Origin of the sequence: Paraburkholderia kirstenboschensis (genome assembly GCF_032806925.1) — a bacterium.
Classification (GTDB): Bacteria; Pseudomonadota; Gammaproteobacteria; order Burkholderiales; family Burkholderiaceae; genus Paraburkholderia; species Paraburkholderia kirstenboschensis.
In genome coordinates this window covers 2,998,086-3,052,929 of record NZ_CP136512.1, presented here as the reverse complement: position 1 = coordinate 3,052,929, position 54,844 = coordinate 2,998,086, and the positions used below count along the sequence as shown (strand labels likewise).

Annotated in this window: 39 protein-coding genes (1 of these 39 running past the window's edge); 24 read left to right on the top strand and 15 right to left on the bottom strand. The window is 62.8% G+C overall.

Annotated elements, in window-relative coordinates; translation table 11 throughout:
* Window positions 1-80: 80 nt before the first annotated feature.
* The 3 genes from RW095_RS22595 to RW095_RS22585 are packed head-to-tail and all read right to left on the bottom strand — an operon-like array spanning window position 81 to window position 4,589.
* Window positions 81-1,280: a lipocalin-like domain-containing protein gene (locus RW095_RS22595; RefSeq protein WP_394365114.1), complete on the bottom strand. Its 1,200-nt coding sequence runs from the start codon at window positions 1,278-1,280 to the stop codon at window positions 81-83.
* Window positions 1,280-3,853 (bottom strand): FtsX-like permease family protein, encoded by a 2,574-nt coding sequence (locus RW095_RS22590; RefSeq protein WP_317018487.1) that lies wholly within the window; start codon window positions 3,851-3,853, stop codon window positions 1,280-1,282. The genes RW095_RS22595 and RW095_RS22590 overlap by 1 nt, the downstream gene beginning before the upstream one ends.
* Window positions 3,840-4,589: an ABC transporter ATP-binding protein gene (locus tag RW095_RS22585; protein WP_128596753.1), complete on the bottom strand. Its 750-nt coding sequence runs from the start codon at window positions 4,587-4,589 to the stop codon at window positions 3,840-3,842. Before RW095_RS22585 ends, RW095_RS22590 begins: the two co-directional genes overlap by 14 nt.
* Before the next feature lie 645 nt (window positions 4,590-5,234).
* Between RW095_RS22585 and RW095_RS22580 the strand changes: the two genes are divergently transcribed.
* A complete protein-coding gene (locus RW095_RS22580) occupies window positions 5,235-6,788 on the top strand; it encodes a complex I subunit 4 family protein (protein WP_317018486.1) in 1,554 nt (517 codons plus the stop codon).
* A gap of 147 nt (window positions 6,789-6,935) precedes the next feature.
* A complete protein-coding gene (locus tag RW095_RS22575) occupies window positions 6,936-7,328 on the top strand; it encodes a carboxymuconolactone decarboxylase family protein (protein ID WP_317018485.1) in 393 nt (130 codons plus the stop codon).
* 6 nt (window positions 7,329-7,334) lie between these two features.
* On the opposite strand, the gene RW095_RS22570 is transcribed toward RW095_RS22575, so the two are convergent.
* The 3 genes from RW095_RS22570 to RW095_RS22560 form a co-directional block, all read right to left on the bottom strand.
* Window positions 7,335-8,024 carry an HAD family hydrolase gene (locus RW095_RS22570; RefSeq protein ID WP_317019931.1) on the bottom strand — a complete coding sequence of 230 codons (690 nt, stop codon included), beginning with the start codon at window positions 8,022-8,024 and terminating at the stop codon, window positions 7,335-7,337.
* Window positions 8,025-8,119: 95 nt separating this feature from the next.
* Entirely contained in the window at window positions 8,120-9,571 is a 1,452-nt protein-coding gene (locus RW095_RS22565; RefSeq protein ID WP_317018483.1) for a cytochrome-c peroxidase, read from the bottom strand.
* A gap of 211 nt (window positions 9,572-9,782) precedes the next feature.
* Window positions 9,783-11,558, bottom strand: coding sequence for a phospholipase C (locus tag RW095_RS22560; RefSeq protein WP_317018482.1), 1,776 nt, complete (start codon window positions 11,556-11,558; stop codon window positions 9,783-9,785).
* Between the two features lie 378 nt (window positions 11,559-11,936).
* Between RW095_RS22560 and RW095_RS22555 the strand changes: the two genes are divergently transcribed.
* Window positions 11,937-12,953, top strand: coding sequence for an SDR family oxidoreductase (locus tag RW095_RS22555; RefSeq protein WP_317018480.1), 1,017 nt, complete (start codon window positions 11,937-11,939; stop codon window positions 12,951-12,953).
* 139 nt (window positions 12,954-13,092) lie between these two features.
* On the opposite strand, the gene RW095_RS22550 is transcribed toward RW095_RS22555, so the two are convergent.
* Window positions 13,093-13,461 carry a BON domain-containing protein gene (locus RW095_RS22550; RefSeq protein ID WP_317018479.1) on the bottom strand — a complete coding sequence of 123 codons (369 nt, stop codon included), beginning with the start codon at window positions 13,459-13,461 and terminating at the stop codon, window positions 13,093-13,095.
* A 430-nt stretch (window positions 13,462-13,891) separates the two neighbouring features.
* Between RW095_RS22550 and RW095_RS22545 the strand changes: the two genes are divergently transcribed.
* The 5 genes from RW095_RS22545 to RW095_RS22525 all read left to right on the top strand — a co-directional run bounded on the left by RW095_RS22545 (window position 13,892) and on the right by RW095_RS22525 (window position 18,910).
* Complete coding sequence (locus tag RW095_RS22545) at window positions 13,892-14,209, top strand: hypothetical protein (RefSeq protein ID WP_317018477.1); 318 nt, start codon at window positions 13,892-13,894, stop codon at window positions 14,207-14,209.
* A gap of 554 nt (window positions 14,210-14,763) precedes the next feature.
* The gene (locus RW095_RS22540) at window positions 14,764-15,945 is read left to right on the top strand and encodes a quaternary amine ABC transporter ATP-binding protein (RefSeq protein WP_317018476.1); all 1,182 of its coding nucleotides are present in this window, start codon (window positions 14,764-14,766) and stop codon (window positions 15,943-15,945) included.
* Window positions 15,938-16,840: a choline ABC transporter permease subunit gene (gene choW, locus RW095_RS22535; RefSeq protein ID WP_128596760.1), complete on the top strand. Its 903-nt coding sequence runs from the start codon at window positions 15,938-15,940 to the stop codon at window positions 16,838-16,840. The genes RW095_RS22540 and choW overlap by 8 nt, the downstream gene beginning before the upstream one ends.
* Window positions 16,841-16,847: 7 nt before the next feature.
* Window positions 16,848-17,846 (top strand): GlxA family transcriptional regulator, encoded by a 999-nt coding sequence (locus RW095_RS22530; protein WP_317018474.1) that lies wholly within the window; start codon window positions 16,848-16,850, stop codon window positions 17,844-17,846.
* Between the two features lie 119 nt (window positions 17,847-17,965).
* Complete coding sequence (locus tag RW095_RS22525; RefSeq protein WP_317018473.1) at window positions 17,966-18,910, top strand: choline ABC transporter substrate-binding protein; 945 nt, start codon at window positions 17,966-17,968, stop codon at window positions 18,908-18,910.
* Between the two features lie 113 nt (window positions 18,911-19,023).
* On the opposite strand, the gene RW095_RS22520 is transcribed toward RW095_RS22525, so the two are convergent.
* Window positions 19,024-20,106 carry a GlxA family transcriptional regulator gene (locus RW095_RS22520; RefSeq protein ID WP_317018471.1) on the bottom strand — a complete coding sequence of 361 codons (1,083 nt, stop codon included), beginning with the start codon at window positions 20,104-20,106 and terminating at the stop codon, window positions 19,024-19,026.
* A 286-nt stretch (window positions 20,107-20,392) separates the two neighbouring features.
* On the opposite strand from RW095_RS22520, the gene RW095_RS22515 reads away from it, so the two are divergent.
* The 6 genes from RW095_RS22515 (at window position 20,393) to RW095_RS22490 (ending at window position 27,445) form a co-directional block, all read left to right on the top strand.
* Window positions 20,393-21,787: an L-serine ammonia-lyase gene (locus tag RW095_RS22515; protein WP_317018470.1), complete on the top strand. Its 1,395-nt coding sequence runs from the start codon at window positions 20,393-20,395 to the stop codon at window positions 21,785-21,787.
* A 97-nt stretch (window positions 21,788-21,884) separates the two neighbouring features.
* Window positions 21,885-23,129 (top strand): sarcosine oxidase subunit beta family protein, encoded by a 1,245-nt coding sequence (locus RW095_RS22510; RefSeq protein ID WP_020067487.1) that lies wholly within the window; start codon window positions 21,885-21,887, stop codon window positions 23,127-23,129.
* Window positions 23,130-23,157: 28 nt separating this feature from the next.
* Window positions 23,158-23,472, top strand: a complete 315-nt coding sequence (locus tag RW095_RS22505) for a sarcosine oxidase subunit delta (protein ID WP_128583947.1) — start codon at window positions 23,158-23,160, stop codon at window positions 23,470-23,472.
* A complete protein-coding gene (locus RW095_RS22500) occupies window positions 23,469-26,471 on the top strand; it encodes a sarcosine oxidase subunit alpha family protein (protein WP_317018467.1) in 3,003 nt (1,000 codons plus the stop codon). The genes RW095_RS22505 and RW095_RS22500 overlap by 4 nt, the downstream gene beginning before the upstream one ends.
* On the top strand, window positions 26,461-27,117 hold the full coding sequence (locus RW095_RS22495; RefSeq protein WP_317018465.1) for a sarcosine oxidase subunit gamma: 657 nt from the start codon (window positions 26,461-26,463) through the stop codon (window positions 27,115-27,117). Before RW095_RS22500 ends, RW095_RS22495 begins: the two co-directional genes overlap by 11 nt.
* 64 nt (window positions 27,118-27,181) lie before the next feature.
* Window positions 27,182-27,445, top strand: a complete 264-nt coding sequence (locus tag RW095_RS22490) for a hypothetical protein (RefSeq protein ID WP_128583945.1) — start codon at window positions 27,182-27,184, stop codon at window positions 27,443-27,445.
* Window positions 27,446-27,604: 159 nt separating this feature from the next.
* On the opposite strand, the gene RW095_RS22485 is transcribed toward RW095_RS22490, so the two are convergent.
* Window positions 27,605-28,498: a LysR family transcriptional regulator gene (locus tag RW095_RS22485; RefSeq protein WP_317018463.1), complete on the bottom strand. Its 894-nt coding sequence runs from the start codon at window positions 28,496-28,498 to the stop codon at window positions 27,605-27,607.
* A gap of 202 nt (window positions 28,499-28,700) precedes the next feature.
* On the opposite strand from RW095_RS22485, the gene RW095_RS22480 reads away from it, so the two are divergent.
* Window positions 28,701-30,635, top strand: a complete 1,935-nt coding sequence (locus tag RW095_RS22480) for an alkyl/aryl-sulfatase (protein WP_317018461.1) — start codon at window positions 28,701-28,703, stop codon at window positions 30,633-30,635.
* A gap of 109 nt (window positions 30,636-30,744) precedes the next feature.
* Window positions 30,745-32,046 (top strand): MFS transporter, encoded by a 1,302-nt coding sequence (locus RW095_RS22475; protein WP_317018460.1) that lies wholly within the window; start codon window positions 30,745-30,747, stop codon window positions 32,044-32,046.
* A gap of 86 nt (window positions 32,047-32,132) precedes the next feature.
* Here the strand turns inward: RW095_RS22475 and RW095_RS22470 are convergent, their stop codons facing one another.
* The 3 genes from RW095_RS22470 to RW095_RS22460 all read right to left on the bottom strand — a co-directional run bounded on the left by RW095_RS22470 (window position 32,133) and on the right by RW095_RS22460 (window position 37,332).
* The gene (locus RW095_RS22470; RefSeq protein WP_317018458.1) at window positions 32,133-33,281 is read right to left on the bottom strand and encodes an acyl-CoA dehydrogenase family protein; all 1,149 of its coding nucleotides are present in this window, start codon (window positions 33,279-33,281) and stop codon (window positions 32,133-32,135) included.
* A gap of 52 nt (window positions 33,282-33,333) precedes the next feature.
* Window positions 33,334-34,446: a CaiB/BaiF CoA transferase family protein gene (locus RW095_RS22465; RefSeq protein ID WP_317018457.1), complete on the bottom strand. Its 1,113-nt coding sequence runs from the start codon at window positions 34,444-34,446 to the stop codon at window positions 33,334-33,336.
* A 165-nt stretch (window positions 34,447-34,611) separates the two neighbouring features.
* On the bottom strand, window positions 34,612-37,332 hold the full coding sequence (locus RW095_RS22460; RefSeq protein WP_317018455.1) for a LuxR C-terminal-related transcriptional regulator: 2,721 nt from the start codon (window positions 37,330-37,332) through the stop codon (window positions 34,612-34,614).
* Window positions 37,333-37,561: 229 nt separating this feature from the next.
* Between RW095_RS22460 and RW095_RS22455 the strand changes: the two genes are divergently transcribed.
* The 3 genes from RW095_RS22455 to RW095_RS22445 all read left to right on the top strand — a co-directional run bounded on the left by RW095_RS22455 (window position 37,562) and on the right by RW095_RS22445 (window position 40,593).
* A complete protein-coding gene (locus tag RW095_RS22455) occupies window positions 37,562-38,332 on the top strand; it encodes an enoyl-CoA hydratase/isomerase family protein (protein ID WP_317018454.1) in 771 nt (256 codons plus the stop codon).
* A gap of 92 nt (window positions 38,333-38,424) precedes the next feature.
* Window positions 38,425-39,666 carry a thiolase family protein gene (locus tag RW095_RS22450; protein WP_317018452.1) on the top strand — a complete coding sequence of 414 codons (1,242 nt, stop codon included), beginning with the start codon at window positions 38,425-38,427 and terminating at the stop codon, window positions 39,664-39,666.
* Window positions 39,667-39,825: 159 nt separating this feature from the next.
* Window positions 39,826-40,593 (top strand): enoyl-CoA hydratase-related protein, encoded by a 768-nt coding sequence (locus tag RW095_RS22445; RefSeq protein WP_317018451.1) that lies wholly within the window; start codon window positions 39,826-39,828, stop codon window positions 40,591-40,593.
* A gap of 187 nt (window positions 40,594-40,780) precedes the next feature.
* Here the strand turns inward: RW095_RS22445 and RW095_RS22440 are convergent, their stop codons facing one another.
* Window positions 40,781-41,923, bottom strand: a complete 1,143-nt coding sequence (locus RW095_RS22440) for an acyl-CoA dehydrogenase family protein (protein ID WP_317018449.1) — start codon at window positions 41,921-41,923, stop codon at window positions 40,781-40,783.
* A gap of 250 nt (window positions 41,924-42,173) precedes the next feature.
* On the opposite strand from RW095_RS22440, the gene RW095_RS22435 reads away from it, so the two are divergent.
* Window positions 42,174-43,070: an SDR family oxidoreductase gene (locus RW095_RS22435; protein ID WP_317018448.1), complete on the top strand. Its 897-nt coding sequence runs from the start codon at window positions 42,174-42,176 to the stop codon at window positions 43,068-43,070.
* 403 nt (window positions 43,071-43,473) lie between these two features.
* On the opposite strand, the gene RW095_RS22430 is transcribed toward RW095_RS22435, so the two are convergent.
* Window positions 43,474-45,045 (bottom strand): AMP-binding protein, encoded by a 1,572-nt coding sequence (locus RW095_RS22430; RefSeq protein WP_317018447.1) that lies wholly within the window; start codon window positions 45,043-45,045, stop codon window positions 43,474-43,476.
* Between the two features lie 405 nt (window positions 45,046-45,450).
* Between RW095_RS22430 and RW095_RS22425 the strand changes: the two genes are divergently transcribed.
* The 4 genes from RW095_RS22425 to RW095_RS22410 all read left to right on the top strand — a co-directional run bounded on the left by RW095_RS22425 (window position 45,451) and on the right by RW095_RS22410 (window position 52,275).
* Window positions 45,451-47,223 (top strand): DUF1302 domain-containing protein, encoded by a 1,773-nt coding sequence (locus RW095_RS22425; RefSeq protein ID WP_317018446.1) that lies wholly within the window; start codon window positions 45,451-45,453, stop codon window positions 47,221-47,223.
* Window positions 47,224-47,252: 29 nt separating this feature from the next.
* Window positions 47,253-48,626, top strand: coding sequence for a DUF1329 domain-containing protein (locus RW095_RS22420; protein WP_317018444.1), 1,374 nt, complete (start codon window positions 47,253-47,255; stop codon window positions 48,624-48,626).
* Between the two features lie 110 nt (window positions 48,627-48,736).
* Window positions 48,737-49,834: a WD40/YVTN/BNR-like repeat-containing protein gene (locus tag RW095_RS22415; RefSeq protein ID WP_317018442.1), complete on the top strand. Its 1,098-nt coding sequence runs from the start codon at window positions 48,737-48,739 to the stop codon at window positions 49,832-49,834.
* Between the two features lie 32 nt (window positions 49,835-49,866).
* A complete protein-coding gene (locus RW095_RS22410) occupies window positions 49,867-52,275 on the top strand; it encodes an efflux RND transporter permease subunit (protein WP_317018441.1) in 2,409 nt (802 codons plus the stop codon).
* Window positions 52,276-52,394: 119 nt separating this feature from the next.
* Here RW095_RS22410 and RW095_RS22405 read toward each other — a convergent pair whose 3' ends face one another.
* Window positions 52,395-54,844: the 3' portion of a LuxR C-terminal-related transcriptional regulator gene (locus RW095_RS22405; protein WP_317018439.1), read on the bottom strand. It continues 250 nt past the right edge of the window; only the last 2,450 of its 2,700 coding nucleotides appear in the window; the start codon falls outside the window, past its right edge; its stop codon occupies window positions 52,395-52,397.

Sequence of the window (54,844 nt, the reverse complement as noted above, 5' to 3'; positions counted from 1 at the left end):
CGACAAAACCCCGGCACACCGGCGGCCGGAACAGGCCGGGTTCAGCCCGGGTCCAGCCCGGGTCCAGGCCATATCGCCCGTCACTGCCTGCCGGTCCGCAGCGCGTTCACGTACCCCGTCAGCTCCAGATAAGCTCGCCCGAGATCAGCGCCATCGCGGCTCACCCGCGCCGCGCCTTCCCAGTACACTGCGCCGGTAGACTGCCGCGAGTCCAGTTCCTGGTCGTCCATCAGCGGATCCAACTGCCATGTCAGTGCGCCGGTTCGCACCGTCATCGACACAGGGTACGACGCGTTCGTGCGCGGCGAGCGCCATGTGCGACGAGGCGTAAAGTCGACCTCGCTCGGAGCGAACGTCGTGACTCGTCCGTCGCGATCTCTCAATGCAGCATGCGCCCACATCGCATGTCCGTCGCGGCTGCGCACCTTGAAGGCCATCAGAGCCGAACCGTCGGAGAGATTCGCGCCCAGCCAGTCCCATCCCACGGCATTCGCGTCGAGCAACGTGCTCGACCACTCATGATCCAGCCATGCAACGCCCGTCACGGCAGTGTCGCCTTGCGACGAATCGCTTTTGGCGCCCGGTCGCCTCACGCCGCCCGACACGCGCAATTGCGGCTCACTGTAGTAGTAACTGGCCTGTTCCGGCCGCGGACCTTTGCGTGAGTAGCCATGTTCGCCCTGGATCAAAGGCGCCTGCGTCGGCGTTAGCTTGAGATGCAACGCGAACTCGCCGGCATCGGCGGTGACATCGTAGCGGCCATCGGCGGCACGAACGATTTTCCACGCGTCGAGCTTGACGTCGGTATCCGCGGGCTTCGCATAGGCGAGGCCGAGTCCCTCGCGGCCAATGCGTTCATCGTGCACGAGATGGCCGAGTGCAGGATCGCTCAACGCGGCATGCGCGATGATCAATTGAGAAGGCGCGAAAGCACTCGGATCGGCGGCATCGTGTCCCGTTGCAGAACGGAAGAATGTGATCTGAAATCCGAGCGGCCGATTATCGGGCGTAGTCAGCCAGCCGGTTGCGTACCACCACTCGGTGCGAAAATCGGCGTGAGCGCCGGTGTCCATCGGCAGCACGATCGGATGTTCTTTCGTGACAACGGAGAATTCCGGCGCTGCTGCAAAGACCAGGTTGGCTGACAAAGCGAACGCGCCGATAACGAACCAGTGCGAAACCCGCGGGCGTGTCCGATGAAAACGCGCGGCCGAAACCCCAACCCCCGTTTTCGCCCGACACATCGATTGAGGTGCCAATAGCCGCCGCAAAGCTCGCATCACCAGTCCTCCTTGACCGCGCGCACTGCATCCACGGAAACGGCGCCGCGTCCCGCAATCACGGCTGTCGAACACGATGACGCGAGCATCACCAACGCAACTGTGGCCAGCATCGTCCACGGAACGTGCATCGACATGCTCCAGTGAAACGACTGCGGATTGACGACGAATACAAGAATCAGACTGATCGCGAAGCCGAGAACGAAGCCCATTGCGATACCGCACGCGGTGAGCATGCCGCCTTCGAGTGCGAGGATCGCGAGAATTTGCGAGCGCGTCACGCCGACGTGCCGCAGCATCCCGAACTCGCGAGCGCGTGCGAGCGTCTGCGCCGAAAATGTCGCGGCCACGCCGAACAATCCGATGACGATGGCGACCGCCTCCAGAAGATACGTGACCGCAAAGCTCCGGTCGAATATCACGAGCGTGCGCGCGCGAATGGCGCCCGGTTGCGACACGTCCAACGTCGCGCCGAAGGGCAGTGCACGCAATCCGGCTATCACGCGCTCAATGCTCGAACCTCGGTCGACGGTCACCGCGACATCGGTAGCGCCCGTGTCGGCGGTGAGGCGACGGTAGTCGGCAAGCCGTATCTGGATCGCGCCGGTCTGCCGCACGTAATCACGCCATACGCCGGCCACCACGAACACGTGTGCGCGCTCGCCGAGCGGCAAGCGGATACGCTGTCCGAGCTTATAACCATATAGATCCACCATTGCTTCGGACACCCAAACAGGCGTTTCATCGCTTCGCAGATCGCGAGGCGAAAGCACAGGTCCCGTCATTTGCAGATTTGCGCCGGGATCGGTTGCGTCGATCTCTCGTGCGAGTATCGCGAGGTCCGGACGCGCCGGGTCGAGCGTGATATGTGAAGTGCGTGCGAACGCCGCCCTTGCAATGCCCGGCACGGCCGCAAGCCGCGTCTGCTCAGCAGGGCTCAAGCCGCCCGTGTCGCCGTTTTCCGCGACGCGCACATAAAGATCAGCCGATAGCAGATGAACCAGCCAGTCCTCCACGGACACGCGGAAGCTGGCCACCATGATCGCCATTGCCACGATCAGCGCGAAACTCGACAACACTCCGCCCATTGCAATCGACGCATGACCCGGCGCATTCGCGAGGCGCGCTAGCGCAAGCGTACTGGCCGCACCGGCCCGTGAGCGCTCTGGGAACCCCCGGCTCGCTACGCCGAATATGAGAGCGGTGAAGCGCGGCATCAATGCAATTCCGCCGATCAGCAGCAGTGCGACGGCCAGATAACCGCCAATCGGCGCGTCGAACCATGGCGGCGCTTGCGTGAGAAGCGCGGCGATCAAGAGGCACAGCAGTGCGGGCCACGGCGTGGCGAGGCGGGCGAGCGCGCCTTCTTCGGCACCGGCCTTGAGTGCGGAAGCGGGCCGTGCACGCGGCGCTTCCAGTGCGGGCGCGAGGCTGCCGAGAACCGCCACGGCAATGCCGAGCGTCAGGAAAATCGCGCTCGCGATCGGTTCGAAGCCGACCTGCGGCTGCACGCCGGGAAAGTAGCCGCCGCCGAGATCGCTGCCGAAAAAACGCAACGCGCCGGCAGCGAGTGCATAACCGAGCGCGAGGCCGCATAGCGAACCGAGCAAGCCGAGCAGCGCACCTTCAAGCAGAATCTGACGCAGCAGTTGGCCGCGTGTGAGTCCGAGCACGCGCAGCATCGCAAACTGCGCGCGACGACGCACCACGCTCAATGCCTGCGTCGAAAACACGAGGAACGCCCCGGTGAAAAGCGCGACCAGCGCGAGCACGTTCATGTTGATTCGATAGGCGCGCGAGAGCCGGTCTGTGCGGCTCTCGACGTCGCGCGGTTCGGCGACGACCCATTGGCTCCCCAACTCTCTTTGCAGCTCGCGTTTGAAGCGCTCGCGGTCGACGCCGCGCTCGAGCTGCACGTCGACGCGTGAAAGCTTGCCGACCTTGCCGAACTTCCACTGAACCGCGGCAATATCCATGATCGCGAGCCGTTGACCCGGCCTCGTTCTCACGATGCCGCCGGCCGCCCGCAAATGCACGATCGACGTGCCGCTTTGCAGCGCCACGTCATCGCCGGTTTTGACGTGCAGCCATTGTTGCGCCGCGGTGGAGAGAAACACGGCGTCGGAGGCGAGCGCGTCGAAAGGCCGTTCCGCGGACGGCACACCCATCAGATCCGGCGCAATGCGGCTTGCCCTGAACACGTCGATGCCGAGAACAGGCAAAGCCGCGTTCTGCCCCGGCACGGTGACGTCCAGCGCGAGAACGGGACTCGCGAGCGCGACACCCTTTTGCGCGGCGAGGCGCGGATAGATGGACTCGTCGAGTAGAGGCTGAGCGCCGCGCACCTGGAGATCCGCCTGGCCGGAGAGGCTGCGCGCCGCAGCGGAGAACTCGTTGAAGGCCGCGCTGTTGATCAGTTGCACGGCGTAGCCGAGGGCCACCCCCAGCGCGATGGTTGTAATCGCAACGAGCGCGCGTGCCCGATGACTGCGCCATTCGGCGCCCAGCAGCCAGCGCGCAAGAGTGCGATGTCCGCGTGTGGCTGCGGGCCGGTGCGAGTCAGCGGGCGTCATCGGTTGAACGGGCTGTGGTTCGCGGGTCGTGTTGCACCCGTGAAGGCGCCGACGCTTCCGATGCGGCATGCAAGCCGCCATCGCTGAGAATCATGATGCGGTCGGCGACGGCGGCAGCGGCCTCCGAGTGCGTCACCATCATCGTGGCCGCGCCGGTCGCCTTGCTTTGCGCGCGAAAGAGCGCAAGCACGCCGTGTGCGGTATCGGGATCGAGGTTGCCCGTCGGTTCGTCGGCGAGGATCAGAGTAGGGTGATGTACCAGGGCCCGCGCTATCGCAACGCGTTGCAACTCACCGCCCGACAGTTGCCGCGGAAAGTCGTCACCGCGGCCTTCGAGTCCGACTGCGGCGAGCATGTCGAGCGCCGCGGAAGTCGGCAACTCGTTCAGCAGCAGTGGCAGCGCGACGTTCTGCGCAAGCGTCAAATGCGGCAGGACGTGAAAAGCCTGAAATACAAAGCCGAGTTTCTGCCGGCGCAAACGCGTCGCGGCATTGTCGTCGAGACGCGACACGGCATGGCCGCCGATCATCACATCGCCGCTGTCCGCCTGATCGAGACCGGCGATCAGATTGAGCAGCGTGGATTTGCCCACGCCTGAGTCGCCCATGATCGCGACGAATTCGCCGGGCGCAAGCGTGAAATCGAGGTTTGCAAGGACGACGCGGCCGGCGCCGTAGGTCTTGCTAAGCCCGCGGCATTCGAGTGCGGGAACGACACCTTCGTGAGAAAACACCATGCATGGTCCGGAGAATGAGGTCGACGCGGCGGCATCTGCTCGCTGAACGCGCGGCCTTTAATGTGTTGACCGCCGAAGTATATTCGGCTTCTGTAAGGTGCGTCGGCGCATCGGCTCTTCGCGTGAAGCCAGCGTCCGGCGACGGTTTTCCCGACACGGCACCTCGTTTCGCGACTGCACCCGCATAAAAAATATTTCTGTCCAATACAGCGCCGGCTGCAGTTCGGTGCTCGAAATACCGGCGTGCGGCGCTGTCCGGCGCACTTCCATGCCTCGTATGAGCATCTCTCAATCGCGCGCGTTATGAACTACCGGTAAATAGTCGCAAAAAGCCCGCTTTTGCGGGGAATGCACAGAGCCATGAACGATCAACGCGCCGTTTGTGCAAACGCACATTTTCTCCCCGTCCGCAAGCGTCGCGGCCGCAAGGACTCCCTGTTTAGCGCTTTGGCGCAATGTTGCGCTGCAAAAGTATTCTTATCTTGGTAATCTCCCACCTCGTCGTTCGACTGCGGGTAAACGTGAAGTCGACCGAAGTCTGCTTACGTAGTCCGGCTGGCCCTAAGCCCTACATGTTCGTTTCAATGCTTTCGAAACAGAAAGTATTGGTGCGGCGTTTTGTACTTCAAGTTTTCGACAGCGCACATGCCATTGCCTCTTCTTAGCCTACTTATCTGGATCCCTATTGTTGCCGGCCTCATAGTTTTGCGAGCCGGGTCGGACACGGCTCGCGGCCGCACGCGGTGGCTCGCATTGATCGGCGCGGTTGCGGGCTTCGTACCGGTGATTCCGCTGGTGGCGAATTTCCGCAACGAAGCGACGTCGATGCAATTTGTCGAGAACGTCAGATGGTCGCCGACTTTCGATATCGCGTGGCACGTGGGCGTCGACGGCATTTCGCTGTGGCTCGTCGCATTGACCGCGCTGACGACGATCATCATTGTGGTCGCGTCGTGGGAGTCGATTACCGAGCGCACCGCGCAGTACTTCGGCGCATTCCTGATGTTGTCGGGTTTCATGCAGGGCGTGTTTACGTCGCTCGACGGCATGATGTTCTTCGTCTCGTTCGAAGCAACGTTGATTCCGCTTTATTTGCTGATCGGCACATGGGGGCACTCCAATCGCTCATATGCCGCAGTGAAGTTCTTTTTCATGTCGTTCCTTGGCTCGCTGATGATGCTGATGTCGATGCTGTATCTGTACAGTCAGACGCACAGCTTCGACCTTGCGCTATGGCGGGAAACGCGCCTTGGCACAATGCCGCAAGTACTGATCTTTCTCGGCTTTCTCGCGGCATTCGGCGTGAAGGTGCCGATGTGGCCGTTGCATACATGGTTGCCCGACGTTCACCTCGACGGCCCCACTGGCGCGGCCGTTATGATCGGCATGCTCAAGCTCGGCGGCTACGGCCTGCTGCGCTTCGCATTGCCGATCGCACCGCAGGCAAGCCACTTTTTCGCGCCGATGATGATTACGCTCTCGCTCGTCGCGGTGATCTATTCGAGTCTTCTCGCGCTCGTGCAGACCGACATGCGCCGCCTGCTCGCGTATTCGACGGTGGCCCACATGGGCCTCGTCACGCTCGGTCTGTTCGTCTTCAACCGCATCGGTCAGGCCGGCGCAATCGTGCAGATGCTGTCGTACGGCGTTGTGTCCGGTGCGATGCTGTTGTGCACGGGCATGCTCTACGATCGAACAAAAACGGCTACGATTGCCGAGTACGGCGGCGTCGCCAACACCATGCCGCGGTTCGCCGCTTTCGTGATGTTGTTTTCGGTGGCCAATATCGGACTGCCGGGTACGTCGGGTTTCGTCGGCGAATTCATGGTGCTGATGGGCGCGATCCGCTTTAACTTCTGGATCGGCGCGATGGCGGCGTCGACGCTGATTCTGAGCGCGGCCTACACGTTGTGGATGTATAAGCGCGTGATTTTTGGTGCGATTGCGAATGCGCGAGTGGCCAGCCTCAAGGATGTCGGCAAGCGCGAATTCGTGTTGCTTGGCGCGATGGCGCTGCTGGTGCTAGCGATCGGACTTGATCCGAAGCCTTTCACCGATGCCATCGACCCGTCGGTCGGTACGCTGCTGGCGCAATCGGAGCGCTCCACGCATCCGGAGCCGACGCCCCGCGATGGCGGCGAACACCTGCAAGCGGCTGAGCCAGCAGCGGTCGTTGCTGTGACGCGTACGCCAGGGTGATAGGGCAGTGTGAGTGCCGCAATAGCGGATTCCAGTTCGGCAAAATACGCGCACAATAGGCGCCATATGCCGCATACGTCGTGTATGCCGCGTATGCCGAACTGAGCGCGAATCGCGCTTTTCATGCAGTCACACAAAGGAGAGCCCATGAGTCAGCAGAAAGCCGTGGAGTATTCCGCAGCGTCGCCCGAAGTCAAAGCCGTGTACGACGATATCAAGGAGACGCGTCAGGTCGACGACGTCAACAACTTCTGGAAGTACATCGCGCAGCATCCGCCGACTCTCGCGCGCACGTGGGACAGCCTGAAAGAAGTGATGGCGCCCGGCGCGCTCGATCCGTTAATGAAAGAACTGCTCTACGTAGCCGTGAGCGTGACGAACAACTGCGGCTATTGCGTTGCGAGTCACACGGCCGCCGCTCGTCGTGCGGGTATGACCGACGAGATGTTTGGCGAACTGCTCGCAGCAGTTGGCATGGCTAACGAAACGAACCGGCTCGCGGTGGGATACCGCGTGCCGATCGACGCAGCGTTCGAGTAGGCGGATTCACGCCTCGCCGCGCCACGAGGCGAGCAAACCGGGCAAGTCGTTCATGTCCCGAAACACCTGAGCCACGCCGACTGCCTGCAACGCGGCTGCGCTACTATGCCCGAACTCATCCGGACAATAGCCGAACACCGTCGCGCCGGCTGCTACGCCGGCAGTCGCGCCCGTCACCGTGTCTTCGACAATTGCGCAGTGCGCCGGGTCTACATCCAGCGCCGCCGCCGCGGCGAGATACACATCGGGGAACGGCTTGCTGCGCGGTGTTTCGTGACCGCTGAAGATGCGCCCCTCGAAGCAGTCCAGAATACTCGCCTTGGTCAATTGCAATTCGACTTTGATGCGGTCCGCACCGGACGCAACGGCAATTTGTCCCTTCAACGTTGCGTGAAGCGAGCGTACCGCTGTCGCGGCGCCCGGGATCGCCGTCAGTTCCTGTTCGAGCGCTGCGTTGCGGCGCGCGCGAAATTGCATCAGCCAGTCGGTCGTGATGGCAACCCCAGTGCGCGCTTCGATGAGCGGCGCTTCGTCCTTCACCGCCTTGCCGACAAAAATACGCATCGTCTCTTCAATGCTCAAGTGCCAGCCCAGCTCGCCGAGCATATCGGTGAGTACGCGGTTGGTGATTGGCTCCGAGTCGACGAGCACACCGTCGCAGTCGAAAAGTACGGCGTGAAAGGGGAAATCGGCCATCGGGAAGAGTTGGGAAGAGATCGCGGAACGGGAGAGCATACAACAACGCGCCGCGTGGCGCTGCGCGCTTGCGTGAACGCGCGCAGCGCAAAGAGTCACGATCCCCCGGCGTCGAACCCATCGCTCAACGTCTTCATGAACGCAATAATGTCCTGAATGTCCTGATCGGTCATTGCGGGCCGATCTCCGGGTTTGCGATCGAACGGCGCGTCGGAAGCATCTACGTTCGCGTGGAACTGCGGCGGCAGATCGTTGTACTTTTGCACCTTGCCCGATGCATCTCGCGGATAGATCTTTTCCGGCGACGTATTACGCAGATTGTAGAAGTCCATCACCTGCTTCAGGTCGTGGTACACGCCGTTGTGGAAGAACACCTTGCGGTTCGCGACGTTGCGCAACGTCGGTGTGAGGAACATGCCGCAATACTGCGTCTGTTTCGCGAGATCGTCGCGAAACGGCCCGCATACCCCCATGTCGAAGAACTTCGGAATCTTATTCGCGGGAATGGCTGGATTGCGCGGCACACCCAGCGCTTCGTATTGTGTATCGGTAAACACCGGCGGCAGGCCGTCCTTGCTCGGCTGACTCAGGTGACAGCCCGCGCAGTTCGCTTTGTCCTTGTCGTTGAACAATTGCAGGCCGTGGAGTTCGGCATGCGTGAGGCGAGCTTTGCCTTCCAGCCAGTAGTCATACTTGCTGGTGAACGCGTGGAATGACGGATCTTCGAGCTGATAACGCCCCACCGCGAACATTGCCTCCGAGATCAGCAGGCTCGGATTGCCGGCAATGGCCGGCCCGAACATCTGCTTGAACTGGTCGATGTACTTCGTCTGCAGCAACTTGTGGGCGACGTCTTCCGGCGTCTTGTTCGCCATTTCAACGGGATTCGTCAGCGGGCCGATTGCCTGGTCCTGCAAAGTATCGGCGCGGCCGTCCCAGAAGAGCCCGCCTTGCGGCACCATCGCCGGAGCAGCAGGAGTAGCGAGAGCGGTCTTTTGCGCGCGCTCCACGCCGGCCGCCTGCGAAGCGAGTTGCGTCAGGTCCACCGGCACATCCGTGTCGCCCTGATCGGGGCCGATGCTGAACGGCGCCTGCCGATACAGATACGTGAGCGATGGCGGCGGACGATAACCCGCTTCGCTCATATGCGCGCCGCCGAACTGAACGGGAAACGCATTATCCGGCGCGTAGGAATTTTTCGGCGAGTGGCACGACGCGCAAGACTGTGTGCCGGAAGCCGACAATGACTGATCGAAAAAGATCTCCTTGCCGAGCAGCGCCACCGCGCTCAATGGCGCACGCGCCGGACGCAAAAGACGCACCGGTCGAGGGTTCGCGCCGGTGATGTGTTCGACGATCGCGCCGACCGCGGCCGGCATGCGCCCAGGATAAACAAGCGCATACGCGCCGAGCGCGACGGCCGCGATAACGATGCAGGCGGCGCTTCGTGCAAGCAGCCGGAGCGCTGAGCGGCGCGTGAGAACGGGACCCGGTTCGCCGCCAGCGGGAAGAGTCGGCGGCAGGGCGGCGTCTGAAGCTTGGTTCATGGCGGTCGTGACAATAGTTCTTCGGCTGCGATAAAAAAGGCGAATCGAGCCAGCACATATGCACTGGCTAGACGCCGGCTACGCTTTGCTGCAAGCCGTGCCCTGCGTCACGCCACCGCGTTCGTCAGCGATGCGCGAAAGACACTCGCGCATCGCATGAACGCCGGCTGCTCGATGGCAAGTTTCCGCACGGCTCTTGACCAACTCCTCGTCAGATTGCCGGCGCTTCGGCCAGCTTCGTACCGAGGTTCTGGTCCAGATACAACGGCGCATTGTTGCCCGAGCCCGAGAAGTCGAACATGTTCATGATGCTGCCCGCAGTGGCATCGAACGAACCGCCGCCAATGCGTTGACCGCTAAGCCAGTTATCCTCGATGAACATCACGACCGATGCTTGAGTGATCGGCGTGTCGTCAACGAAATTGGCCTTCGCCCACGGCGACACCACGATAAACGGCGTGCGCGTCCCCGGACCGCAACGGCCGTTCACCGCGCCGCCGTTCACGCCCTGCGGCTGCACTGCGCCTGCTGCCGTGCACTGGCCGGCTGCGCTCAGGTTGTCGCTGCCCGCCACCGTCTTGCCGCCTGCCGATTGCGGCGTCGTCGAGTCGAACGACGAACTCGTAGGCGCCTTGTAGCGATGGTCGTACCAGCCGTCCGAATCGTCGTAGGCGATGATCACGGCGGTGTTCTTCCAGTCAGGCTGCTGCTGCAGGAAGTTGATCACCTTCGTGACGAAAGCCTGTTCGTCGATCGGGTCCGAGTTGCCCGGGTGGCCGTCCTCGACCGCCGGCGCCTTCAGGAAGCTGACCGACGGATAGTTGCCCGCCTTCACCGCGGCAAAGAAGTCGTCGGTGTCGTACTGGTGATGAACCGGCGTTGCGGTGTTGTCGAGCGGATCGGCCGCGCCGATCACGGCCGTCGACGACGGACGCGTATGCGCAAAGTTTGCGGTGCTCGCGTAGTACTGGAACCACGCGTGGTGCTGAACGTAGTCGGTCTTCGTCGCGTTGAGCACCTGCGAGAAGGTCGAGCGAGCGCAGCCCGTTGTGCCGTTCGCGTTGACCGTCTGCAGATTGAAGCCGCCCATGAAGCCGCCCCACGTGATGTTCTTCGCGTTGAGCAGGTCGCCGATGTTCTTGTTGTTCGACGACATCGTGCCCGTCACCGTGCTGCCCGCCGCGGTCGTGCAGACGTCGCCGGTCGGGTCGAGGTCGCCGACCATCGTGAAGCCGCCGGCCGAATCCGGAATCGCGTTGCCCGAGGTGCCGCCCGAAACGATCACACCGTTGTTCTGGCCTGAAACGACTGCAAGTGCGCCCGGCGTCGACGGACCATACGTGTCGGTGTACGCGTTCTGGTTCATCGCGAAGTGCTGCGCGTAGTTCCACAGCGCAGTGACGGTGTTGCCGTCGAAGTAGCCGAGCACCTGGCCCTTGGTCGCGAATGCCCCGGTGCTGCCGGCTATCGTCGAACCGGCTGCGGTGAAGAGCGGGAACGAATCCATCGCGCCGTTGTTATAGGCAAGCTGTTCGGCGGCGTATGCGTGGTTTTGACTCGACGTGTTCGCTTGCGAGCGGTCGAGGCGGAACGGCAACAGATCCGCTGCGGGCAGACCGAGCCCAGCGATGGTCACGAGACCGACCGTGCGGCCTGCCGTATTCGGCGACGTGGATAGCGCATTGGGATTGGTCGCGATCAGGTTGTTGCTCGCGAGGTTATTGACCGTCGGCGTGCCTGCGGCCGCCGTGAATTGCGGTTCGCCCACCGGATTCGACGCTTGCGGATAAGTCGCGAAGTAGTGATCGAACGAGACGTTCTCGCCGAAGATCACCACGACGTGCTTGATCGGTGTGGCGGTGGCAAGGGCATCCTGTGCCGATACCGACGGCGTCGACGATGAGCTCGGACTGATGCTGTGGTTGCCGCAAGCGGCGAGCGTCAGCAGCGCGGCAAAAGGAATAGGTAAGAGGGTTCTGCGAAACATGTGACTGGCTCCAGATTCGACTTCGCCGTTCAGCGCTTCCATTGATATACGTGTGGAGTTCGCTGGGGATATTGTTTATTGGAAATGATGCGGCGCTTGTCGATGCTGCACGCTGCGGCAACCACAAGCTGCGCGCATTGAAGCATTCGATGATTAAGATTTAAGGGCGCGCATATTACGTTGGCTCTCGGTCACCATTCATTTGGTAACCGTTGCTGTCGTTGTGCTGACGGTTGCGAGGCGCGCGGCGGCACCGAGCGCTGTTTGCCCACGGCGACGCGGCACGACGGATGCTGCAGGATCCAGACGTAGTTCGCCGGACAGGCCTCCTCAAAGGTGCGCTGCCGTGATCCCGTAATCTCTTTTCGAGGATTCGCCATGACTGTGAAGCTCAAACCGGTCGGTCAGCAGGTCATCGTCATTACCGGGGCGACGAGCGGCATTGGCCTTGCTACTGCGCGTCTTGCCGCGAGCAAAGGAGCGCGGCTCATGTTGGTCGCGCGCGACGAGGAAGCGCTGACCGCGCTCGCCAGACAACTCGGCGACCAGGGCGCGCTCGTCGAGTATACGGTTGCCGACGTGAGCAACGCAGAGCAATTGCAGGCCGCCGCCGACAAGGCCATTGCGCGCTTCGGCGGCTTCGACACATGGGTCAACAACGCCGGCGCGTCGATCTTCGGCCGTTGCGCCGATGTGCCCATCGACGAGCAGAAAGAACTGTTCGAGACCAACTTCTGGGGCGTCGTTCAGGGATCGATGATTGCGCTCGCACACCTGAGGCAGCGCGGCGGTGCGCTGATCAATCTGGGCAGCGAACTGTCGGACATCGCGCTGCCGCTGCAGGCCGCGTATGTCGCGTCCAAACACGCAGTAAAGGGTTATACCGACGCATTGCGCATGGAACTATTGGAGGAACGCGCGCCGGTTTCAGTTACGCTGATCAAGCCGTCGGGCATTCATACGCAGTTTGTCGAGCATGCACGCAATCATCTCGACGTGCAGCCAAAACTGCCGGCGCCGGTCTATGCACCGGACATCGTCGCCAAGGCTATTCTGCATGCCGCCGCCACGCCGGTGCGCGATTTGTATGTCGGCGGCGCATCGGCGGCAATGGTCACGTTCGCGCGGCGGGCGCCCAACCTGTATGACCGCGTGATGGGCCGTCTTGGCATATCGTCGCAACGGACCCAGGAGCCGCCGCACACGGCAGCCGGCACTAGCGGCGGCGATGGCGCATTGCGTGAGCGTTCCGAACAGAAGCGCCGGGTGTTGGAGTCGAGCCTGTACACGCAGGCGTCGATGTATCCGCGGCAGACCGCATTGCTCGCCGCGGGCGCAGCCGCGGTGTGGATGCTCGCGCGTTATGCGCGGTCGTCGCATGGGGGACGCGTGTAGCCGAAGGGCCGCGCGTGTGGTTCACTTACCAGGACAAAGGGTAGCGCCTCATAGGTGAAAGCAGTGCGAGAGCAGTGCAGGGCGCAACCCTTCGTCATCCGATGCAATCAGGCGCAATGCCATTGAACAACTCGGGCGATCAGCCTCCGCCGCCGCTCGGAACGCCTATCGTGAGCTTGTTCGACACGGACTTCACGCCAGCGACGCTTTTTGCCACGTCCTCGGCCTGCGGAATCTGAGCGCCATCAGGCACCGATCCTGTTAGCGTCACTACGCCGCCGCGCGCCCGCACGAACACGTTCGACACGTCGAAGCCCTGCGCTTTTGCCAACGCCTTGCGCACGTCGAGACCGAGCTTGCGGTCCGTCTTTTTCACCGCTTTTGTGCGCGCAGTCGTGGAGTCCGTCATGTCGGACGGCGCCGCATCGCTCGATTGCGCATACGCACTCGATGCAGTTGCCAGACACAATGCGATGCCGAGCGTCTTCAAAAGATTGACTGTTTTCACGTTTTCTCCATCCTCGAAAAAGTTAATGTCGCTTCGTTGCATGCAAAATAATATGCGCCTGTGAGCGGTGTTCTTCTCACTGGGAGCATCCTGTCTTGTAGAAACGCGATGCCGTGGCGCTCCCGGCGCGCTTAAACAATAGTTCAGCATGCGCGCTCATGCTGGAAAAACTGGCGGTGGCGCGAAACGGCATGCTCCGGCCTGGGAATGCCCTCCGGTCTATGCGTGCGTTTCTTTGCGGTCGTCGCGGTTGTCGAACGCGGTCATTCCGTGTCGAGAAAGATCTGCACTGGCAGCCATGAGTGCGTCATACGCAGTTTGGCATTAAGCTCTCAACGGGCGAACCGTGCGTGACATTGCGCGATCCGCCGAAGAACGATGAGTCGCAAATAACCTTGAATGCACTTGCCAACTTGAGAGGGAGTCAGCCATGAAGCGCGTTGCCATCAAACAGATCATGCTCGGCCTTGCGGTTACCGCGATGGTCGCGGCCGGCATGCCACTCGCCGCCGCGCAAACCACGACCGACACAGACACACAGACCGCGCAGCCCGGTGGTGCGAGCGCCGCCAAGCCGACCAAAGCCCAGCGTAAAGAGGCACGCAAACAGGCTCGCGCGAAGAAGAATGCCGAGCTCAAGAAGCTCGAGGACGCGGGCTATCAGCCGTCGCGGAACGACCCGAACTATCCGACCGATCTGCAAAATGCGCAGAAGAAGGCGGGCATCGGCACAGGCGCGAGCCAGTAGGCATTAACCCGTAATCCGGGCCGCCGGGCAGCGTGACTTTGATGCTGCCCGGCGCAATGCTTTTTCAAACGGCGCGCGTAGCGGTCCGCAATGCTCGCTGCAAGTCTGCTGTTGGAACACGGCCTCTCGTTGCCAGTGTCCGCTGCGCCGAAACCGCGAGCGCCAATCATCGCGTGGACTCTCGTTTCGGCTGACGAATAGCACGCGAATAACCGCTTGAAAAGGTCGTTATTGCGCAGTGGCACCGGCGCATCTGATCGTCCCGCAGCGTTTTTTCTGCTTCGCAAACCCTTCAGTTGGCTTGGAGCGACATCTTCGCCCAACGCCTCTAGCCTCGGCGAAACCCTTACCCATAAAGGCTTCGACGGCGGCGAAACAGCGCCCATGCGACACGGGTGTCGTATTTCCACATGTGGTTGTCGCAAATAGTCGGCTAGCCGTACTTTTTTCTGGCAACTATGTATGGACAGCGCGGACGGACGTCCGCTCACAGCTTTGCATGGGACCAGCGTAAGTGTTTTGCACTAACTCTGGCCGACATAGGAGAGCATTCAATGAATTCCCCCAAGGTCGTGGTCGAAGGGCTGTGCAAGGTATTCGGCACCAACCCGAAACAGGCGCTCGGCATGCTGGCGGGCGGCGCGACGAAAGAAGAAGTCTTCGCGCGAACCGGTCAGATCGTCGGCGTTCACAACGTATCGTTCGAAGTCAAGGAAGGCGAGATCTTCGTGCTCATGGGGCTTTCCGGCTCCGGCAAGTCGACGCTGATTCGCCTGATCAACCGGCTCGTGGAACCGTCGGCGGGCAAGGTGCTGATCGACGGGCGCGACGTGGCCAGCGTGCCGCGCGCCGAATTGACCGCGCTGCGCCGCAAGGACATGAGCATGGTGTTCCAGTCGTTTGCGCTGATGCCGCAACGCACTGTGCTGTCGAACGCAGCCTTTGGGCTGGAAGTGGCGGGCGTTAGCCGCAAGGAACGCGAAGCTCGCGCGATGACCGTGCTCGAGCAGGTCGGCCTCGCCCCGTTCGCGGCGAAGCTGCCCGCGCAACTGTCGGGAGGCATGCAGCAGCGCGTGGGTCTTGCGCGGGCGCTCGCAGTCAACCCGTCGTTGATGATCATGGACGAAGCGTTCTCCGCACTCGATCCGTTAAAGCGCAAGGAAATGCAGAACGTGCTGCTCGATCTGCAACGCGAGCAGCAGCGCACGATCCTGTTCGTGTCGCACGATCTTGAAGAAGCCATGCGCATCGGCACACGCATCGCGATCATGGAAGGCGGCAAGGTGGTGCAGATCGGCACGCCGCAGGAAATCATCACGAATCCCGCTGACGATTACGTGCGCGCTTTCTTCGAAGGCATCGACACCAGCCGTTATCTGACGGCCGGCGATCTGATGCAGACCGATGCCGTGCCGCTGATGCATTCGCATTCGCCGCAGATCGACGTGTCCAGTGTGGCCGCCACGTTGAACGGCAGCGCCGACTATGCGTTCGTGCTCGACAGCGAACGCAAGATTCGCGGCTTCGTGTGTCGCGACGAAACAGGCAGCGCGTCGGCGAGACTCAACTACGTCGAATGCATTCGACGCACCACACCGCTAGACGATGTGGTCGAGCGCGTGGTCGCAAGCCGGGCGCCTTTGCCGGTCGTCGAAGCAGACGGCTCCTACTGTGGTTCGGTCAACAAGACGAACGTGTTGAACGTTCTCACGCGCCATCGAGGTTCCCATGTCTGAAATCATTCCACTTGGCGCCTGGGTCGATCACGGCGTTCACTATCTGCTCGACCACGACGCAAAGACTTTCGATTCCATCGGCAAAGTCATCGAAGGTTTTGCGGCGCTGATCGAACAAGGTCTGCAAGCCGTTCCCATGTGGGCGCTGATGGCGTTCTTCGTCGGCATCGGATTGTGGCGGGTTGGCTGGCGTTTCGCGCTCTTCACCTTGCTTGCGATGCTGCTGATCTACGGCACCGGGTTCTGGGATCAGATGGTGATCACGCTCGGCCTTACGCTGTCGTCCACGTTGATCAGCCTCCTGCTCGGCGTGCCGCTCGGCATCTGGACCGCCAAGAGTCGCACCGTCGAAATGATCGTGCGTCCCGTGCTCGACCTGATGCAGACCATGCCCGCCTTCGTCTATCTGATTCCGGCCGCGATGCTGTTCGGCCTCGGCCGCGTGCCCGGCATTCTTTCCACGGTGATCTTCGCAATGCCGCCCGCGGTGCGTCTCACGTCGCTCGGCATCAAGCACGTGAATCGCGAGATCGTCGAAGCGGGGCAGGCATTCGGCTGCACGCCGTGGCAATTGCTCTACAAGGTGCAGTTTCCGAATGCGCTACCGTCGATCATGACGGGCGTGAATCAGACCATCATGATGGCGCTGTCGATGGTGATCATCGCGTCGATGGTCGGCGCGGGCGGTCTCGGCAACGACGTGCTCGCCAGTATTCAGCGGCTCGACATCGGGCTTGGCTTCGAAAGCGGACTCTCGGTCGTGATGCTCGCGATCATTCTGGACCGCATCACGGAGAGCTTTGGCCGCTCGCCCGGCATGGCGCGCGCGCCGCTTCTCTCGGGCTTGCGCAGTCTGATGAAGGTGCGCCGGGCGCCGGCGGCGCAGCACAGTTGAGCCGCTCATGAAGCGCGACGCGATCACCCAGGTCGAGGCCCCTTCAGATTCGCCGCTTTCCCGGCTCGCGCACGTCGGCTTTTTGACGCTGCCGAACTTTTCGATGATCGCGTTCACGAGCGCGGTCGAGGTGCTGCGCATGGCCAACTATGTGGGCCGCGCGGAGCACTACAGGTGGTCTGTGATCACGCCGGATGGCGAACCGGCGCGGGCGAGCAACGGTATTACGGTGAAGCCCACCACGACGCTCGCGCAAGCCGGCATGCCCGACGTGCTGATAGTCTGCGCGGGCTGGCATGTGCGCGATTACGTCAACGAAACGGTGATCTGCCTGCTGCGCGACGTGGCGGCTGAGGGCGTACCGCTCGGCGGCATTTGCACGGGACCGTATGCGCTACTCGCAGCCGGGCTGCTCGACGGCTATCGTTGCACGGTGCATTGGGAAGACATGTCGCCGCTGCACAAGAGCTACCCGCATGTGCGTTTCGCCGACGAACTCTTTGTGATCGACCGCGACCGCATGACCTGCACGGGCGGCACCGCGCCGCTCGATCTGATGCTGAAACTGGTTGCCATGCGACTCGGTCATCCGGTCGCGGCCCAGGTGTCCGAGCAGTTCATCGTGGAAAGGATACGAGGCTCGACGGATTATCAGCATATTCCCGTCGACGCCCGTGTCGGTTTCTCGCGCGCCGAACTGATAGAGGTCGTGCGATTGATGGAGGCGAATATCGAAGAGCCCTTATCGCTCGACGAACTGGCGCGGCTCGTGCATCTGTCGCAGCGCCATTTGCAGCGCATGTTCAAGATGTTCCTGAGCGTATCGCCGACGCACTATTACCTGACGCTGCGCCTGCGGCGCGCGCGTGAATTGCTGCGCAACACCGACGCTTCCATCGCGCGCGTCACGGCCGTTTGCGGGTTTCATTCGCCGTGTCATTTCAGCAAGGCGTACCGCGCGCAATTCGGTCACGCACCGAGCGTCGAGCGGCGGCTGTCGGCGTAGGACGTTTGTGCTTCGAGTTCGGTGGCGTGCGTTCGCGCATGCCTCGATGCGCAAAAGGCAGCGTCGAAGAACTCCGCGTAATAAACCAGTCAAGCATTCAATCACCCTGAGGAAACGCCATGAAACGTTTGTGGGCTGCGTCGTTGTGCGTGCTGTCTGTGTCGTCTGTTCCTTCGGCATTCGCTGCCGAACCCGCTACATGCCGCGACGTCCGCTTCGCCGACGTCGGTTGGACCGATATCGCCGCTACGACAGGGCTTGCCTCGACGGTGCTCGAAGGACTCGGCTACAAGCCGACCAAGACGATCGCCTCTGTGCCGATCACCTTTGCCGGTGTGAAGAGCAAGCAGATCGACGTATTCCTCGGCTACTGGTCGCCGACCATGGACCCGATGATCGACCCGTTCAAAAAGGCCGGTCAGCTGAGCGTGCTGCCCACGCCGAACCTGACGGGCGCAAAGTACACGCTTGCCGTGCCGGACTACGCGTATCAGGCGGGTATCCAAACGTTTACCGACATCGCGAAGAACTACGACAAGCTCGGCGGCAAGATCTATGGCATCGAGCCGGGTAACGACGGCAATGCCTTGATCAAGAAGATGATCGACAGCAATCAGTACGGGCTCGGCAAGTTCAAGCTCGTGGAGTCGAGCGAGGCGGGCATGCTCGTCGAGGTGAACCGTGCGATCCGCGACAAGAAGCCGATTGTGTTCCTCGGCTGGGAACCGCATCCGATGAACGTGCAGATGAAGATCGACTACCTGTCCGGCGGCGATGACGTATTCGGCCCGAACTATGGCGAAGCCAAGGTGATGACGGTCACGCCGACCGATTACTCGACGCGCTGCCCGAACGTCGCGAAACTCGTGTCGAACCTGCATTTCACGACCGACATCGAGAACCACGTGATGCTGCCGATCATGAACAAAACGGACCCCAACAAGGCCGCGCGCGAGTGGTTGAAAGCGAACCCGGCGGTGCTCGACCAGTGGCTCGCGGGCGTGAAGACGTTCGACGGCAAGGATGGTTTGCCGGCAGTGAAGGCGTATGTAGCAGGGAAGTGATATCTGCGTTTCGCGCCGCGTAAAGCGGCGCGGAAACTTGTGTTGCGCGGTTTCAGGCTGTCAATCAAGGGCTAAAATCAAACGGCATCGACAAAAAGCCTTGAATCAGGGCCTCAAATCGCCTGCGCCCGCCCCGGAAACGTCTCATCAAAATCCGCACCATATTCCGCTTCAGCCGCCGTGCCGCGTTGCTCGCGATACATCATCGGCGGTAAGCCGAATTGCTTGCGGAATTCGCGGCCCAGATGCGACGCATCGGAAAAGCCGCAACTCGATGCAATGTCGGCCACGGTCTTGTCCGAACTGGTCAACAGCCAGGCAGCCGTGCGCAGGCGCACCTGCTTCGCATAAGCCTGCGGCGCCTTGCCGGTTTGCGCCTTGAAAAGCCTTTCCAATTGACGCGGCGACAGGTCGAGCTTGCGCGCGAGTTCATCGAGTGAAAGCGAACGTCCCACGTGCTGTTCCATCAGCAGAATTGCGCGCTTCACTTTCGGGTGCGCAGCAGGTGCAAGTCCCCGCGGATGCGGCTGCGGCGCGTTGCCTTTCTGCATGTCGTCCACGAGCAGAATGCGCAGTGCTTTTTGCACGGTCGCGGTTTCGAAGTGGCGCAGAAGAATGGCTGCGGCTACGTCGATGGAAGCCCGCCCGCCTGAACACGTGATGCGCCGGCGATCGATCACGAAGAGCCGGTCCGCCACCAGCGCCTCTTCATTCACCGAAGGAAAGCGCTCGATGAAATCCCAGTAGTGAAACCAGCTTACGCAAATGCGATGACCGTCGAGTACGCCCGCGCGCATCAGCGAGAACACGCCGGTACACATGCCGACGAGCGTTGCATCGGTCGCCGCGGCGCGGCGTATGAACGCAAGCGTTGCATCGTTCGCGGCAGGTCCCGAATGCAGCAGGCCGCCCACCACGACGACGTAATCGAACGGCTCGGCGTTGTCGAAGGTTTCCCACGGCGTGATCTGGATCCCGCAACTCGCGCGTACCGGAGCAAGGGTTTCCCCTATCACGCTCCATGAACAGCGCACGGGCTTGCTGAAGTCGCCTTCGTCCGCGGACAGACGCAACAGGTCGACGAAACCCGAAAACGCCGTCAGCGTGAAGTTCGGCAGCAGGATGATGCCAAAGCGGATGCGCTGCTTCGGCGTGCCGTCGATAGATTGAAGGGGAAGCGGTTCAGCGGAGTTCATGCATGCAGCCAGAGCGGAAAAGGTTTGAGTCAAGCATAGCACCGGGATTCATCGCGGCATTGATCACAAGTGCCGTCAGCATCGCGAGCCGCAAGGTCGGCGCCTGTCGCAAATGCGTCAGAAGCCTTCGTAAATACGCCGTGGCGCTTGGCGGGCAGTGCGCTTGACGCCACTATCCCACTGTCATGCCGTTTTTATTCTATCGGTCCAATTTGACGTGCGGTGCAATAGGGCCTGTTTCGAGGTAAATCCCGCCACCCAGGCATTGCAACGCACAAGGCACGCCATGAACGTCAGCGTATTCGATCTGTTCAAGATCGGTATCGGTCCCTCCAGTTCGCACACCGTCGGGCCGATGATCGCTGCTTGCCGCTTCGCGTCGCATATCGAAGACGCAAACCTGCTCGCCTTCGTGCGCCGCGTGAAGGTCGAACTGTTCGGCTCGCTCGGCGCGACGGGCAAGGGCCATGGCACGGACAAAGCGGTGCTGCTCGGCCTCGAAGGCAATCTTCCCGAACTGGTCGATCCAGACACGATCGAGCCGCGTTTGCAGGCGATTCGCGAGACGAAGCAACTCGCGCTGCTCGGCAAGCATCCGGTGACATTCGACGAGCGCGAGCATCTCGGCTTTTTCCGCAAGCTGATGCCGGGTGCGCCCGGCTCGGGCATCGTGCATCCGAACGGCATGCGTTTTCAGGCATTCGACGAGTACGGGCAGCTGCTGGTTGAAAAAGAGTATTACTCGATTGGCGGCGGCTTCGTCGTGAACCGCGAGGGCGATCGCGTGAACGGCGTACGTGCAGGCGCCGAGGTGCCGTATCCGTTTCGCACCGGCGACGATCTGATGCGCGTGTGCCGCGAAACGGGCCTGTCGATCGCGCAGGTGACGCTGCGCAACGAATGCGCGGCGCGCTCCGAACAGGAAGTGCGCGAAGGCCTGCTCGCGATCTGGCGAGCGATGTCGGCTTGCGTCGAACGCGGTTGCAAGGTGCGCGGCGAATTGCCAGGACCCATGCATGTGAAGCGCCGCGCTGCGGACCTGTGTGGGCAATTGCGCTCGCGCTCGGAGGAGTCGCTGCGCGATCCGCTTTCCATGCTCGACTGGATCAACCTGTACGCGATGGCCGTGAACGAAGAGAACGCGGCAGGCGGGCGCGTCGTGACCGCTCCGACCAACGGCGCGGCCGGCGTGATTCCGGCTGTGCTGCACTACTACGTGAAGTTCATGCATGCATCGAACGACGAAGGCATCGTCAACTTCCTGCTGACCGCTGCGGCCATCGGCATTATCTATAAGGAAACGGCGTCGATTTCCGGCGCCGAAGTGGGCTGCCAGGGCGAAGTGGGCGTGGCCTGCTCGATGGCCGCCGCGGCGCTCGCCGCCGTGATGGGCGGCACGCCGACGCAAGTCGAAAACGCCGCGGAAATCGGCATGGAACACAACCTGGGCATGACCTGCGATCCCGTCGGCGGGCTCGTGCAGATTCCGTGCATCGAGCGCAATGCGATGGGCGCGATCAAGGCGCTGAACGCCGCGCGCATGGCGATGAAAGGCGACGGCCAGCACTACGTGTCGCTCGACAATGTCATCAAGACGATGCGCGAGACCGGCGCGGACATGAAGACGAAATACAAGGAGACGTCGCGCGGCGGATTGGCCGTGAACGTCATCGAGTGCTGAACAACGCTCTATTCAGGACGTTGTGAAGCACCACGCATCAAGCACCATCAAGCACCGACAGCACCGACAGCACCGACAGTACCCACAAGGACCAACGATGAGCCGCTATTCGATATTCAGCCTCTTGCGCAACGGGATGTCGTATCACGAGAACTGGGAGCGACAGTGGAAGAGTCCCGAGCCCAAACGCGAGTACGACGTGGTGATCGTCGGCGGCGGCGGACACGGTCTCGCCACCGCGTATTACCTCGCAAAAGAACATGGCGTGCGCAATATCGCCGTGCTCGAAAAAGGCTGGATCGGCGGCGGCAATACGGCGCGCAACACGACCATCGTCCGCTCGAATTATCTGTGGGACGAGTCGGCCGCGCTCTACGAAAAGGCAATGAAACTGTGGGAAGGTCTCTCGCAGGATCTGAACTACAACGTGATGTTCAGCCAGCGCGGCGTGATGAATCTCGCGCACACGTTGCAGGACGTGCGCGACACCGAGCGGCGCGTGAATGCGAACCGGCTGAACGGTGTCGACGCCGAATTCCTCACACCCGCGCAGATCAAGGAACTCGAGCCGACCATCAATCTGAATAGCCGCTATCCGGTGCTGGGCGCGTCGATTCAGCGGCGCGGCGGCGTCGCGCGTCACGATGCGGTGGCCTGGGGCTTCGCGCGCGGCGCGGACCAGGCGGGCGTCGACATCGTGCAAAACTGCCAGGTAACCGGCATTCGCCGTAACGGCAGCCAGGTGACGGGTGTGGATACGACGAAGGGTTTCATCAAGGCGAAGAAAGTCGCGGTGGTGGCGGCGGGCAATACGTCCACGCTCGCCGACATGGCCGGCGTGCGTCTGCCGCTCGAAAGCCATCCGTTGCAGGCGCTGGTGTCCGAGCCGATCAAGCCGGTGGTGAACACGGTCGTGATGTCGAACGCCGTGCACGCTTATATCAGCCAGTCCGACAAGGGCGATCTGGTGATTGGCGCGGGCGTGGACCAGTACACGGGTTTCGGGCAGCGGGGCAGCTTCCAGATTATCGAAGGCACGCTCGAAGCCATCGTCGAGATGTTCCCGGTGTTTTCGCGCGTGCGCATGAACCGGCAGTGGGGCGGCATCGTGGACGTCTCGCCGGACGCATGCCCGATCATCAGCAAGACCGACGTGAAGGGGCTCTATTTCAATTGCGGCTGGGGCACGGGCGGCTTCAAGGCGACCCCCGGTTCCGGTTGGGCCTATGCGTACACCATCGCGAAAGACGAGCCGCATGAACTGAACGCGCCCTTCTCGCTGGATCGTTTCTACACCGGCCATCTCATCGACGAACACGGCGCCGCCGCCGTCGCCCACTAACGCGCTAGAGCTGGATAGAGAGACAAACATGCTGATGATCGAATGCCCTTGGTGCGGGCCACGCGCCGAAACCGAATTTTCCTGCGGCGGCGAAGCGGACATTGCCCGTCCGCTCGATACCGAAAAGCTCACCGACAAGGAGTGGGGCGACTACCTGTTCATGCGCAAGAATCCGCGCGGCGTGCATCGTGAGCAATGGATGCATACGCAAGGCTGCCGCCGCTGGTTCAAGGCGCAGCGCGATACGGTGAGCTACGAGATCCAGGGCTATGAAACGTTCGACCGTCCGCTGCTCAAGATGGACAGCAACGACGGCCAGGCACAAGAGGGCAAGACGCAATGAGCCAGAAAGACCGACTCCCGAATGGCGGGCGCATCAACCGCGCATTGCCGCTTACGTTCACGTTCAACGGCCGCCAGTATCAGGGTTATCAAGGTGATACGCTGGCTTCGGCATTGCTCGCCAACGGGCTGCATTTCGTTGCGCGTAGCTGGAAATATCACCGGCCGCGCGGCATCGTCACGGCGGGTGTGGAAGAGCCGAATGCTGTCGTGCAACTCGAAACCGGCGCTTACACGGTGCCGAATGCGCGCGCGACCGAAGTCGAGCTGTATCAGGGGCTCGTCGCGAACAGCGTAAATGCGAAGCCGAGCATCGAGAAAGATCGCATGGCGGTCAATCAGAAGTTCGCGCGCTTCATTCCGGCGGGCTTCTACTACAAGACCTTCATGTGGCCGCGCAAATTCTGGCCGAAGTACGAAGAAGTGATTCGCGACGCCGCGGGTCTCGGCAAGGCGCCCGAGCAACTCGACGCCGACCGCTACGACAAGTGCTTTGCACATTGCGACGTGCTGGTGGTGGGCGGCGGGCCGACCGGTCTCGCAGCCGCGCACGCAGCCGCATTGTCGGGCGCACGCGTGACATTGGTCGACGATCAGCCGGAACTCGGCGGCTCGCTGCTGTCGTGCCGCGCGGAGATCGACGGCAAGCCCGCGTTGCAGTGGATGCACAAGATCGAAGACGAACTGCGGCAGATGCCCGAGGTGAAGATTCTCACGCGCAGCACCGCGTTTGGCTATCAGGACCACAATCTCGTCACGGTTACTCAGCGTTTGACCGATCATCTGCCAGTGTCGCAACGCAAGGGCACGCGTGAACTGATGTGGAAGATCCGCGCAAAACGCGTGATTCTCGCGACCGGCGCGCATGAACGGCCCATCGTGTTCGGCAACAACGATCTGCCGGGCGTGATGCTGGCTTCAGCGGTATCGACGTATCTGCATCGCTATGCAGTATTGCCGGGCCGCGACGCAGTAGTCTTCACGAACAACGACGACGGCTATCAATGCGCACTCGACCTGAAAGCGGCCGGCGCACAGGTGACGGTGATCGATCCGCGCGCGGGTGAATCGAAGGGCACGCTGCCCGCGCTTGCCCGCCGCTATGGCGTGAAGGTGATCGGCGGCGCCGTCATCACGGCGGCGCACGGCAAACTGCGCGTGGCGTCGGTGGATATCGCTTCATATGCAAGCGGCCAGGTGGGCGCGAAGCAAAGCGAATTGTCCTGCGATCTGCTCGCGATGTCCGGCGGCTGGAGCCCTGTGCTGCATCTGTTCGCGCAGTCGGGCGGCAAGGCGCACTGGCATGACCAGAAAGCCTGCTTCGTGCCCGGCAAGGCGATGCAGCCGGAGACGAGCGTCGGTGCCTGCAACGGCGATTTCACGCTGGGCCAGGGCATCCGTTTCGCCGTCGATGCAGGCGTCGAGGCCGCGCGCGCCGCAGGCCATATCGTCGCCCGGCCGAATCCGGTTCAGGTCGCCGGGATCAGCGAAACGAAAATAGAGCCGCTGTGGCTCGTCGGCGGACGCGAGCTCGCAACGCGCGGACCCAAGCAGTTCGTGGACTTCCAGAACGACGTGTCCGCTGCGGATATTTTCCTTGCCGCGCGCGAAGGCTTCGAGTCGGTGGAACACGTGAAGCGTTACACGGCGATGGGCTTCGGCACCGATCAGGGCAAGCTTGGCAACATCAACGGCATGGCGATTCTCGCGCAGGCGCTCGGCAAGACGATTCCGGAGACCGGCACCACCACGTTCCGCCCGAACTACACGCCGGTCACGTTCGGCACGTTCGCGGGCCGCGAGCTTGGCGAATTCCTCGATCCGGTGCGCAAGACGGCCGTGCATGAATGGCACGTGGAGAACGGCGCTGCTTTCGAGGACGTCGGCAACTGGAAGCGTCCCTGGTATTACCCGAAGGCGGGTGAGGACATGCATGCGGCCGTCGCACGCGAATCGCTCGCGGTGCGTACCAGCGTCGGCATTCTGGACGCATCGACGCTCGGCAAGATCGACATTCAGGGTCCCGATTCTGCGAAGCTCCTGAATTGGGTCTACACGAATCCGTGGAGCAAACTCGAAGTCGGCAAGTGCCGCTACGGCCTGATGCTCGACGAAAACGGCATGATTTTCGACGACGGCGTGACCGTGCGCCTCGCCGACCAGCACTACATGATGACCACCACCACCGGGGGCGCGGCGCGTGTGCTGACGTGGCTGGAACGCTGGCTGCAAACGGAATGGCCGGACATGCGCGTGCGTCTTGCGTCGGTCACGGATCACTGGGCGACTTTCGCCGTGGTCGGCCCCAACAGCCGCAAGGTCTTGCAGAAGGTGTGTCATGACATCGACTTCGCGAATGCCGCGTTTCCGTTCATGAGCTATCGCGAAGGCACCGTTGCGGGCGCGGCGTCGCGTGTGATGCGCATCAGCTTCTCCGGCGAACTCGCGTATGAAGTGAACGTGCCGGCGAATGTGGGACGCGCGGTGTGGGAAGCGTTGATGGCCGCGGGTGCCGAGTTCGACATCACGCCGTATGGCACGGAAACGATGCACGTGTTGCGGGCGGAGAAGGGCTACATCATCGTCGGTCAGGATACCGATGGTTCGATGACGCCTTACGACCTGGGCATGGGCGGGCTCGTCGCGAAGTCGAAGGACTTTCTCGGCAAGCGTTCGCTGACCCGCTCGGACACGGCGAAGGCAGGGCGCAAGCAACTGGTCGGGCTGCTTTCTGACGATCCGTCGTTCGTGATACCCGAAGGCTCACAGATCGTCGCCGGTCCGTTCCAGGGCGACACCGCGCCGATGCTCGGACACGTCACGTCGAGCTATTACAGTCCGATTCTCAAGCGCTCGATTGCGATGGCGGTCGTGAAGGGCGGTCTCGAGAAGATCGGCGAAACGGTCACAGTCCCGCTTTCGAGCGGCAAACAGATTGCAGCGAAGATCACCAGCTCGGTGTTCTACGACAGCGAAGGAGCGCGTCAACATGTGGAATGAAACCAAAACGGCGGCGTCGGTCGTGGATCGTGCTGTCGGCAGGCAAACCGGCGTATGGCAGGAGTCGCCGCTAGTGGGTGTGGATGCGCTGCTGAAAAAGCATCAGGCCACGGCAAGCGCGGCATTCAGATTAAGCGAGCGGCCGTTTCTCGAACTCGTGAACGTGCGAGGCGACACGCGCGACGCCGCGTTTGTGCAGGCGGTGAAAAACGTGCTCGGTTGCCCGCCGCCGGAAAAAGCCAACACGGTCGCGCGCGGCAACGGCTACGACATGCTGTGGCTCGGACCCGACGAATGGCTCGTGCGCTCGGCCACCGCGCATGACGCAACGCGCACCGCGCCGTTGCAGGCGAAGCTCGGTGCGGCGTTTGCGGGCGTGTTCGCGTCGGCGGTGGATATCGGCAGCGGCTATACGGTGCTCGAAATCAGCGGCGCTCGCACTCGTGAAGTGCTCTCGCGCGGCTGTCCGCTCGATCTGCATCCCAAGTTGTTCGGCGACGGGCAGTGCGCTCAAAGCCATTACTTCAAGGCGTCGATGACGCTCGTGCCCACCGGCGCGGACAGTTTCGACATCGTCGTGCGTCGCAGCTTTGCCGACTACTTCGTGAAGATCATGCTCGATGCAGCCGAGCCATTGATGTCGTGACTGTCGTGACGCCGCGAGCGCTGTTCCCGTGGACCGCTCGCGGCCTTCGCGCTGCCAGACTCACATGACGTCGACCCGAGTCGTCACCGCGCGCCTCACCGAGCGCGCATTTCAACAAGGCGATGCCGATGCCGCACTCGCGCTGCTCGATCAGAGCATGCTGCTGCGGCACCGGCGCATCGCGCTGATCCGCTACCTGCTCGCCCAGCAACTGGGCGCCCCGTTGCAGGCGCGGCATCACGAATACGTGCACAAAATCGCCGCGCATTTGAGCGCGGAAACGCTCGCACGCATCGCAGGTGCCGCGCGTGCGCGGCTGCGTGCGTAGCTTTCGTAGCGTTCCTAACTAGTTGGAAGTTCGCGCGTGGGTCTGGGCGCCGTTGCATACGATGAGCCCACGCACCGTTCCCTCCGCATCATGAGGCCGATTGCGAGACCGGCCGCATCGCTCATACGCCGGCCATTCGGGACGTTGAATGCTTGCTGCTCAGCTGCCCGCGGCTTCAATTGCGGCAATCGCCCGCTGCGCAGACGGCGACAGCGTCCGCTGGGCCAGATTCACAATGGCGAATTGAGCGGACAGATTGAAGACTGCCGGTACCGTCAATTGCACCAGCCTGCCTGACTCCAGTTCTTCCGCCAACGCGCGCGTGGGCGCGAGCAGGACGAGGTCGGAGTGACGCGTGATGTGAATCAGCGAATGAAAATCGTTGGTGATGACCTGAAAATGCAGATTCTCGCCGGGCAGGCAACCGAGGACCTCGCGCATCCTTGCCAACGCGCTTTGCGGTGCGCGTACGCAAGCCAGCGCGGATTGCCGCAGACGCTCCACTGTCATCTCGTCCGCAAGCAGCGGATGGTGCGGGCGCACGAAACAGCCGGCCGGCTCGACGGGCAAACGGGTGACTTTCAATTCAGCGGAGAGCGGGACGTAACGATGTTCGACCACGACGAAGTCGAGCCGCTCGGCCCTTAGCGATTCGACCAGCGCCTCGCCTTCATTGACTTCCGCATTCACGCGCAAGCCGGGCCAGTCGCGATTGAGCGCGCAAAGCACCTCGCGCAGCATGATCGCCGCCGGCAGCGGCCCGAGCCCGAAGTCCGCGCTTCCCACCTCATGCTGCTGAAGAAGAACCAGATCGCGCGCAAGGCTGTTCGTCTCGAACAGGATTCGCCGTGCCCGTTCGGCCACCATCTGCCCCGCGGCGTTCAGCGTGACGCCGCGTGGGCCTCGTTCGCACAGAGGCAATCCCGCTTCGGCTTCTAGCGCCTGAATGCTGCGCGTCAACGCCGGTTGCGACAGATGAACGCGGCGTGCCGCGGCGGCGAGCGACCCCGCTTCGACGACAGCGATCAGATGTTCAAGCCGTTTGAGGTTCAAGCTATGCGCCTTATGCAGAGATGCGATGACAAACTTGCAATTGAATTATATCTGTCGCCAGGCTCCAATAGAGCACGCCTGATCCCGGCACATTCAATACATTCGGCACATCGGGCGGCCCGCATGGCTACACGCCAACGCGCACGCGCGCGACGAAGCGCGTGCGTGCGATCCGATCGTCGCAACGCATCTGGAATCCACCATGTCGTCTGTTCAATCATCGGAAGCCCCGGCGCAGCCGGCCGCGCAGCGCGTCGCCACAGCTGCCACCATCGCTGCCCAGCAGCAGGCGCTGCGCGAGTTGCCCGTCGAGGACCACCTGGACGAAGAGGAAGCGCGGCGTGGTTTCATCGCCACCATTCCGAACGCGGAAGTGCGCGACGCCTTTGGCCGCGTGGTCTGGACCCTTGCCGATTACGACTTCCTCGACGACCCTGAGGCGCCGGCGACCGCGCACCCCGCGTTATGGCGCCAGGCCCGGCTGAATGCTATCCACGGATTGTTCAAGGTGGCCGAGCAGATCTACCAGGTTCGCGGCTTCGATCTGTCGAACCTGACAATCGTCGAAGGGGATACGGGGCTCATCATCATCGATCCGTTGTCCACGCAGGAAACGGCACAGGCCGCGTTTCAGCTGTATCTCGCGCATCGTCCCGCGAGGCCGGTCGTGGCGGTGATCTACAGTCACAGTCACGCCGATCACTTCGGCGGCGTGAAGGGCATCGTCGCCGAGGCGGATGTGCGCGAGGGTCGGGTCGTCGTCATTGCGCCGAACGGCTTCATGGAAGAGGCCCTCTCCGAGAATGTCCTCGCCGGGACCGTGATGGCACGCCGCGCGCAATTCCAGTTTGGGCATACGCTCGCACGCAGCGCCTGCTGTCAGATCGATTCGGGGCTCGGCAAAAATGGCCCGCGCGGAACCCTGACGCTCATCGAGCCGACGCGACTGATCTGCAATGAGACGGAGACGCACACAATCGACCGCGTGGAGATCGTTTTCCAGTTGACTCCGGATAGCGAAGCGCCGGCGGAAATGCACTTTTTCTTCCCGCAACTGCGCGCGCTCAACCTCGCGGAAAACGGCACGCGCACCATGCACAATCTCTGCCCGTTGCGCGGCGCGCAGGTTCGCAACGCACAGTTGTGGTCGCGCTATCTGTCAAGGTCGCTCGAGCGCTATGCGCCGCACGCCGATGTGGTGTTCGCCCAGCATCACTGGCCCACGTGGGGCAGCGAACGAATCACGGCCTTTCTGGAAGAGCAGCGAGACCTGTACAAGTTCCTGCACGATCAGACAGTCCGCATGATGAATCACGGCATGACCGCGCTGGAGATCGCGGAGTGCATGCGGCTTCCGGCGACCCTGAGCGGCCAGTGGCATACGCACGGCTATTACGGAACGGTCTCGCACAACGTGAAGGCAATCTATCAGTACTACCTGAGCTGGTACGACGGCAACCCAAGTAATCTTCACGCGCTGCCGCCGGAGCAGGCGGCTGTGCGCTACGTGGAGTACATGGGCGGCGCGCAGACGCTGCTGGAGCGCGCGCGGCGCGATTTCGAGCTCGGCGAATACCGCTGGGTTGCGCAGGTGATGAACCACCTGGTGTTTGCACAACCGGACCTGCGCGAAGCGCGTGAACTCGGAGCGGCGGCGCTCGAACAGATGGGCTTTCAGGCCGAATCCGCGACGTGGCGCAATGCGTTCCTGCTCGGCTCCCGCGAGCTTCGCGAGGGGCTGGGTTTGGCGCCCGCCTACGGCAAACGTAGTGCCGACATGGTGTGCGCAATGAGCGATCAGATGTTCTTCGACTATCTTGCCGTGCGTGTGGACGGGCTGAAAGCCCAGGCGCTGGAGTTGCGAATCGACTGGCAGTTCACGGATACGGGCAACCGCTACGCGCTGAACCTCCAGCACGGCGCGCTCACCAGTTGGCCGGGGGTGCACCGGAAAATGCCGCAGGTCACGGTAGCCATGAGCCGCGCGACCCTCAATCGTATTCTGATGGGCGAGACAGGCTTTCGCGAGGCGATCCAGCAAGGGGAAATCGAGCTCGCCGGTGAGGAGCAGCAGTTCCTCGCAATGCTTGCCACTCTCGACACCTTCAATGGCCACTTCAACGTCGTTGAACCCTGAATGGGATTCGCTGAGACCAACGATCGACGCGACACGCTACCGTTCGGCGCAACGACAACGCGTCCCTGTGACCGGGGCCATTCGTTTGCGCGATACATCGAGGGATGAAATGAATATGCAATACGAGCCCCGGACCGCATGGCGCATTGCGCTTCTGTTACTAGCTTTCATGATGGCCAACTTTGTCGACAAGATCGTCGTCGGTATGCTGGCCGTGCCCATCATGAACGAACTGAACATTTCACCCGCGCAGTTCGGCGTGATCGGCAGCAGTTTCTTCTGGTTGTTTTCCCTCGGCGGCATCGCCGGAGGCTTTTTGTCTAACCGGGTCGCCGCTCGCTGGCTGCTGCTGGTAATGGCGCTGTCCTGGGCGGTGTGCCAGATTCCGTTGGTGTTCTCCACGTCGGTAGCCGTGTTCGTAGCCGCGCGTATCACGTTGGGTCTTACCGAGGGGCCGGCTTATCCAGTGGCCATTCATGCGGTCTATAAGTGGTTCCCGCCTGGCAAGCGCATCCTGCCGGTTTCGCTGATCGGCGCGGGCGCAGCGTTGGGGCTGCTGATTGCCGGCGTGACAGTTCCGTTGATCACGCTGCATTGGGGATGGCGCGCGAACTTCCTGGTACTGCTCGTGGCGGGCCTGACATGGTCCGCCGTATGGCTGATGTTCGGGAGGGAGGGCACCATCGACGATACGCCCGCGGCTGCCGTTGCGCGCGCTCACGTGCCTTACCGTCGGTTGCTGACGGATCCAACCGTCCTCGCGAGCATGCTGATGCAGTTCGTCTCGTATTGGGCAATCGTGCTCATCTTCACCTGGCTGCCCGCGTATTTCCAGAACGGCCTCGGCTATGACGCGCTGACCTCCGGCCGCCTCTACGCGCTCGCGATCATGTTCGGCATACCGGTGTCGCTGACGGTTTCGCTCGTCGTTCAACGGCTCATCGCGCGCGGCGTGCCGTCGCGCTTTGCGCGAGGCTGGACAGCCGCCGCGTGTCAGGTGCTCGGCGGCACGATGTTCATCTGTCTTGTCATACCCGGCATTTCGCTCGTGGTCCGCGAAGTGGCCGTCATTTGCGTGATTGCGTTTGGCACCTTCAGCTATGCGATGTGCCCCGCGATTCTCGACGAGGTCACGCCTTTTGGGCAGCGCGGCGCCATGCTTGCGATCGGTAATTCGATTGCCTCGCTGGCAGGTGTGATTGCTCCGATTTTGACCGGCCGCCTGGTCGAAGCAGGCAGTGCCTCAAGCGGCTACGAACAGGGTTTCGTACTGTGCGGCGCGTTGCTAGTGGCTGGCAGTGCAGTGGGCGTCGCGTTCATCAACCCGGCGCGCTCGCTTCGGCGGCTCGGCGGTGAGTCCGCGAATGACGCGACGGGCGCCATGCCCGCCGGTGGATCTACGACCCGGTGACTGCGCAAATCCGCTGGAGTCGATACTGATCGACGAAACGAAACGCTTCGGCCTGCTTGCAGGCCCGAAGCGGATGGAGACCGGCGTCAGCCGATATGACGGGAGATGATCATCTTCTGAATGTGGCTGGTGCCTTCATAAATCTTGCACACCCGCGCATCACGCAGATAGCGCTCGACAGGGAAGTCGCACAGATAGCCGTAGCCGCCGTGAATCTGCAAAGCGTTCGAGCAGACCTTCTCGGCAATCTCGCTTGCAAACAGCTTCGCGATCGATGCTTCCTTCATGCAATCGACGCCCGCGTCCCGCAGGCGCGCTGCATGGATGCAGTACTGAAAGGCGACATCGACTTGTGCGGCCATGTCGGCGAGATCGAACGCCACACCCTGAAGGCGCGCAATAGGCGCGCCGTACGCCTCGCGCTCATTCGCATATTTGACGGCCGCTTCGAGCGCGGCGCGCGCTGCTCCGGCGGCAATGAAAGCGATGCCGATGCGGCCGTCCGACAATCCGCCCATGACCGTGCGGTAGCCTTCGCCCTCGGCGCCCAAGCGGTCCGAGACCGGCGCCCGATAGTTTTCCAAGCTGATCTGCGCGGTGTGAGCCGTGTGCTGCCCGAGCTTGCTTTCCACGCGTGTCGTGAGATAGCCCGGTTTCGATGTATCGACGATGAATGTGGTCGCGCCGCGTTTGCCGGCGCTCTTGTCCGTGATTGCAAACGCGACGCCTACACCGGCCTCGCTACCGTTCGAAATGAACTGCTTCGTGCCGTTGAGCACGTAGTGGTCGCCGTCGCGCACCGCGCTCGCGCGCAACGCTGCTGTGTCCGATCCGGCATGCGGCTCCGACAACAGGAATGCGCCGATCGCCTCGCCGCTGGCCATGGCTGGCAGAAAGCGGCGCTTCTGTTCTTCGGTGCCGTTCTCGGCGATACACATTGCCGTGAAGTTGTGAACGTGGAGGATCGTCGCAAGCCCTGCGTCCGCGGCCGCGAATTCGTGCTGCGCAAGGCAGAAATCGAGCACGCCCGCTTGCGTTCCGCCATACGCCTCCGGAACAAGCATGCCCAGAAAGCCGAGTTCGCCAAGTTCCTTCAGTTCCTTATGCGGCCACGCGGATTCGAGATCGCGCTGCGCCGCCGTCGGCGCGATGATTTCGATTGCTACGCGCCGTGCGCTATCGCGAATCAGGATTTGCTGTTCGCTCAGGAACAGGCTCGATAGGTCTTTATTCATCAGTCATCCTTGGTATTGGAAGCGTGTGCGAAGGCGAGAACGACCGCCGCAATCAGCGCGCGGACCAGTCTTTCAGCACCGTGCCTGTGTGTTCGCCGCGGCGGGGAACCGCGCGCGGACCGTGCGCGGGCGTCGCCGAAAAGCGCGGCGCGGGATTGGGCTGCAAAACGCCGCCTTCTCGTGTGTAGATGTTTCGCGCCTGCATATGCGGATGCGCGGCGGCTTCCTCGGGGCTGAGAACGGGCGCAAAGCATGCGTCCGTGCCCTCCAGCAGCGCGCACCATTCATTGCGCGGGCGGCTCGCGAAAAGCGCCGTGAACCGCTCGCGCAAGGCAGGCCAGGCGTGCCTGTTGTTGGCGTCGTTGCAGGCGGGGTCGTCGGCAAGCCCGAGCTTCTCGCACAACTGCCGATAGAACTTCGGTTCGACGGAGCCGACGGAAATCATGCCGCCGTCGGCGCAGCGATAGGTGTTGTACCAGTGCGGGCCGTCCAGCAGGCTTTGTCCGCGTGCCGTAGTGAACTGGCCGGACGCGTGAAGCGCGAGGAGCAGCGACATCATGTGCGCGCTGCCGTCGACGATGGCCGCGTCGACAACCTGTCCTTGACCGGTGACGCGTGCATGCATGATGCCGGCGAGCAGGCCGATCGCAAGATAGAGCGCTCCACCGCCCATGTCCCCGACGAGACTCGGCGGGGTCATGGGTGTCTCGCCCGGCTGCCCGGAATACCAGAGCGCGCCCGACAGCGCGATGTAGTTCAAATCGTGTCCCGCAGCGTGAGCAAGCGGTCCGGTCTGCCCCCATCCCGTCATGCGCCCGTACACCAGCCGCGAATTACGCAGGAGACACGCGTCCGGCCCGAGGCCCAGCCGTTCCATCACGCCAGGGCGCATGCCTTCGATAAGCGCATCGCAATGGTCAACGAGGTCGAGTACCGTTTGAACGCCTTCGGGCGTTTTCAGATCCGCAACGATAGAGCGCTTGCCGCGATTCGGAATGTCGTGCTGCGCGAGGTCGAGTCGGTCGGCGCCGGGGGCCACGCGGTCGACCACCACGACGTCCGCGCCCAGGTCGGCGAGCAGCATGCCGCAACACGGCCCGGGACCGATGCCCGCGATCTCGAGTACACGGATCCCGGTCAACGGGCCTTGTCTCTGCGACGTCATGGTGTGCCTCATGATGAATGAATGCACCCAATGATAGGGAGCGCAACGCGCGTCCACACCCCTCGGAGGGGAAGGGTGGCGTGCTATGTAACGTGGTAATGCGACGGACGCGGCCCCCTATTTAGGACAGGGGTGCGCGGAGCGCGGTGTATGCCTGCGGCAGGCCTATGCGATGTAGCCGTGTTCGCGCGCCCACACCATCGCGTCATAACGCGTCGAGACGTCGAGCTTGTTCAGGATGTTGCGCACGTTCCATTTGGTCGTGCCGACAGAGATGTTCAAGGTCAGCGCGATACGCTTGTTCGACATGGCCTGCGAGATCAACAGGAGAATCTCGCGTTCGCGCGGCGTGAGGTTCACGCTTTCGTGTTGCAATGATTGCGCGGCGGATGACTTGCCCGCCCGCGCAGCGCTCGCAGTCGACACGCAGAGCTTGTCCAGCACGGTTTCAAGCAGCGACGTTGCGGACGGCGTCAGCCCCCGTACTCCACGCAGTGCGGCGAGACCGGCGACGACAGGCTCGCCGTCGTCGATGAATGTGCGTAAGAGTCCGAGATCGGCGCCTGCATTGAGCGCTTCGATCAGGCTTCGGTGAGCCTCCTCGCGTTCCTGCAGCGAGTCCCATGCCGCCGCGGCGAGCAGGTTCGCCCGCACGAGAAGTCTTGCGCGGCCGGCCACGTGCGCGAACGCGCGGACCTGGTCGAGTGCTGCCAGCGCCTCTTTTGCGTTGCAGTCTACGAGGGCTAGCCGCGCGCACGTCGACAGGGTAATCGCGCGAATCTCGGCTGCCGTGCCGGCGGCGCGTTGCGGGGTGTCGGCGAGCGCCTTCAGCCTTGCCAACACGCCTTGCGCCCGGACATGATCGCCGTCGCGAAGCAGCATGCACACCTGTTCCGCCAGCATGACCGCGGCCGGCCGCAGCAGGTTCATGCTGTGGAAATGGTCGGCTTGTTCCTGCAAAAATGCCAGAGCTGCGCCCGATCCTGCATCCAGTCGATCGAGCCGCGCATGGCAGACCGAAGCATCGACCATCACGTCGGGCCAGGATGCGCATAGCAGCCCTGTGCGGTTGGCGAGCACGTCGCGGGCGTCGTCGATGCGGTCGAGTTCATAGTACGCATCGCTCAGCATCGCGGCGCATAGGCCAGCCGGCACCGAGTGACGACCATAGCCCGCTTCTGCCTGCTCAAGCAGCGCAGATGCGAGGCGCGCCGTCTCGCGGACCTGTCCATGCACGAGAAGCGCCGCAGGCAGCGTCGCTTCGAACATCAATGCGATTTCGCTGCCCTGGTCGGCGCCCGGCACGGCATGCTCGTCGTGCAGTTTCAACGCTTCCTGCAAGCGGCCCACATGCGCATAGCCGGTCACGAGCGCGGCGACGTAGATATAGCGCAGCGTGCGGTTCGCAGGCCACGACTCGGGCTCGCGCCCGAGCAGTTCGATGACCCGTTCGCTTTCGTCGCGCTGCATCGCGATGGTCGCTTCGGCAAGCGCAAGCTGGTTGTGCATATCGGCATGAAGCCTGGACTCGCTACGTCCAAGCTGCTCCAGCCAGCGTTGCGCCTCGGCGGTGCGTGCGCTCAGCGCACAACTCAGGCAGGCAAGGAACGAGAGCTGCGGATGCGCGACGAGGGCATCCTCGGGCATATGGTCGAGTAGCTGGACCATCGCGGCAACGGCACCGAAGCGCCAATCCGGCGGCATCGACTGCTCGATGATCTGCACTGCGAGTTCGAGATCGCCGCCGAGATTCGCATGGCGCACGGCGTCGGCCGGCATCTGATGCTTTGCAAACCACACGCTGGCGCGCCGGTGCAGCGTCTGCAAGCTCTCATCGCCGCGTTGTGCGAGCCGGTTGCAGAGAAACTCGCCAAGCAGCGGATGAAAGCGATACCACGGCGCGCGATCGCCGGTATGTACGCGCTGAATCAGCTGCAACTCCTCGTCGGCGCGGCGCAGCAGAGCGTCCGATTGAACGTGCTGCGTAACGTGTGCCGCGAGCGCGCCATTGAAGCGCCGCAGCGGCGCGAGCATTTCGAGGAACTGGATCATTGCGGCCGGCGCTGGCGCAATCACGTTTTCCGCGAGGTAGTTGTGCAGGTCGCCCGAGCGACGCAACAGCGCCGTCACCTGACCGCGCGCGGCCGGGCGGTTTCGCAGCATGAGCGCGACAAGCTGGAGGCTCGCAGGCCAGCCGCGCGTGACGTCCTGGATCAGCTGCACTTCGTTGGCGGTGAGCTTCATTGTCGCGATGTTCTGCTCGAAGAACGCCTGCGTTTCGTCGACGCTAAAAGGCAAGTCTTCGAGGCCCACCTCGGCGAGTTGCCCATACACGCGCAAGCGGCTCAGGCCAAGCGGCGCCGTGGTGCGCGAGGCGATCACCATATGCAGATTCGCAGGGCTGTGAGTGACGAGTTTGTGCACTAGCTCGTGTACCCAGGAATCGTCAACGTGCTGAAAGTCGTCGATGAACAGATAGAGGTCTTTCCCGACGCGCTGCACGCCCGCAATGATCGCCGCTGCCACCGGCTCGACCGGCCACGCGCGGTCGTCGCGGCTCGCCAACGGCGCGGCCTCGGACTCCACGCCAAGAGGCGCGAGCGCGCCGAGCAGATCGCGGCAGAACACGTCGCTGTGACGATGATCCGCCGTGAGCGCGAGCCATGCTACTTCTGCGCCTGCCTTCATGAGTTCCTGACGCCACTGCACGAGGAGAATCGTTTTGCCGAAGCCCGCATTGCCGGTGACGAGCGTGAGCGCGCAATGCTGCGCGTCCCGCAGGCTATCGAGCAGTTTTTTGCGCACGATATGGCGAGGACTGACACGCGGCGGCGCGAATTTCGCCGGTACGTTGAGTTCGTCGAGTGGCGGGTTCTGGAACGTCATGGTTTCACTTCTACGGTGACGGGATGCTAGCACGTTCGTCGCGCGCGCAAACCTCGTCTTCTCCCTGACCAAACGGCCATTTTTTTCGAACGCCCCCCCGCAAATGCAGGGGAATCCGCGCGGCGCGCGCTCTATCGTTTCAACGCATGAACGGCCTTCCTGCGTAGCGTTAAGTCATTTGCAGCACGCGAACTTCCAACAGAACTGGCACGGATTGGGGAGCAGACAGATGAGCGTCACATTCGAACTGAAAGGCCCGGTGGCCTGGATCACACTCGCGCGTCCCGACGCGATGAACGCGCTGTCGCGCGACATGGTTCAAGGCATCACGGCGAAGCTGATGCAATGGCGGGAAGACCCGCAGGTGCGTGTCGTCGCCGTGACGGGCACGGGCCGGGCGTTCAGCGCGGGCGCCGATCTGAAGACCGCCGGGGCGCCCGCTCAACCGGGCGAAAAAGACTTTCTCGACGAGATCATTCAACTGTTCGATACGTTGCGTGCGTTTCCGCGTCCTGTCATCGCGGCGGTCAATGGCCTCGCGCTCGCGGGCGGGCTGGAAGCTGTGATGACCTGCGATTTCTTGATTGCGGCACAGAGCGCGCGCTTTGGCGACGCTCACTCGAACTTCGGCGTGTTTCCGGGTGGCGGCGGCGCAGCCGTACTGCCACGCAAGATCCCGGTGAACATCGCGAAGTACCTGCTGTTCACTGGCGATTCCGTGTCCGCGCAGGAGATGAAGCAGTACGGCCTCGTCGCCGAGGTGGTCGCAGACGCGGAACTGATCGAGCGCGTGCAGGCAATCGGCGAGAAACTGGCGGCTAAAAGTCCCCTGGTACTCGCGAAGATGAAACGCGTCGCCGACGAATCGGCAGACAAGCCGGTCGCGGACGCGCTGCGGCACGAGGTGCTGGAACTGCGCAATCACCAGCGCTCATACGACATACAGGAAGGGCTGCGCGCGTTCGTCGAAAAACGCAAGCCGGAATTCAAGGGCTACTGATCGTTGCGGGACCGGGCAACGGGCGGCCCGCTCCCCAAGCATGGTGCGCGGCCGCTTGTGAGACGAACGGCATTATTCGAACTGGAGAAGACATGGAAGACATCTATATCGTCGGCGTGAGCATGACGCCGTTTGGCCGCCACATGGACAAGAGCGTCAAGCAGCTTACCGCGTGGGCAGTCGAGGACGCGCTGAACGACGCGGCCTGCGACCGCAAATGGATCAGGGCTGCATTCTTCGGCAACACGGCACAAGGTCATTTCGACGGCCAGCACATGATTCGCGGCCAGGTCGCACTCTTGCCGATCGGGCTGGGCGGCATTCCGATCTACAACGTGGAGGGCGCGTGCGCGTCGTCGAGCGCGGCATTCAATCTGGCTGTGATGCAGCTGCGCGCGGGCGCGGCGGACGTCGTACTCGCAGTCGGCGCTGAGAAAATGTACTCGGACGACAAGGCGAAGATGTTCTCGTGCTTCGAATCGGCCTGGGATATTGAAACGCTGGAGGACAACAAGAGTTGCCTCGCGGGCATGGGCAAGGACATCGTGCCGCCGCCGGGTTCGCAGTCGGACAAGCCGTATAGCCCGTTCATGGACGTGTATGCGGCGCTCGGACGTGCGTTCATGTCGCGCTTTGGCATCACGCAGCGGCAGATCGCGGCCGTCGCGGCAAAGAATCACAATCATTCGGTGCACAACGAGCGCTCGCAATACCGTAGGCCGATGACAATCGACGAAGTGCTGGCCGCGCCGCCCATTACCTATCCGATGACGTTGCCGATGTGCTCGCCGATTTCCGACGGCGCGGCTGCCGCGATCCTCTGTACGGAAAGCGCGCTGAAAAAGTACGGTTTCGATCGCAAGCGCGCGATCAAGGTGATGGCAAGCGTGCTGCGCTCGGGCTCCGCGCGCGCGGCGGACGACTATGCGAACGCCTGCACCCCGCAAGCCGCGAAGGACGCGTTCGAGCAGGCGGGCATCGGCCCGTCGCAAATCAATGTCGCCGAACTGCACGACGCCACCGCGATCGGGGAGCTGATTACGTTTGAAGGGCTGGGTCTGCGTGAGCCGGGCGCGAGCGGCGTTCTCGCGGAGCGCGGCGAGACATCGCTCGGCGGCTCGATCGTGGTCAATCCGTCGGGTGGGCTCGAGTCGAAAGGACACCCGATCGGCGCCACCGGTCTCGGGCAGATTTTCGAGCTGGTCGAACAACTGCGCGGAAATTGCGGAGCGCGTCAGGTCGAAGGCGCCCGCTTCGCGATCCAGGGCAACGGCGGCGGTCTGTGGCGCGTGGAAGAGGCGCTCGAGCATATCGCCATTCTCGGTAAGGCTTAACGTCGGCAGACGCGGTGCGGCGCCGCACTTCAGTGCACGACGTGACGAAGGACGCTGGCAATTGCTGCGGCGTCCTGTTGTCGTTGGTCAACGGTCGCACGCCGCGTTGCTTACCCATACTCATTTGCTGGCCGGCCAATTCGGCGGGGGAGTCGTTCAATGGTTGAAATCAGTTGGGAGCAGAGCGTCGCCATCCTCACGATGAAGGGTGCAACGCCGTGGAACGTGATGGACCGTGCAATGCTCGAGCAACTGGGCGCAGCGCTTCCTGAAGTCGTTGCGCAAGGTGCGCGTGCCATCGTACTGACCGGGGCGGGGCGTGTGTTCTCGGCAGGTGGGGACGTTCATGCATTCAACGCGCTTGCGCAGGAAGGTGCCGACGCATTGTCGAGCGGCATCGGCATGCTCATGGAGGAATTCGGTAATCCGATTGCGCGCTTCATCGCCGGGTCGCCGGTGCCTGTTATCAGCGCGGTGAACGGGCCGTGCGCAGGCGGTGCAATGGGCTACGCGCTTGCCGCGGACATCGTGCTCTGCGCGCGCTCCGCGTATTTTCTCGTCGCTCAGGTCGCGCAGCTCGGCGTGGCGCCGGATCTCGGCATCAATTGGGTGATCGCGCGCGCGCTCGGGCGTCCACGCGCGCTGGGCATGGCGTTGCTCGGCGATCGCATTGGCGGTGAGCAGGCGGAGCAGTGGGGCTTGGTATGGCGCTGCGTCGACGACACGGAATTAATGCCGCAGGCGCTCGCGTGCGCACATAAGCTCGCTGCATTGCCGAAAGACGCGATAGCGGAGTGCCGGCGCCTCGTGGACGACGCTGCGCATATGTCGATCAAGGAGTCGCTTGCCGCCGAGCGTGAAGTGCAGCGCAGCCTTGTTCGCTCGTCTTTCTTTCGGGAGGCGTGCGCGAAGTTCGCGGCAAAGTAGCGGCCACTGCGATTGCGATTGTGGCTGTGGCTGTGGCTGCGGCTGCGGTAGAGCGCGTTGCCAGCTTGCACCTGCCGCTTCACGCCCCGCCGTGCCGCGTTACCTCAAGTATGCGCATGAAAAAGCCCCGGTCGCAATACCGGGGCTTTGCTCGTACCGGGCGCAATAGAAACTCGTTGCACACCGTTCAAAGATTGCGCGAGATGATCAGCTTCTGGATATGGCTCGTGCCTTCGTAAATCTTCGTGACACGCACGTCGCGGTAAAAACGCTCGACGGGGAAGTCGTTCAGGTATCCATAGCCGCCGTGGATCTGCAGCGCATCCGAACAAACCTTCTCAGCCATCTCGGAGGCGAATAGCTTGGCCATCGACGCCTCCTTCGCGCACGGCAGGTCCGCCGCACACAGCCGCGCCGCATGGATCACGAACTGGTGGGCGATCGCGACCTGAGTCGCCATGTCGGCAAGATCGAACGCGACGCCCTGCAAGTTGATGATCGGCGCGCCATAGGCTTCACGCTCCCTGGCGTAGCGCACAGCGGCGTCGAGCGCGGCGCGCGCGGTCCCGACTGCAATCGCCGCGATCGCTATGCGGCCCTCGGACATGCCGCGCAGCATCTTCTTATACGCGCTACCTTCCTCGCCGATGATGTTGCCGGCGGGCACGCGGCAGTCGATCAACTGGATCTGCGCGAGATGCGCCGACCGCTGGCCCAGTTTGTTTTCGACGCGTGCGACATGATAGCCGGGCTCGGACGTGTCGATGATGAACATGCTCGCGCCATTCTTGCCCGCGCTCTGACCGGTGATTGCAAGCGCGACGGCTACGCCGGCCTTGTTGCCGTTCGAGATGAACTGCTTGGTGCCGTTCAGCACGTAATGGTCGCCGTCGCGCCGTGCGGACGTGCTGAACGCCGCGGTGTCCGAACCTGCTTGGGGCTCGGAAAAAAGCCCGGCCCCATAGGTCTCGCCCGCTATGAGGCGAGGCAGAAAGCGCCGCTTCTGCTCTTCGGTGCCTTGTGCCGCGATCAGTCCGGTGATCGTGTTATGCACGTGGACGACCGTGGCGAAGCCCGCGTCGGCAACCGCCAGTTCCTCGATAGCGAGGCAGTACTCGACAAAAGTGGCGCCCGAGCCGCCGTGCGCCTCCGGCGCAAGCATGCCGAGGAAGCCAAGTTTCGCGACAGCGTCGAGCTCGTCGCCCGGCCACGCATGAGTGCGGTCGCGCTCGGCCGCGGTCTTGGCGACGATCTCTGTTGCGACGGTGCGCGCGGAATCGCGGATCATCACTTCCTGTTCGCTCAGGAATGCTGCTGATACGTCGGTCATTTTCTCTCTCTGATGGGTGTGGCTTGCGTTCACTATGAACGTGGCGCCGCGCTCGCGCCCCTCTCCTCGTGGGGGGAGGCCGCTCGCGGTTTGCACATGCCCCCCCAATCTGGACGGGGGCCGGTCGCACCATGTCCTCTTATGCTGAACCCGTAGCATCCAAATACACGGCGTGACGCCTGTCGCGAATGAGATATCGCGCCGCGCCAGACGGGTTCATTCATCTATTCAAGACTTTGGAGAGACGTCCATGGGTATCCGCTTCGACGGAAAAGTTGCGCTGATCACAGGTGCGGGCGCTGGCCTCGGTCGCGCACATGCGCTTGCATTCGCCGCGCGCGGCGCGAAGGTCGTGATCAACGACTTCGGCGGCAGCCGTGACGGCACCGGCAGTTCGAGCACGGCCGCACAGGCCGTGGTCGACGAGATCCGCAAGGCCGGCGGCACCGCGATTGCCAATGGCGCGAACGTCGCGGACCCCGTGCAGGTGCAGGCAATGGTCGAGCAGGCCATGGCCGAGTTCGGTCGCGTCGACATCCTTGTGAACAACGCCGGCATTCTGCGCGACAAGAGCTTCGCGAAGCTGCAGGCCGAGGACTTCAAGCTGGTGCTCGACGTTCATCTGCACGGCTCGATCAACTGCACCAAGGCGGTGTGGGACGTCATGCGCGCCCAGCAATACGGCCGCATTCTGATGACCACCTCCGCAGCGGGCATGTACGGCAACTTCGGCCAGGCGAACTACGGCGCGGCGAAAATGGCGCTGATCGGCCTGATGAACGTGCTGAGCGTGGAAGGCCGCAAGAACGACATCAGGGTGAACACGATCGCGCCGGTCGCGGCCACGCGTATGACCGAAGACGTGATGCCCGCCGAGGCGCTGCAACGCATCCAGCCGGAGCGCGTGACGCCGGGCGTACTGTATCTGTGCAGCGAGCAGGCACCTTCGAAGGTGATTCTGGGCGCCGGCGGCGGCACGTTCTCGACCGCGACGATCATGGAGACCGCACCGGTTCGCCTCACGGACGCGGAGCTAACGCCGGAGGGCGTGGCCGCGCGTTTCGCGGAGATCGCTGACTGGACGACAGCGCGCGCCTATGCGGAAGTACTGGAGCAGGTGCAGGTTTTCCTCGCGCCCGCAGCCTGATTCGCCACGCAAGCGGGTGAAGTTCGCGCGCGGAGTCCGGTGCGTGCGCTGTGGGCGAATGTCCAACGTGAAATTCATCGAGCGGCAGCAATTGGCGCGCGGGCCGGCATCCGGCTCGCGCGGTTCGCGGCCTCATTGAACGGGTTTACCGGACACGTATCGCAGATGACTCTCATGCGATACGTTTGCCGCCTCGACGGTCAACCGGCGAGGCGGCTTTTTTTGCGTGCGGTTCAGATGCGCAGATGAAGTGAAACGGGACAACGCCACGGCGTGCTGCACGACGCGCCCAACACCGCAACTTCGGGCACATCGAGACGGAAGCGTTACCCAAGCGCTACCCAAGCGCTACCCAAGCGCTACCCAAGCGCTACCCAAGCGCTACCCAAGCGCTACCCAAGCGCTACCCAACGCGGCGCGACTGACCTTTCCAGTACTTCTCGCGCACATGGCGGCGCAGTACTTTACCAACCGCACTGAGCGGCAAGGTCTCCACGAAGCTGACACTTTTGGGCGCCTTGAAGCGGCCGACAGAGCGCTTGACGTGCTCGATCAGTTCTTCGGCACTCACCTGCATGTCCTGCCTGAGTACGACTTCGGCATGCACGGTTTCGCCCCATTCCGGATGTGGAATGCCGATCGCCGTCGACATGCTGACCGCCGGGTGCGAGTTCAGCGCGGCTTCTACTTCGATTGCGTAAACGTTGAAGCCGCCGCTGATGATCACGTCCTTCTTGCGATCGACAATGAACAGATAGCCGGCTTCGTCGAGATAGCCGAGATCGCCCGATTTCCAGAACCCGTCGACGAACTCGGCGGCCGTGCCTTGCGGGTTGTTGAAGTATCCGCAGATTGTGCCTCTGCAGCGCACGCAGATTTCCCCCGTCTCGCCGGGTGCGACGTCTGTGCCTGCGTCGTCCACGATTCTGAGTTCAATGCCTGTGCCGACGCGGCCCGCCGACGCCAGACGCCCCGATTCGACTGCGCTCAGATGGTCGGCCTTCGACAGGATACCGACAATCTGCAGGCACTCCGTCGCGCCGTAAATTTGCGTGAAGACATTGCCGAAACGTTGCTGCGCGAGCTGGAGCTTTGCCGGGCTCATCGGCGCGCCGCCGTAGTAGATCGTGTCGAGCGACGAGAGATCGTAGGCGGCCGTCTCCTTCACTTCGAGCAGCCGGTAGATCAACGTTGGCACGAGAAGGGCGTTGGTGATCCGCTCCGTCTGGACATTGATACACCATTGCCGCAAGTCCGGGACGTTCTGTGTCACGTTGCAGCCGCCGCGAAAATAGGTGGGCAGCACGCTGAAGCCTGAAGCGTGGCTGATGGGCGCCATGTGCAGGTTGCGCGTCGTGTCATGGAACGTTTGTTCGTTCTCGAAGTACGACGCGTCGCGCATGGCCATCCAGTTGTCGATGGTGTATTGCGCGCACTTGCTCTTGCCTGTAGTGCCGCCCGTGAAGCGATAGACCAGGATGTCGTTCAGCGTATCGCTTTCGACCTCCGGGTTCGCGTCGCTGCTGCCCTCGACCAGATCCCAGAAATAGTGGAGACCGTCGCTCGGCATGTCGGGCGGGTCCATGCAAACCACGGTAACGCCGCGTTCTATCAGGATGTCGAAGTAGGCCGGGAGCAGTGTGTTTTCTATGAACACCACCTTGGGCTTGATGAAGTCCACCTGCCAGCAGTGCTCCTCTAGCGAGTCGCGAAAGTTGGTGTACACCGCGCCGGCTTCGCCCTTGAGCACGGTCCACGCATGCAGCAGCGACATGTTGTCGTTGTCGAGCAGGCACATGAATGCGTCGCCACGGCGCAGGCTCAGGCGCTCGCGCATCATGTTGACGATCCTGTTGGTCACCAGATGCAGTTCTTTGAACGTGTAGCGTCTTTGCCGCTCGATGTTCACGAGCGCTTCGTTGCTGGCGTACCGCATCGCGGTGTAGCCGAACGTGCGTGCAAAGTTCATTTTCATCTCATGTCTCCAGAGTCTTATCGTCGGCTCAACCAGTGCGCGCCGCGCCTGCGCGCTCCAGCACTGCGCCGATTTTAGGCGCTCGCATATGGCGCGGCCCCTTTCTTTTCGCGGGGTGCAGATGCAATAGCCTCGTCAGGTATTTTACGCACCGAACTCCGTGCCGAACGCCCAGATCGCCCCGATCGTGTAAACCCACCCCCCTCCTTTTTACAGGGGAGGCAGGGGCGGCGTGCTGGCACCTTATGGCATGGCTATCCGGCATTGAGCAATGACTGAGCGGCTCGCTCGGCTTCTGAAGCAGCGTGAGGATGACGGCGCCGGAGTGCGGATCGCGGGAGGGTCAACCCGGGGGGATCGAGCACGTAGCAATGCTGAGCAATGAAAACAAAAGGAGACAAGCAGATGTATCGCAAAGACAAAAAAGATTGCCGGGCTATGACCCTGCCGCGCCTCACCGTGTTGGCGAGCGTGATCGCTGCCACTATCCCGTTGCATGCATACGCATTCAAGTTCAGTACCGATTCGTCCGATTGGGACGTGAACTGGGACAACACCATCAGTTACAACCTCGGAGTGCGCGCGCACGGCATCGATCCGATGATCGGCAATAACCCGAGCTACGACGACGGCGACTACAAGTTCCGTCACGCCGGCGACGTCGTCACCAACCGTGTCGCGATTCTCTCCGAGTTCACGGCTGCCTACCAGGGGTACGTGGGCGTGCGCGTTTCGGCGTCCGCATGGAAGGACTTTGCGTACGGCAGCGGAAACGTCACCAATCCTGGCCTCTATGCGCCGGGAGTCACGTATCAGTCGCTGCGTTCGTATCCGAACGGCACCTACAGTTCTTACACAAATCGCTTCTACGTGCAGGGCGCGCAGCTGCTCGACGCTTTTGCGTTCTACAACACGCAGATTGGCGGCCGTGCGGTCTATCTGAAGGCCGGCCAGTTCACCGAGTACTGGGGCAATTCGATGCTGTCGCCGACCCAGGGCATCTCGTACGCTCAAGGGGCGACGGACGGCATCAAGGCTTACAACTCGCCTGGCACGCAGACGAAAGAACTGCTGCTGCCGCGCCCGCAGATCAGCTTGACCGCGCAGGTCACGCCTGAAGTGTCCGTGTCCGGCCAGTATGAACTCGGCTGGGCGCCAAACCGGCTGCCGACTGGCGGAACGTATATCGAGGCAAACGACGCGGTGGCCCAGGGACCCTCAGGCCTTTTCATCACCACATTGCCGGGCGCGGTGCGGCCGATCCTCGGGCTGCCGCCCGGTGGGCCATTCGGCTACGTGATCCCGCAAGGCCCGTCGATCAGGCCGCCGCAAGTGGACAACAATTTCGGCGTGAAGATCGGCTGGACGCCGGAGTTCCTGAATGGCGGCATGGGCTTCTATTTCCGGCGGCTCGACGAAACGCAGCCGTGGGTGCTCGCGAACTGGAAGACCATTCCCGCGTTGAACCGGGCGCTGCCGACCGACTATCACCTCGCCTACAACCGCGGCGTGCAGCTTTTCGGCTTCAGCCTGGACACGACGATTGCCAGCACAGCGGTGGGTGTCGAAATATCGTATCGGCACAACACCGCGCTCAATACCGCGCTCAGCCCGGCCATCGCGAACCAGACGACGGGGGCCAAGGGCGACATCCTCAACGTCGTCACGAACGCCATCGTGCCGCTGCCGCGCACGCCGTTGTGGCAAACGGGCACGCTGACGGCGGAACTCGGCTATACGCGTCTGCTCTCCGTCACGCAGAACGCGTCGCTCTACAACGGCGTGGGCTACGCCGGATGCCCGAGCAACAACAAGTGGAACGGCTGCTCAACCAAAGACTACGTGGGCGCGGGCCTCGTGTTCGCGCCGCAATGGCTCCAGGTATTCCCGGGCATCGACCTGAGCATGCCGACCTCGTTCTCGGGCGGTCTCTACGGCACGACGCCGATCAATCCCGGCTCGTCGGCGGGCGGCCAGGGTTTCTTCACCTATTCGATCGGCGTGCAGGCGCTGATCCGCCAGCGCGCCACGCTCACGCTTTCCTACATCGGCTATCACGCTCACGTGAACACCACAGCGGTCACGCCGAGCGGGTTGCCCTACAACAGCACCGGCAACGGTCTGATCGACCTCAACGACCGTCCATGGGTCTCGCTGACCTTCCAGTCGTCGTTCTGAGGGATTCATCGCAAAAAGGAGAAAGACGTATGAAAACTCTGCTTCATGTGGCCGCAGCCGGCCTCGTGACATTGCACGCCGCCGGCGCATGGGCGGGCGGGTCGGCCGAAGAAGCCAGGCAGCTCGGCACCACGCTCACGGCATTCGGTGCGGAGAAAGCGGCGAGCGCGGACGGTGACATTCCCGGTTACACCGGCGGGTTGACCTCGCCGCCCGCGGGCTATTCGGCCAACAGCGGAAAGTGGCCGGACCCGTTCAAGGGCGAGAAGCCAGTCGCGAGCATTACGGCGGCGAACATGGCGCAGTATGCGGAGCGCCTGACGCCCGGCGTACAGGCGCTGCTCAAGCGCTTCCCGGAATACCGCGTGGACGTCTATCCGACGCATCGCTCGGTGTCGTATCCGCAGTGGGTGCTCGACAACACGTTGAAGAACGCGAGCAATGCGAAGCTCGTCGGCAAAGTGGAGGGCGACGGCGTGGAGGGCGCGTTTGGCGGCGTGCCGTTCCCGATCCCGAAGAACGGCTACGAGGTGATGTGGAACGCGCTCCTCAGCTATCAGCGCACGCAGTTCTCGGTGACCAACTTCGGCGGCTGGCTCGTCGACACGTCGGGTGGCCGCACGCAATTGCCTGTGCTGAACTTCGTCGAATACCGTCCGTATTACGACCCGAAGAACGCGGACAGCAAGCCGGGTTATCCATACGACCGTCTGTGGGCGCAGATTCAGACGCCGCCGACCCTGGCGGGGCAGACCGCTCTCGTCAACTACTCGATGAACTATTCCGAGCGTGACCAGGAGAGCTGGGCGTATTTTCCGGCCCAGCGCCGTGTGCGCATGGCGCCCGACTACAAGTACGACACCCCGGCAGCGAACTATGGCGGCGTCGAGTTCTGGGACGAAGCAGGTCTTTTCCGCGGCCGTATGGATCGCTTCGACTTCAAGCTGATCGGCAAGAAGGAGATGATCATCCCGTACAACAACTATCGCCTTTCGCAGCTTTCTCCGGACGATGTGCTGGGTCAGAAGAACATCAAGCCCGATGCGATGCGCTGGGAACGTCATCGCGTGTGGGTGGTGGAAGCGACGTTGAAAGCGGGCGCGCGCCACGCCTACGCCAAACGCATGCTGTACGTCGATGAGGACGCATGGGCGTTCGTGGAAGCGGACGGCTATGGCCATGACGGCAAACTGTGGCGCGTCGGCCTCACGCATACGTTCCCGTTCTACGACGGCGGCGGTGTGTACACCTTCCAGAACAACTTCTATGACCTCGAGAAAGGCAATTACTTCGTCACGGGCACGACGTCGGAGAACGGCCAGCCGCTCGTGCGCGTGTCGGACAAGTTCGACAAGGCCAATCTCTTCACGCCCGCGGGCATGGCGGGAACCGGCTTGCGCTAAAGCGCGAACCGACTTGATGAACCGTTGGACCGAGCTTTGTTCGCCCTTCGCCGGCATGCCCCGGCGAAGGGCGGCGCCAGATCGCAAGACAGAGGAAGACGATGCCGCAAATGAATTATCGAAGAGCGCGGTGCACAGCTTCGCTGTTGCTCGCGCTTGCTGCGTGCGCTTTCAACGTGCAGGCCGCTCCCGCTGCGGCGCCCGCACAGAAAAGCGCATTCGTCGATCCGCTGGACGCACCTGCGCTGATGCACGGCAATGTCGCCGGCCGGCCCGTCATGGCGGTCGCGCGAGCCGGCGCCCGTCTCATCGCAGTCGGCATGCGCGGCCTGGTCATTGTTTCGGACGACGCAGGAAAAAACTGGCGGCAGTCGGCCGCACCGGTTCGCAGCGACCTGCTCGCGCTCAGCTTCCCGACTGAGCGGGACGGGTGGGCGGTCGGCCACGACGGCGTGGTGCTGCATACCGCGGACGCCGGCGACACGTGGACACGCCAGTTCGACGGACGCATGGCGGCCGCTTCGCTGACGGCCTCGTATAAAACAAGAATCGCAAACGGCGACGCCACGTTGCAGCCTTATCTGGAGCAGCTCGCGCTGAACTACAAGCAGGGGCCGTCGCTGCCGTTGCTAAGCGTGTGGTTCGACGACGCGCAACACGGCATGGCGGTCGGGCCGTTCGGGTCGGCGATCGCCACGAGCGACGGCGGCAAGACGTGGCTGCCGATGCTCGAACGCATCGACAATCCGCACTTTCTGCATCTGAACGCGATTCGCGGCATAGCGGGCCACGTTTTCATTGCGGGCGAAAAAGGCATGGTGTACCAACTCGACCGAACCACAGGAAAATTCTCGGCGATCCCGACCGGCTACGTGGGGAGCTTCTTCGGAATTGCGGGCGACGAGCGCGCGTTGTTCGCCTACGGCTTGCGCGGCACGATTTACCGCAGCACCGATCTCGGCATGAACTGGGTCGCCCTGAAGAGTCCGCTGCATGGCGGGGTGACGAGCGCGGCGCCCATCGAAGCGCGTCACGCGATGGCGTTTGTCACATCGAGCGGCGAAGCGGCGCTGTATGACAGCGCCACCGACTCGTTCAGCCCGCTCAAATTGCGCCATGCGGCGGCATTGACAGGCGTCGTGCCGATTTCCGCCGACATGCTCGCGCTCACGTCGCTGAGCGGCGCGAGCCTCGCATCGGCGCGATGACCGTCCGCTGAACCAGCAAAGAGAGTATTGCCATGCATCCCCAATCTCATCGTGGCGACGCCACGCCGGTCGTGCGCTCCCGGGCGGAATTCGAAGCGAAGTCCGGATCGCGGCTGGAATGCCTGATCTTCAACAACCGTCTCTGGATCGTGTCGGTGTGCATTGTGCTGACCGCGTTGTTGGGCTTCGCGGCGGCAAGATCGAACGTCAGCGCGAGCTATGAACGGATGATGCCGCAATCGAGTCCGTTCATCCGCAACTATCTAGCGAACCTCGACTCGCTTCGTTCGCTCGGCAATTCGGTGCGCGTAGTGGTCGAAAATCGCCACGGCAGCATCTATGCCCCGAAGTACCTCAGCGCGCTGCGTGACATCAACGATCGCGCGTATCTGCTGCCCGGCGTCGACCGCGCTTTCGTGAAGTCGCTATGGATGCCGGTGGTGCGCTGGGCCGAAGTGACGGAGACAGGCTTCCAGGGCGGCCCGGTGATGCCCGACGACTATGACGGATCGCCGGAGAGCATCGCGAAGCTGCGCCAGAACGTGTCGCGTGCGGGCATTGTCGGATCGCTCATCGGTGACGACCAGCAGTCGAGCACGATCTTCCTGCCGCTGCTCGACCACTACGCGGATAGCGGCAAGCCGCTCGATGCACATGCACTGCACGACGCGCTCGACCGGATACGTCAGGACCACGCACGCGACGGCATCGAGATTCACGTAATCGGTTTCGCGCAGCTCGTGGGAGACCTTATAAAAGGGCTGTTGCAGGTCGCACTGTATTTCGCCGCCGCGGTGGCGCTCGCCACGGCGGTGATCTATGGGTACACGCGCTGCGCGCGCAGCACCGCGCTCGTAATCGGCTGCTCGCTTGCGGCCGTGGTCTGGCAACTCGGCATCGTGCATCTGCTCGGTGTGGATCTGGATCCGTACTCGATCCTCGTGCCCTTCCTCATTTTCGCGATCGGCGTGTCACACGGCGCGCAGAAAATGAACGGCATCATGCAGGACATTGGCCGCGGCACCGACCGCTACGTCGCCGCGCGCTATACGTTCCGGCGTCTCTTTCTCGCCGGCCTGACCGCGCTGCTGGCGGACGCGGTCGGATTCGCCGTGCTGATGCTGATCGACATTCCGGTCATATGCGGGCTGGCGGTGGCGGCCAGCGCAGGCGTGGCGGTTCTGATCTTCACGAATCTGGTGTTCCTGCCGGTCATGCTTTCGTACACGGGCGTAAGCGCTGCCGCCGCATCGCGCAGTTTGCGCGCGGGCACGCGGCATCCGCTTGCCACGTTGCTCGTGCCGTTCACGCGGCGGGTACCGGCCTGTATCGCCGTCTGCATCGCAGCGGCGCTGCTCGCGGGTGGCCTCGTTGTCGCACGGCATCTGAAGATTGGCGACCTCGATCCCGGCGCACCGGAATTGCGCGCCACCTCGCGCTACAACCGCGACAATGCCTATATCACGAGCCATTACGGATTGTCGACGGATCAGTTCGCGGTGATCGTCAAGACGCGCGCGGGCGGCGTCAACGACTACCGGACACTGATGGAGATGGACAACCTCGAACAGGTCCTGCGCGATGTCGACGGCGTGCAAACCACGCAGTCGATCAGCGGCGTGAGCCGCCGCAATACGGCTGCGGGTTTCGAAGGCGATCCGCGCTGGATGACGATCAGCCGCGATCCGTTCGTCTCGACGGATGCGGTGAACAACGGCTACGTGGCCAATCCGGAACTCGTGAACGGCGCCCGCTCGGTGGCGCCGGTCATCGCGTATCTGGCCGATCACAAGGCGAAGACGCTCGAGCAGGTAGTGAAAGCCGTCCAGGGCTTTGCCGCGCAGCACGACACGGCGACGCTGCAGTTCCTGCCCGCAGCCGGCAGCGCGGGCATCGAGGCGGCGACCAATATTGCGGTCGAAAAGGCCAACAGGATGATGCTCGTGCTCGTCTATGCGGCAGTGATCGCGCTGTGTTTCGTTACGTTCAGAAATTGGCGCGCGGTGGTGGTCGCCGTCGTGCCGCTCGTGATCACGTCGATTCTCTGCGAGGCACTAATGGTCGCACTCGGCATCGGCGTGAAGGTCGCGACGCTGCCCGTCACGGCGCTCGGAGTGGGCATCGGCGTCGACTACGCGCTCTATCTCGTGAGCATCCAGCTGGCGCTGCAACGACAGGGCGCGACGCTCGAAGCCGCTTATCGCGAGGCGCTGGGCTTCACCGGCAAGGTGATCGCATTGATCGGCGTGACGCTGGCGGCATCCGTCGTCACGTGGGCGTGGTCGCCAATCAAGTTCCAGGCCGACATGGGTGTGCTGCTGACTTTCATGTTCGTCTGGAACATGGTGGGGGCTCTGGTGCTGATTCCCGCGCTGTCGCACTTTCTGCTGCAACGTGCGCCAGTGGGACGCGCGAGCTGTGAGCATGCGATGGCCGAATAGCGGACGAAAGGCGGAACGAGAACGAGAAAGCGCCAATCTTCAGCGTGGCCGATTGCGGATTTGTCGGATCGGTTCTCTGTCGTGCCCGAACTCGCGAACGCGGCTTGAGAACGAGCGGTTCAGTCGATGAGCTTCTGATTGCGCGCCCAAACCATCGCATCGTAGCGGCGGGAGACGCCGAGCTTGGAGAAGATATTGCGCAGATTCCACTTGACCGTTTCGACAGTGATGTCGAGCGCAAGCGCAATGCGCTTGTTCGACATTGCTTGCGCGACGAGCCCGAGGACCTGTATCTCGCGTTGCGTGAGCGTGGCGTGGCCATGGCGGGCACTGCTGCCTTTCCTCGGCAGAGGAGCGAGGTGTCCCGTTGTTGTCCCGGCCGGGTAGGTGGCAAGCAGACCTTGCGCGAACTGTAGCGCGGGACCGTGAAGCACTTGCGCCTGCACGACGAGCGCCAGTTCGTCGCGCGCGAGTGCGCCTTCGTCGAGGAACGTGCGCGTGAGGCCATAGCGGCAACCGCATTGCACCGCGCGGCTGCGCGATGCCATTGCCTCGTCGGCACGGCCGAGGCTTGCGAAGGCACGCGCGGAAAGCAAGTCGATCAGCGTGAGGAGTCGGCCGCGTCCTATCGAAAGCGCGTGCTGGCGCGCGGTCTCCAATACTTTGCGTGCGCGCTGCGGGTTACTCGACAGATCCACGCGGGCGTGGGACAGCGCGGCGGCAATGCGGACCTCGACGAGGAACCCCTGGCTATGCTCGTGTTGCGCTGCGAGCGTGTCGAGCGTTTGCAGAAGCGCATCGGTCTCGGCACGATTGCCCCGGTTCACGTGAATGCGGATCTGCTCGGCCAGCATTAGCGCGAACGGCCGATCATATCCGAGGCCGCGAAAGCGCGCGGCCTGTTGGCGCAGAAAGGTGAGCGCCGCGCCCGCGCCCTCCTGCAGAAGATCGAGGCGCGCCCGGCACAGCGACGCGCGGACAGTTACCTCGACACCCGACGACTCCAGCAGGCCATGCCGATTGGCGAGCGTCTCGCGCGCGTCGTCGGTCTGGTTCAACTCATAAAGCGCGTCGGCGAGAAATGCCGCGCAAACATTCGCGCAGACGGACCGCTCGCCGAACCGCTTGAGCGCACGCGCGTGAAGCGTGGCCGCGATGCGGGCCGCCTCGCGGGCGTCGCCTTCGAGCAGCAATGCCAGCGCGTGCGTGCTCTCCGCGATGATCGTCATGTCGTTGTTGCGATCGGCGGCGGGGATGGGCTGGCTTTCGAGCAGCGCCCGCGCGTCCGCGTACCTTCCCGACCCGGCGTAGGCCACCGACAACACCGACAGCATCAGATAGCGCAGGAACGGATTGTCGGCGGTGTCGACGCGATGCGATTCGAGAAGACAGATCGTCTGCTGCGTGTCGTCACGCTGTAGCGCGATAACGGCGCGCACGAGCGGCAGACTGCGCGCCGCACTCGGCCAGCGCGCTGGGTCGTTGACGCCCAGTCGATCGAGCTGGGCCTCGGCTTGCGCCGGCAGTGCCGTCAGCGAAATAGCAAGACACATGAGCTCCGCCAGATGCGGATGCTCGAGCCGCGTTTCGTGTGGCAGCCGTTCCAGCAACTGAAGCAGGGGGCCGACGTAGCCGAGCGTCCAGGTGGCCGGACCCGCTTGCTCGATGACCTGTGCGGCAAGCTCGACGTCGCCGGCCAGATTCGCGTGACGCACGGCCTCGGTTACCAGCTTGTGTCTGGCGAACCATTGACTTGCGCGGTGGTGCAGTTGCGCAAGTGCCGCCGCGCCGCGCCGCTGGACGCGCGTGTCGAGGAACTCGCCGAATAGCCGATGAAAGCGGAACCACGGCAGTTCGTCGTCCAGATCGACACGCTGAAGCGGCAGGTTCTCGAGTTCCATGCGCGCGAGGAGATCGGCGGCGTTCGGATGCCCCGTGACGAAGGCCGCAAGCGGTGCATTGAAGCGCCGGAAAAGCGACATGTCCTCGCAAAACGCGACGAGATCGGTCGGAAGCGTGGCGATTACTTCCTCGCTGAGCCACGTTTGCAGATCGTTCGAGCGCCAGACGAGATCGCTCAGCTGGTTGCGCGCACCCGGCCGGTTGCGCAGCATGATGACGATCAGTTGCAGGCACGAAGGCCAGCCGCCCGTCAGGTCGTGAATCATGCCGGTGTCGTCGGCGCTGAGTTGGCCCGGGCCGAGGTTGCCTTCGAGAAAACTGCGCGTTTCGGCGGACGAGAAGGGCAGCTTCGCACTGTCGAGCTCGACCATCTGATCCATCACTCGAAGGCGGCTCAGGCCGAGCGGAGGCACCGCGCGAGAGGCGATCAGCAGATGCAGATTTGCCGGGCACCGCTCGATTAGCCGCTGGATCAGCCGATGCGCGCCCGGATCTTCGACGTGATGGTAATCGTCGAGGATCAGATACAGCTCGTCTGTCAGCGGTTCGATCGCGCTCAATATGGACGACACCGTCTCGTCGATCGACGCAGCGCTCACGCGATCGACCGGTAACGCCAGTTCGACCGCGACGCCCAGGTTCTGCAACGCCGCGAAGAAGGCGAAGC

Excerpts from the sequence above, each read along its gene's own strand:
- RW095_RS22445 (WP_317018451.1), top strand. The coding sequence starts at position 39,826 with ATGGTTGAAATCAGTTGGGAGCAGAGCGTCGCCATCCTCACGATGAAG.
- choW (WP_128596760.1), top strand. The coding sequence starts at position 15,938 with ATGTCTGAAATCATTCCACTTGGCGCCTGGGTCGATCACGGCGTTCAC.
- RW095_RS22585 (WP_128596753.1), bottom strand. The coding sequence starts at position 4,589 with ATGGTGTTTTCTCACGAAGGTGTCGTTCCCGCACTCGAATGCCGCGGG.
- RW095_RS22475 (WP_317018460.1), top strand. The coding sequence starts at position 30,745 with ATGAATATGCAATACGAGCCCCGGACCGCATGGCGCATTGCGCTTCTG.
- RW095_RS22450 (WP_317018452.1), top strand. The coding sequence starts at position 38,425 with ATGGAAGACATCTATATCGTCGGCGTGAGCATGACGCCGTTTGGCCGC.
- RW095_RS22435 (WP_317018448.1), top strand. The coding sequence starts at position 42,174 with ATGGGTATCCGCTTCGACGGAAAAGTTGCGCTGATCACAGGTGCGGGC.
- RW095_RS22530 (WP_317018474.1), top strand. The coding sequence starts at position 16,848 with ATGAAGCGCGACGCGATCACCCAGGTCGAGGCCCCTTCAGATTCGCCG.
- RW095_RS22595 (WP_394365114.1), bottom strand. The coding sequence starts at position 1,280 with ATGCGAGCTTTGCGGCGGCTATTGGCACCTCAATCGATGTGTCGGGCG.
- RW095_RS22590 (WP_317018487.1), bottom strand. The coding sequence starts at position 3,853 with ATGACGCCCGCTGACTCGCACCGGCCCGCAGCCACACGCGGACATCGC.
- RW095_RS22520 (WP_317018471.1), bottom strand. The coding sequence starts at position 20,106 with ATGAACTCCGCTGAACCGCTTCCCCTTCAATCTATCGACGGCACGCCG.
- RW095_RS22465 (WP_317018457.1), bottom strand. The coding sequence starts at position 34,446 with ATGACGTCGCAGAGACAAGGCCCGTTGACCGGGATCCGTGTACTCGAG.
- RW095_RS22410 (WP_317018441.1), top strand. The coding sequence starts at position 49,867 with ATGCATCCCCAATCTCATCGTGGCGACGCCACGCCGGTCGTGCGCTCC.
- RW095_RS22480 (WP_317018461.1), top strand. The coding sequence starts at position 28,701 with ATGTCGTCTGTTCAATCATCGGAAGCCCCGGCGCAGCCGGCCGCGCAG.
- RW095_RS22460 (WP_317018455.1), bottom strand. The coding sequence starts at position 37,332 with ATGACGTTCCAGAACCCGCCACTCGACGAACTCAACGTACCGGCGAAA.
- RW095_RS22440 (WP_317018449.1), bottom strand. The coding sequence starts at position 41,923 with ATGACCGACGTATCAGCAGCATTCCTGAGCGAACAGGAAGTGATGATC.
- RW095_RS22490 (WP_128583945.1), top strand. The coding sequence starts at position 27,182 with ATGACGTCGACCCGAGTCGTCACCGCGCGCCTCACCGAGCGCGCATTT.
- RW095_RS22560 (WP_317018482.1), bottom strand. The coding sequence starts at position 11,558 with ATGTTTCGCAGAACCCTCTTACCTATTCCTTTTGCCGCGCTGCTGACG.
- RW095_RS22545 (WP_317018477.1), top strand. The coding sequence starts at position 13,892 with ATGAAGCGCGTTGCCATCAAACAGATCATGCTCGGCCTTGCGGTTACC.
- RW095_RS22495 (WP_317018465.1), top strand. The coding sequence starts at position 26,461 with ATGTGGAATGAAACCAAAACGGCGGCGTCGGTCGTGGATCGTGCTGTC.
- RW095_RS22580 (WP_317018486.1), top strand. The coding sequence starts at position 5,235 with ATGCCATTGCCTCTTCTTAGCCTACTTATCTGGATCCCTATTGTTGCC.
- RW095_RS22515 (WP_317018470.1), top strand. The coding sequence starts at position 20,393 with ATGAACGTCAGCGTATTCGATCTGTTCAAGATCGGTATCGGTCCCTCC.
- RW095_RS22540 (WP_317018476.1), top strand. The coding sequence starts at position 14,764 with ATGAATTCCCCCAAGGTCGTGGTCGAAGGGCTGTGCAAGGTATTCGGC.
- RW095_RS22455 (WP_317018454.1), top strand. The coding sequence starts at position 37,562 with ATGAGCGTCACATTCGAACTGAAAGGCCCGGTGGCCTGGATCACACTC.
- RW095_RS22525 (WP_317018473.1), top strand. The coding sequence starts at position 17,966 with ATGAAACGTTTGTGGGCTGCGTCGTTGTGCGTGCTGTCTGTGTCGTCT.
- RW095_RS22570 (WP_317019931.1), bottom strand. The coding sequence starts at position 8,024 with ATGGCCGATTTCCCCTTTCACGCCGTACTTTTCGACTGCGACGGTGTG.
- RW095_RS22420 (WP_317018444.1), top strand. The coding sequence starts at position 47,253 with ATGAAAACTCTGCTTCATGTGGCCGCAGCCGGCCTCGTGACATTGCAC.
- RW095_RS22575 (WP_317018485.1), top strand. The coding sequence starts at position 6,936 with ATGAGTCAGCAGAAAGCCGTGGAGTATTCCGCAGCGTCGCCCGAAGTC.
- RW095_RS22555 (WP_317018480.1), top strand. The coding sequence starts at position 11,937 with ATGACTGTGAAGCTCAAACCGGTCGGTCAGCAGGTCATCGTCATTACC.
- RW095_RS22430 (WP_317018447.1), bottom strand. The coding sequence starts at position 45,045 with ATGAAAATGAACTTTGCACGCACGTTCGGCTACACCGCGATGCGGTAC.
- RW095_RS22470 (WP_317018458.1), bottom strand. The coding sequence starts at position 33,281 with ATGAATAAAGACCTATCGAGCCTGTTCCTGAGCGAACAGCAAATCCTG.
- RW095_RS22505 (WP_128583947.1), top strand. The coding sequence starts at position 23,158 with ATGCTGATGATCGAATGCCCTTGGTGCGGGCCACGCGCCGAAACCGAA.
- RW095_RS22415 (WP_317018442.1), top strand. The coding sequence starts at position 48,737 with ATGAATTATCGAAGAGCGCGGTGCACAGCTTCGCTGTTGCTCGCGCTT.
- RW095_RS22565 (WP_317018483.1), bottom strand. The coding sequence starts at position 9,571 with ATGAACCAAGCTTCAGACGCCGCCCTGCCGCCGACTCTTCCCGCTGGC.
- RW095_RS22500 (WP_317018467.1), top strand. The coding sequence starts at position 23,469 with ATGAGCCAGAAAGACCGACTCCCGAATGGCGGGCGCATCAACCGCGCA.
- RW095_RS22510 (WP_020067487.1), top strand. The coding sequence starts at position 21,885 with ATGAGCCGCTATTCGATATTCAGCCTCTTGCGCAACGGGATGTCGTAT.
- RW095_RS22425 (WP_317018446.1), top strand. The coding sequence starts at position 45,451 with ATGTATCGCAAAGACAAAAAAGATTGCCGGGCTATGACCCTGCCGCGC.